Annotated in this window: 72 protein-coding genes, 1 pseudogene and 2 other annotated features (1 of these 75 only partly in view); of the genes and pseudogenes, 68 read left to right on the top strand and 5 right to left on the bottom strand. The window is 39.3% G+C overall.

Annotated features, from left to right (window positions below; all coding sequences use genetic code 11):
- Window positions 1-116 (top strand) — a binding site (T-box leader) (it extends 113 nt beyond the left edge of the window).
- 102 nt (window positions 117-218) lie between these two features.
- The 58 genes from cysE (at window position 219) to BALCAV_RS04720 (ending at window position 42704) form a co-directional block, all read left to right on the top strand.
- Window positions 219-872, top strand: a complete 654-nt coding sequence (gene cysE / locus BALCAV_RS05005; protein WP_003322586.1) for a serine O-acetyltransferase — start codon at window positions 219-221, stop codon at window positions 870-872.
- A gap of 120 nt (window positions 873-992) precedes the next feature.
- A complete protein-coding gene (gene cysS, locus BALCAV_RS05000; protein WP_003322587.1) occupies window positions 993-2390 on the top strand; it encodes a cysteine--tRNA ligase in 1398 nt (465 codons plus the stop codon).
- Between the two features lies 1 nt (window position 2391).
- Complete coding sequence (locus tag BALCAV_RS04995) at window positions 2392-2817, top strand: Mini-ribonuclease 3 (RefSeq protein ID WP_003322588.1); 426 nt, start codon at window positions 2392-2394, stop codon at window positions 2815-2817.
- The gene (gene rlmB, locus BALCAV_RS04990; protein WP_003322589.1) at window positions 2814-3560 is read left to right on the top strand and encodes a 23S rRNA (guanosine(2251)-2'-O)-methyltransferase RlmB; all 747 of its coding nucleotides are present in this window, start codon (window positions 2814-2816) and stop codon (window positions 3558-3560) included. Before BALCAV_RS04995 ends, rlmB begins: the two co-directional genes overlap by 4 nt.
- A 5-nt stretch (window positions 3561-3565) precedes the next feature.
- Entirely contained in the window at window positions 3566-4075 is a 510-nt protein-coding gene (locus BALCAV_RS04985) for an NYN domain-containing protein (RefSeq protein WP_003322590.1), read from the top strand.
- Between the two features lie 84 nt (window positions 4076-4159).
- Complete coding sequence (sigH, locus tag BALCAV_RS04980; protein ID WP_003322591.1) at window positions 4160-4807, top strand: RNA polymerase sporulation sigma factor SigH; 648 nt, start codon at window positions 4160-4162, stop codon at window positions 4805-4807.
- A gap of 283 nt (window positions 4808-5090) precedes the next feature.
- Window positions 5091-5240, top strand: a complete 150-nt coding sequence (gene rpmG / locus BALCAV_RS04975) for a 50S ribosomal protein L33 (RefSeq protein ID WP_003322592.1) — start codon at window positions 5091-5093, stop codon at window positions 5238-5240.
- Between the two features lie 224 nt (window positions 5241-5464).
- Window positions 5465-5656 (top strand): preprotein translocase subunit SecE, encoded by a 192-nt coding sequence (secE, locus tag BALCAV_RS22690; protein WP_003322593.1) that lies wholly within the window; start codon window positions 5465-5467, stop codon window positions 5654-5656.
- Between the two features lie 103 nt (window positions 5657-5759).
- The gene (gene nusG, locus BALCAV_RS04965) at window positions 5760-6293 is read left to right on the top strand and encodes a transcription termination/antitermination protein NusG (RefSeq protein ID WP_003322594.1); all 534 of its coding nucleotides are present in this window, start codon (window positions 5760-5762) and stop codon (window positions 6291-6293) included.
- Between the two features lie 157 nt (window positions 6294-6450).
- Entirely contained in the window at window positions 6451-6876 is a 426-nt protein-coding gene (rplK, locus tag BALCAV_RS04960) for a 50S ribosomal protein L11 (RefSeq protein ID WP_003322595.1), read from the top strand.
- Window positions 6877-6949: 73 nt separating this feature from the next.
- Window positions 6950-7690: a 50S ribosomal protein L1 gene (gene rplA / locus BALCAV_RS04955; RefSeq protein WP_326938290.1), complete on the top strand. Its 741-nt coding sequence runs from the start codon at window positions 6950-6952 to the stop codon at window positions 7688-7690.
- Between the two features lie 59 nt (window positions 7691-7749).
- Window positions 7750-7885 (top strand) — a sequence feature (ribosomal protein L10 leader region).
- A gap of 46 nt (window positions 7886-7931) precedes the next feature.
- Window positions 7932-8429 (top strand): 50S ribosomal protein L10, encoded by a 498-nt coding sequence (gene rplJ, locus BALCAV_RS04950; protein WP_003322598.1) that lies wholly within the window; start codon window positions 7932-7934, stop codon window positions 8427-8429.
- A 62-nt stretch (window positions 8430-8491) separates the two neighbouring features.
- Window positions 8492-8854: a 50S ribosomal protein L7/L12 gene (gene rplL, locus BALCAV_RS04945; protein ID WP_003322599.1), complete on the top strand. Its 363-nt coding sequence runs from the start codon at window positions 8492-8494 to the stop codon at window positions 8852-8854.
- 101 nt (window positions 8855-8955) lie between these two features.
- A complete protein-coding gene (locus tag BALCAV_RS04940) occupies window positions 8956-9561 on the top strand; it encodes a class I SAM-dependent methyltransferase (protein WP_003322600.1) in 606 nt (201 codons plus the stop codon).
- A gap of 362 nt (window positions 9562-9923) precedes the next feature.
- A complete protein-coding gene (gene rpoB, locus BALCAV_RS04935) occupies window positions 9924-13466 on the top strand; it encodes a DNA-directed RNA polymerase subunit beta (RefSeq protein WP_003322601.1) in 3543 nt (1180 codons plus the stop codon).
- Window positions 13467-13734: 268 nt separating this feature from the next.
- The gene (gene rpoC / locus BALCAV_RS04930; RefSeq protein ID WP_003322602.1) at window positions 13735-17358 is read left to right on the top strand and encodes a DNA-directed RNA polymerase subunit beta'; all 3624 of its coding nucleotides are present in this window, start codon (window positions 13735-13737) and stop codon (window positions 17356-17358) included.
- Between the two features lie 180 nt (window positions 17359-17538).
- The gene (locus BALCAV_RS04925) at window positions 17539-17787 is read left to right on the top strand and encodes a 50S ribosomal protein L7ae-like protein (protein WP_003322603.1); all 249 of its coding nucleotides are present in this window, start codon (window positions 17539-17541) and stop codon (window positions 17785-17787) included.
- A gap of 112 nt (window positions 17788-17899) precedes the next feature.
- Window positions 17900-18319 carry a 30S ribosomal protein S12 gene (gene rpsL / locus BALCAV_RS04920; RefSeq protein WP_003322604.1) on the top strand — a complete coding sequence of 140 codons (420 nt, stop codon included), beginning with the start codon at window positions 17900-17902 and terminating at the stop codon, window positions 18317-18319.
- A gap of 41 nt (window positions 18320-18360) precedes the next feature.
- Window positions 18361-18831 carry a 30S ribosomal protein S7 gene (gene rpsG / locus BALCAV_RS04915; RefSeq protein ID WP_003322605.1) on the top strand — a complete coding sequence of 157 codons (471 nt, stop codon included), beginning with the start codon at window positions 18361-18363 and terminating at the stop codon, window positions 18829-18831.
- Window positions 18832-18879: 48 nt separating this feature from the next.
- Window positions 18880-20958 (top strand): elongation factor G, encoded by a 2079-nt coding sequence (gene fusA / locus BALCAV_RS04910; protein ID WP_003322606.1) that lies wholly within the window; start codon window positions 18880-18882, stop codon window positions 20956-20958.
- Window positions 20959-21089: 131 nt separating this feature from the next.
- Entirely contained in the window at window positions 21090-22280 is a 1191-nt protein-coding gene (gene tuf, locus BALCAV_RS04905) for an elongation factor Tu (protein ID WP_003322607.1), read from the top strand.
- Between the two features lie 316 nt (window positions 22281-22596).
- A complete protein-coding gene (gene rpsJ, locus BALCAV_RS04900) occupies window positions 22597-22905 on the top strand; it encodes a 30S ribosomal protein S10 (RefSeq protein WP_003322608.1) in 309 nt (102 codons plus the stop codon).
- Window positions 22906-22982: 77 nt separating this feature from the next.
- Window positions 22983-23612 (top strand): 50S ribosomal protein L3, encoded by a 630-nt coding sequence (gene rplC / locus BALCAV_RS04895; protein ID WP_003322609.1) that lies wholly within the window; start codon window positions 22983-22985, stop codon window positions 23610-23612.
- A gap of 28 nt (window positions 23613-23640) precedes the next feature.
- On the top strand, window positions 23641-24264 hold the full coding sequence (rplD, locus tag BALCAV_RS04890; RefSeq protein WP_003322610.1) for a 50S ribosomal protein L4: 624 nt from the start codon (window positions 23641-23643) through the stop codon (window positions 24262-24264).
- Window positions 24264-24554 (top strand): 50S ribosomal protein L23, encoded by a 291-nt coding sequence (rplW, locus tag BALCAV_RS04885; protein WP_003322612.1) that lies wholly within the window; start codon window positions 24264-24266, stop codon window positions 24552-24554. Before rplD ends, rplW begins: the two co-directional genes overlap by 1 nt.
- 26 nt (window positions 24555-24580) lie before the next feature.
- Entirely contained in the window at window positions 24581-25411 is an 831-nt protein-coding gene (gene rplB, locus BALCAV_RS04880) for a 50S ribosomal protein L2 (RefSeq protein ID WP_003322613.1), read from the top strand.
- Window positions 25412-25472: 61 nt separating this feature from the next.
- Window positions 25473-25751, top strand: coding sequence for a 30S ribosomal protein S19 (rpsS, locus tag BALCAV_RS04875; protein WP_003322614.1), 279 nt, complete (start codon window positions 25473-25475; stop codon window positions 25749-25751).
- A gap of 28 nt (window positions 25752-25779) precedes the next feature.
- The gene (gene rplV / locus BALCAV_RS04870; RefSeq protein ID WP_003322615.1) at window positions 25780-26121 is read left to right on the top strand and encodes a 50S ribosomal protein L22; all 342 of its coding nucleotides are present in this window, start codon (window positions 25780-25782) and stop codon (window positions 26119-26121) included.
- Between the two features lie 3 nt (window positions 26122-26124).
- Window positions 26125-26784 carry a 30S ribosomal protein S3 gene (rpsC, locus tag BALCAV_RS04865; RefSeq protein WP_003322616.1) on the top strand — a complete coding sequence of 220 codons (660 nt, stop codon included), beginning with the start codon at window positions 26125-26127 and terminating at the stop codon, window positions 26782-26784.
- A 2-nt stretch (window positions 26785-26786) separates the two neighbouring features.
- Window positions 26787-27221, top strand: a complete 435-nt coding sequence (rplP, locus tag BALCAV_RS04860) for a 50S ribosomal protein L16 (RefSeq protein WP_003322617.1) — start codon at window positions 26787-26789, stop codon at window positions 27219-27221.
- Window positions 27211-27414 carry a 50S ribosomal protein L29 gene (rpmC, locus tag BALCAV_RS04855; RefSeq protein ID WP_003322618.1) on the top strand — a complete coding sequence of 68 codons (204 nt, stop codon included), beginning with the start codon at window positions 27211-27213 and terminating at the stop codon, window positions 27412-27414. Before rplP ends, rpmC begins: the two co-directional genes overlap by 11 nt.
- Window positions 27415-27432: 18 nt before the next feature.
- Window positions 27433-27693 carry a 30S ribosomal protein S17 gene (gene rpsQ, locus BALCAV_RS04850; protein ID WP_003322619.1) on the top strand — a complete coding sequence of 87 codons (261 nt, stop codon included), beginning with the start codon at window positions 27433-27435 and terminating at the stop codon, window positions 27691-27693.
- 34 nt (window positions 27694-27727) lie between these two features.
- On the top strand, window positions 27728-28096 hold the full coding sequence (gene rplN / locus BALCAV_RS04845; RefSeq protein WP_003322621.1) for a 50S ribosomal protein L14: 369 nt from the start codon (window positions 27728-27730) through the stop codon (window positions 28094-28096).
- Window positions 28097-28144: 48 nt separating this feature from the next.
- Window positions 28145-28456, top strand: a complete 312-nt coding sequence (gene rplX / locus BALCAV_RS04840) for a 50S ribosomal protein L24 (protein WP_003322622.1) — start codon at window positions 28145-28147, stop codon at window positions 28454-28456.
- A gap of 24 nt (window positions 28457-28480) precedes the next feature.
- Window positions 28481-29020: a 50S ribosomal protein L5 gene (rplE, locus tag BALCAV_RS04835; protein WP_003322623.1), complete on the top strand. Its 540-nt coding sequence runs from the start codon at window positions 28481-28483 to the stop codon at window positions 29018-29020.
- Window positions 29021-29050: 30 nt separating this feature from the next.
- The gene (locus BALCAV_RS04830) at window positions 29051-29236 is read left to right on the top strand and encodes a type Z 30S ribosomal protein S14 (protein WP_003322624.1); all 186 of its coding nucleotides are present in this window, start codon (window positions 29051-29053) and stop codon (window positions 29234-29236) included.
- Between the two features lie 29 nt (window positions 29237-29265).
- The gene (rpsH, locus tag BALCAV_RS04825; protein WP_003322625.1) at window positions 29266-29664 is read left to right on the top strand and encodes a 30S ribosomal protein S8; all 399 of its coding nucleotides are present in this window, start codon (window positions 29266-29268) and stop codon (window positions 29662-29664) included.
- Window positions 29665-29696: 32 nt separating this feature from the next.
- Window positions 29697-30233 carry a 50S ribosomal protein L6 gene (gene rplF / locus BALCAV_RS04820; RefSeq protein WP_003322626.1) on the top strand — a complete coding sequence of 179 codons (537 nt, stop codon included), beginning with the start codon at window positions 29697-29699 and terminating at the stop codon, window positions 30231-30233.
- A gap of 30 nt (window positions 30234-30263) precedes the next feature.
- Window positions 30264-30626, top strand: coding sequence for a 50S ribosomal protein L18 (gene rplR / locus BALCAV_RS04815; RefSeq protein ID WP_003322627.1), 363 nt, complete (start codon window positions 30264-30266; stop codon window positions 30624-30626).
- 21 nt (window positions 30627-30647) lie between these two features.
- Window positions 30648-31148, top strand: a complete 501-nt coding sequence (gene rpsE / locus BALCAV_RS04810) for a 30S ribosomal protein S5 (RefSeq protein WP_003322628.1) — start codon at window positions 30648-30650, stop codon at window positions 31146-31148.
- 13 nt (window positions 31149-31161) lie between these two features.
- Window positions 31162-31350 carry a 50S ribosomal protein L30 gene (gene rpmD / locus BALCAV_RS04805; protein WP_003322629.1) on the top strand — a complete coding sequence of 63 codons (189 nt, stop codon included), beginning with the start codon at window positions 31162-31164 and terminating at the stop codon, window positions 31348-31350.
- Window positions 31351-31383: 33 nt separating this feature from the next.
- Entirely contained in the window at window positions 31384-31824 is a 441-nt protein-coding gene (rplO, locus tag BALCAV_RS04800; protein WP_003322630.1) for a 50S ribosomal protein L15, read from the top strand.
- Window positions 31824-33116, top strand: coding sequence for a preprotein translocase subunit SecY (gene secY, locus BALCAV_RS04795; RefSeq protein WP_003322631.1), 1293 nt, complete (start codon window positions 31824-31826; stop codon window positions 33114-33116). Before rplO ends, secY begins: the two co-directional genes overlap by 1 nt.
- A 74-nt stretch (window positions 33117-33190) precedes the next feature.
- Complete coding sequence (locus tag BALCAV_RS04790) at window positions 33191-33844, top strand: adenylate kinase (RefSeq protein ID WP_003322633.1); 654 nt, start codon at window positions 33191-33193, stop codon at window positions 33842-33844.
- Window positions 33841-34590 carry a type I methionyl aminopeptidase gene (gene map, locus BALCAV_RS04785; RefSeq protein WP_003322634.1) on the top strand — a complete coding sequence of 250 codons (750 nt, stop codon included), beginning with the start codon at window positions 33841-33843 and terminating at the stop codon, window positions 34588-34590. Before BALCAV_RS04790 ends, map begins: the two co-directional genes overlap by 4 nt.
- Window positions 34591-34699: 109 nt before the next feature.
- Complete coding sequence (infA, locus tag BALCAV_RS04780) at window positions 34700-34918, top strand: translation initiation factor IF-1 (RefSeq protein ID WP_003322635.1); 219 nt, start codon at window positions 34700-34702, stop codon at window positions 34916-34918.
- Window positions 34919-35019: 101 nt separating this feature from the next.
- Window positions 35020-35133, top strand: coding sequence for a 50S ribosomal protein L36 (gene rpmJ / locus BALCAV_RS04775; RefSeq protein WP_003322638.1), 114 nt, complete (start codon window positions 35020-35022; stop codon window positions 35131-35133).
- A gap of 19 nt (window positions 35134-35152) precedes the next feature.
- Window positions 35153-35518: a 30S ribosomal protein S13 gene (gene rpsM, locus BALCAV_RS04770; protein ID WP_003322639.1), complete on the top strand. Its 366-nt coding sequence runs from the start codon at window positions 35153-35155 to the stop codon at window positions 35516-35518.
- A 21-nt stretch (window positions 35519-35539) separates the two neighbouring features.
- On the top strand, window positions 35540-35932 hold the full coding sequence (gene rpsK, locus BALCAV_RS04765; RefSeq protein WP_003322640.1) for a 30S ribosomal protein S11: 393 nt from the start codon (window positions 35540-35542) through the stop codon (window positions 35930-35932).
- 168 nt (window positions 35933-36100) lie between these two features.
- Window positions 36101-37045 carry a DNA-directed RNA polymerase subunit alpha gene (locus BALCAV_RS04760; RefSeq protein ID WP_003322641.1) on the top strand — a complete coding sequence of 315 codons (945 nt, stop codon included), beginning with the start codon at window positions 36101-36103 and terminating at the stop codon, window positions 37043-37045.
- An 89-nt stretch (window positions 37046-37134) separates the two neighbouring features.
- Window positions 37135-37497 (top strand): 50S ribosomal protein L17, encoded by a 363-nt coding sequence (gene rplQ / locus BALCAV_RS04755; RefSeq protein WP_003322642.1) that lies wholly within the window; start codon window positions 37135-37137, stop codon window positions 37495-37497.
- Window positions 37498-37638: 141 nt separating this feature from the next.
- The gene (locus BALCAV_RS04750; protein WP_003322643.1) at window positions 37639-38475 is read left to right on the top strand and encodes an energy-coupling factor transporter ATPase; all 837 of its coding nucleotides are present in this window, start codon (window positions 37639-37641) and stop codon (window positions 38473-38475) included.
- Window positions 38451-39320, top strand: coding sequence for an energy-coupling factor ABC transporter ATP-binding protein (locus BALCAV_RS04745; protein WP_003322644.1), 870 nt, complete (start codon window positions 38451-38453; stop codon window positions 39318-39320). Before BALCAV_RS04750 ends, BALCAV_RS04745 begins: the two co-directional genes overlap by 25 nt.
- Window positions 39320-40120, top strand: coding sequence for an energy-coupling factor transporter transmembrane component T family protein (locus BALCAV_RS04740; protein WP_003322645.1), 801 nt, complete (start codon window positions 39320-39322; stop codon window positions 40118-40120). Before BALCAV_RS04745 ends, BALCAV_RS04740 begins: the two co-directional genes overlap by 1 nt.
- Before the next feature lie 13 nt (window positions 40121-40133).
- A complete protein-coding gene (gene truA / locus BALCAV_RS04735) occupies window positions 40134-40889 on the top strand; it encodes a tRNA pseudouridine(38-40) synthase TruA (RefSeq protein WP_003322646.1) in 756 nt (251 codons plus the stop codon).
- Window positions 40890-41082: 193 nt separating this feature from the next.
- The gene (gene rplM, locus BALCAV_RS04730) at window positions 41083-41520 is read left to right on the top strand and encodes a 50S ribosomal protein L13 (protein WP_003322647.1); all 438 of its coding nucleotides are present in this window, start codon (window positions 41083-41085) and stop codon (window positions 41518-41520) included.
- 20 nt (window positions 41521-41540) lie between these two features.
- Window positions 41541-41933: a 30S ribosomal protein S9 gene (rpsI, locus tag BALCAV_RS04725; RefSeq protein ID WP_003322648.1), complete on the top strand. Its 393-nt coding sequence runs from the start codon at window positions 41541-41543 to the stop codon at window positions 41931-41933.
- 411 nt (window positions 41934-42344) lie between these two features.
- Complete coding sequence (locus BALCAV_RS04720; protein ID WP_040323627.1) at window positions 42345-42704, top strand: hypothetical protein; 360 nt, start codon at window positions 42345-42347, stop codon at window positions 42702-42704.
- A 61-nt stretch (window positions 42705-42765) separates the two neighbouring features.
- Here BALCAV_RS04720 and BALCAV_RS04715 read toward each other — a convergent pair whose 3' ends face one another.
- Window positions 42766-43284, bottom strand: a complete 519-nt coding sequence (locus BALCAV_RS04715) for a hypothetical protein (protein ID WP_003324872.1) — start codon at window positions 43282-43284, stop codon at window positions 42766-42768.
- 187 nt (window positions 43285-43471) lie between these two features.
- On the opposite strand from BALCAV_RS04715, the gene BALCAV_RS04710 reads away from it, so the two are divergent.
- Entirely contained in the window at window positions 43472-43813 is a 342-nt protein-coding gene (locus BALCAV_RS04710) for a hypothetical protein (RefSeq protein WP_040323625.1), read from the top strand.
- Window positions 43814-43871: 58 nt separating this feature from the next.
- Here BALCAV_RS04710 and BALCAV_RS04705 read toward each other — a convergent pair whose 3' ends face one another.
- Together BALCAV_RS04705 and BALCAV_RS23035 are read right to left on the bottom strand one after the other, a co-directional pair.
- Window positions 43872-44369: a DUF4279 domain-containing protein gene (locus tag BALCAV_RS04705; RefSeq protein ID WP_268746792.1), complete on the bottom strand. Its 498-nt coding sequence runs from the start codon at window positions 44367-44369 to the stop codon at window positions 43872-43874.
- Between the two features lie 16 nt (window positions 44370-44385).
- Entirely contained in the window at window positions 44386-44514 is a 129-nt protein-coding gene (locus BALCAV_RS23035) for a hypothetical protein (RefSeq protein ID WP_268746791.1), read from the bottom strand.
- Window positions 44515-45349: 835 nt separating this feature from the next.
- Between BALCAV_RS23035 and BALCAV_RS04695 the strand changes: the two genes are divergently transcribed.
- The 7 genes from BALCAV_RS04695 to BALCAV_RS04665 all read left to right on the top strand — a co-directional run bounded on the left by BALCAV_RS04695 (window position 45350) and on the right by BALCAV_RS04665 (window position 52617).
- Complete coding sequence (locus BALCAV_RS04695) at window positions 45350-45670, top strand: hypothetical protein (RefSeq protein ID WP_407920847.1); 321 nt, start codon at window positions 45350-45352, stop codon at window positions 45668-45670.
- Window positions 45671-45949: 279 nt separating this feature from the next.
- A complete protein-coding gene (locus BALCAV_RS04690; RefSeq protein WP_003324788.1) occupies window positions 45950-46960 on the top strand; it encodes an ABC transporter substrate-binding protein in 1011 nt (336 codons plus the stop codon).
- A gap of 38 nt (window positions 46961-46998) precedes the next feature.
- Window positions 46999-48126 carry an ABC transporter ATP-binding protein gene (locus BALCAV_RS04685; RefSeq protein WP_040323621.1) on the top strand — a complete coding sequence of 376 codons (1128 nt, stop codon included), beginning with the start codon at window positions 46999-47001 and terminating at the stop codon, window positions 48124-48126.
- Window positions 48123-49850: an ABC transporter permease gene (locus tag BALCAV_RS04680; protein WP_003320451.1), complete on the top strand. Its 1728-nt coding sequence runs from the start codon at window positions 48123-48125 to the stop codon at window positions 49848-49850. The genes BALCAV_RS04685 and BALCAV_RS04680 overlap by 4 nt, the downstream gene beginning before the upstream one ends.
- Before the next feature lie 175 nt (window positions 49851-50025).
- On the top strand, window positions 50026-50469 hold the full coding sequence (locus BALCAV_RS04675) for a DUF2521 family protein (protein ID WP_003320450.1): 444 nt from the start codon (window positions 50026-50028) through the stop codon (window positions 50467-50469).
- Window positions 50470-50543: 74 nt separating this feature from the next.
- Complete coding sequence (gene cwlD, locus BALCAV_RS04670; RefSeq protein WP_003320449.1) at window positions 50544-51272, top strand: N-acetylmuramoyl-L-alanine amidase CwlD; 729 nt, start codon at window positions 50544-50546, stop codon at window positions 51270-51272.
- Between the two features lie 289 nt (window positions 51273-51561).
- Window positions 51562-52617, top strand: coding sequence for an Mrp/NBP35 family ATP-binding protein (locus tag BALCAV_RS04665; protein WP_003320448.1), 1056 nt, complete (start codon window positions 51562-51564; stop codon window positions 52615-52617).
- Between the two features lie 126 nt (window positions 52618-52743).
- Here the strand turns inward: BALCAV_RS04665 and gerD are convergent, their stop codons facing one another.
- On the bottom strand, window positions 52744-53355 hold the full coding sequence (gerD, locus tag BALCAV_RS04660; RefSeq protein ID WP_003320447.1) for a spore germination lipoprotein GerD: 612 nt from the start codon (window positions 53353-53355) through the stop codon (window positions 52744-52746).
- Window positions 53356-53501: 146 nt separating this feature from the next.
- On the opposite strand from gerD, the pseudogene BALCAV_RS04655 reads away from it, so the two are divergent.
- Window positions 53502-54082 (top strand): annotated as a pseudogene (locus tag BALCAV_RS04655) (KinB-signaling pathway activation protein); the annotation flags it as partial.
- 131 nt (window positions 54083-54213) lie between these two features.
- Here BALCAV_RS04655 and pdaB read toward each other — a convergent pair.
- A complete protein-coding gene (gene pdaB / locus BALCAV_RS04650; protein WP_003320444.1) occupies window positions 54214-54975 on the bottom strand; it encodes a polysaccharide deacetylase family sporulation protein PdaB in 762 nt (253 codons plus the stop codon).
- A 159-nt stretch (window positions 54976-55134) separates the two neighbouring features.
- On the opposite strand from pdaB, the gene BALCAV_RS04645 reads away from it, so the two are divergent.
- Window positions 55135-55362, top strand: coding sequence for a hypothetical protein (locus BALCAV_RS04645; protein WP_040323619.1), 228 nt, complete (start codon window positions 55135-55137; stop codon window positions 55360-55362).
- Window positions 55363-55668 lie beyond the last annotated feature (306 nt).

Here is a 55668-nt window from a genome sequence, read left to right as displayed (position 1 = left end):
CTTGAAATGAAGTAGGGAAAAGCGTGTTGCGACGTTATACGCAAAGTTGAGAAAAATAGTGCCGGAGCTTGTGGCATTATTGAAACAGAGTGGGACCGCGCGTTAGCGCCTCTGTGCACAATAATAGTGCATAGAGGTGCTTTTTGACTTTTAGAGGAGATAAGCGTCACCAAATAAATTAAACTAAACGCTTTGCTTATAATGGGGGATGAGTGGAGATGAAAAAAAAGTTTCAAACTCTATTAAATGATATAGATGTTGTTTTTGACCAAGATCCTGCCGCACGTAGTCGGTTTGAAGTGGTTTTCACCTATTCAGGAGTCCATGCAATTTGGATGCATCGTTTCGCTCACTGGCTATGGAAGAAAAAGTTTTATTTCATTGGTCGTTTGTTATCACAATTGAATCGTTTTATTACAGGGGTTGAAATTCATCCAGGTGCAGTCATTGGGCAACGAGTGTTTATTGATCACGGTATGGGAGTTGTGATTGGTGAAACGTGTGAAATTGGAAATAATGTAACCATCTATCAAGGGGTGACTTTAGGTGGTACAGGGAAAGAAAAAGGCAAGCGTCATCCAACTGTAGAGGATGGAGTGCTCATTGCCTCTGGCGCTAAAGTTCTTGGATCTTTTACAATCGGAGAGAATGCACGAATTGGAGCTGGCTCAGTTGTGCTTAATGAAGTACCGGCGAATTCAACGGTTGTCGGGATCCCTGGTAAGATTGTTGTTCAAGATGGAATCAAGGTCGTGAAAAGCTTAAATCATCATATGCTACCAGACCCAGTCGCAGATAAATTGAAAGAGTTAGAAGACGAAATCTCGAAATTAAAAAAAGAGTTAGGGCAAGAAAGAAAAAATAATTCTTAATGAGAACATAATAGGTAAGAAAGAATATATTATAGGCAAATGTCGAGGATGTAAATAGAAGTGGAACACTTTGAGGCATTGATAAAGAGACAGGTATTTTAATTAAAAGGAGAAGGTCGTATGTCGATCAAACTTTATAATAGTTTAACAAAAAAGAAAGAAACATTTGTACCGATGGAAGAGGGCAAGGTAAAAATGTATGTTTGTGGACCCACTGTCTACAATTATATTCATATCGGGAATGCAAGACCACCGATCGTTTATGATGTCGTACGAAATTATTTGAAATATCGCGGCTATGACGTGCATTTTGTTTCAAATTTTACTGATGTGGATGATAAAATCATTCGAGCTGCCCATGAATTAGGTGAGGATGTATTTGAAGTAGCAAATCGTTTTATCCAGGCTTACCATGAAGATACATGTGCTTTAGGGGTAAAGGAAGCGGACCATCACCCGAGAGTAACGGAAACGATTCCTGAAATTATTGACTTTATTAAGCAATTAGTTGATAAAGGGTACGCTTATGAGGCAGATGGGGATGTTTATTTTAGAACGAGAAAATTTAAAGGTTACGGAAAACTTTCTTCCCAGTCGATTGACGATTTACGATCAGGTTCGAGAGTAGAAGTCGACGCGAGAAAAGAAGATCCACTTGATTTTGCTTTATGGAAAGATGCAAAGGCAGGAGAAATCTCATGGAAGAGTCCGTGGGGGGACGGAAGACCAGGCTGGCATATTGAATGCTCAGCGATGGTCAAAAAATATTTAGGGGATACGATCGACATTCATGCTGGCGGCCAGGATTTAACGTTCCCGCATCACGAAAATGAAATTGCTCAGTCAGAAGCTTTAACAGGAAAAACGATGGCCAATTATTGGTTACACAATGGATTTATTAATATTGATAATGAAAAAATGTCGAAATCACTAGGAAATTTTGTTTTGGCTCATGACATGATTCAACAGCATTCACCAGAAGTCATCCGATTTTTTATGCTAACGGCTCATTATCGTAGTCCAATTAATTTCAGTGACGAGCTTTTAGAGGGAGCAAAAAGAGGTTTAGAACGTTTAAAAGGTGCAAGGGAAAGTTTGGAGCATCGTTTTAAACAATCCGCTGACTTTGGTGAAGTAGGGGATTGGCTCGAAAAGATAGAAAAAGCAAAAGGTCGTTTTATTGAAGAAATGGATGACGACTTTAACTCGGCTAATGGAATTTCTGTGTTATTTGATTTGGCAAAAGAAGCCAATCGTTATTTACGAGAAGAGCAAACATCTAAAAAAATCTTGCAAGCCTTTATAGAAATGCTTGATGAATTATCAGCTGTGTTAGGGATTAGTTTAGCAGAAGAGGCAGAAATGCTTGATGCTGAGATTGATGACTTAATTGAAGAGAGAAATGAGGCTCGTATCGCACGAAACTTTGCTCGAGCAGATGAAATTCGTGATTTCTTAAAAGAAAAAGGGATTATTTTAGAAGATACGGCTCAAGGTGTACGGTGGAAACGAGGATAATATGAAGTTAATTGAACCAAATATTGATTTAAAACAATTAAACCCGCTCGCCCTTGCTTATATGGGCGATGCGGTCTTAGAAATGTATATTCGCTACCACTTGATTGCTCAAGGGAAAGTACGCCCCCATCAGCTGCATAAGGAAGCGACGAGTTTTGTATCAGCAAAAGCACAGGCGGCCGTTGTTCATCAAATGATCGATGATAACTTTTTTTCAGAAGCTGAGCTTGCAGTTGTGCGACGTGGTCGTAATGCAAGGTCGGGGTCGGTGCCAAAGAATACGGACGTACAAACGTATCGTTATGCAACGGCTTTTGAAGCGATTCTTGGCTATTTATATTTACAAGAGGAGACAAGCCGTTTAGATGAGGTTGTGGCAAAGATGCTTGAGCTACTGCAAGAAAAAGAAGGAGGTGCAGCCAAGTGAGTGAAGAATTTATTGTTGGGAAAAATCCCGTTATAGAAGCATTACGTTCAGGTCATACAATTAATAAAATTTGGATTGCAGAAGGTTCTCAAAAAGGACAAATGACTAAAGTGATGGAGCTTGCGAAACAGAATGGAATACTTGTGCAGCAGGCACCTAAAAAAAAGTTAGAGCAGCTTGTGAGCACAACGAATCATCAAGGGGTTGTCGCGTCGATTGCAGCTTATGAATATAAGGAGCTCGATGATTTATTTGCTTTGGCACAATCTCGTAATGAAGAACCTTTTTTCTTATTACTAGATGAATTAGAGGATCCTCATAACTTAGGTTCGATTTTAAGGACCGCCGATGCTGTTGGTGCTCATGGTGTGATTATTCCGAAACGGCGTGCTGTTGGTTTAACCCAAACGGTTGCGAAAGCGTCGACTGGAGCGATTGAGTATATCCCAGTTGTTCGGGTGACGAATATGGCGAGAACGATGGAAGACTTAAAGAAGCGTGGTTTATGGTTTGTCGGTACAGATGCAAAAGGCAGCGAAGATTATAGACAAGCTTCCTATGATATGCCTGTTGGCCTTGTTATAGGGAGTGAAGGCAAAGGAATCAGTCGGTTGATTAAAGAGAAGTGCGACTTCTTGATTCAAATTCCGATGGTTGGACAAGTCACATCATTGAATGCTTCTGTAGCGGCGAGCTTATTAATGTATGAAGTATACAGAAAAAGAAACCCGCTAGGTCATTGAAGGCAATGAAAGATATTCTGTTAGTTGATGGTTATAATATGATAGGTGCGTGGCCGAAGCTGCGCACTTTAAAAGATAAAGACTTAGAACTTGCAAGGGATCAGTTGATCGAGATAATGGCTGAATACCAAGCTTATACAGGTTATGAAGTGAAAGTGATCTTTGATGCTCATATGGTTGAAGGCGTTGGAAAAAAGTATAAAAATTACAGAGTTGATGTGATTTATACAGGCAAAAACGAAACGGCTGATGAACGGATCGAGAAGCTTGTTTCCGAATTAAATCGCCTTGACCGGACGATTCATGTCGCTACTTCGGATTTTACAGAGCAGTCGATCACATTTGGAAAAGGGGCTTTGCGGAAGTCGGCACGAGAGCTTTTAACGGAAACAGAAATTATGCAAAAAGGGATTCATCATGCTGTCGAAAAAACGAAGAAAAGCCAAGAATCAACAAATCTCACGCTTACATCAGAGATAGCAGAAATTTTTGAAAAATGGCGTCGAGGGCTATAAAGAGGAGTTGACCTTCTGGAAAAGTGTGCTATATAATGTTTCTATAATTTAACAAGCACCTAGGTCGGGGGGATTGTTTTGAACATGGACCTTCAAGAAACTGCAGTAAAGCCGAATTTAGATCAGTTTGATGATGACCAATTAGTAGGACAAGCACGTTTAGGTAATGGAGCGGCACTTGAGTATTTAATCAACAAGTACAAAAATTTTGTCAGAGCTAAAGCACGTTCTTATTTTCTGATTGGTGCTGATCACGAAGACATTGTGCAAGAAGGAATGATCGGTCTCTACAAAGCGATTCGCGATTTTAATGGCGAGAAATTATCATCGTTTAAAGCTTTTGCAGAATTATGTGTAACAAGGCAAATTATTACGGCGATTAAAACGGCGACAAGACAAAAGCATATCCCGTTAAATTCGTATGTATCATTGGACAAGCCCCTTTATGACGAAGAATCCGACCGTACACTACTCGACGTAATTTGTGGAACACGTGTAACGAATCCTGAAGAGTTACTTATTAATCAAGAAGAATTTGCTGATATTGAATTAAAAATGGGTGAGATCTTAAGTGATTTGGAACAACAGGTTTTGATGCTCTATTTAGACGGAAGAACCTATCAAGAAATTTCAGAAGATTTAAACCGGCATGTCAAATCCATTGATAATGCCTTGCAAAGAGTAAAGAGGAAACTAGAGCGATATGTTGAATTAAAAGGTGTTACTTTATAAGAATTAAGACCGGTACCTGTTAGTTGAGCAGGTACCGTTTTTGTTAAAAGCGTTAAGGACAGTGAGGCTCCCGACTCACCCACGGAACGCGAAGGGTATGCAGCTAACTATGTAACCCTATTTTAACACTCAGAGTTTTTCGAAGTTTTTTTTCCTCTCTACTTACCGGCTCTTAATTTAATAAAGTAAATCTCTATTAATTTGGAGATTGAATTGACACTCAATTTTAGCTGTGCTAGAGTGAAAATGTGTGTATGTACGATCTATTAGGAGGTGGCAGACGATGACGACTAAAGTGGCACTTGCCTGCAGTATCTGTCAATCTCGTAATTATTCAACAAACAAAAATAAACAAACTCATATGAATCGAATTGAGATGAAGAAGTTTTGTAAAGTTTGTAATGAACATACACTTCATCGCGAAACGAAGTAAGAGACATTTCTTTTTAGAAAGATTCTTCTTTATCTTGAAGGTTTTGTATGAGCCAGATATAGACTTATTTCTTTTTGAGGAGCAACTTAGCCCTTTGAAGGTGGAGAGAAATAAGTCTCTTTTATACTAAAAATGCAAGAAACTATCACAATAAAAATATGCGTAAATCGGAATAGATGAGCTTTCTTTTGTCTATATTGATTGGTGTGCTGGAGGTGTCTCGTTTGGCAAGTGAGAAAAGTAGTGGCAATTTTTTTGGTGGTGTAGTTCGTGAAATGAAAAGAGTTTCTTGGCCAACAAGGAAGGAACTCACCCGTTATACAATTGTTGTTGTTACAACTGTATTGATTATGTCTATATTCTTTTGGCTTGTAGATTTAGGTATTTCAGCTATTGTGGAACAATTGGTTCGCTAATAAGGTGGTTTAAGAGTGATTGGACTCATTTGAGCTTTAATGTTGATGAGCCAGTCTCTTTTAAACTTTATGAGGAGGGAAGGACACTACCGTCCTAAAAAGCATGGAAAAAAACTGGTATGTTGTTCATACGTACTCGGGGTATGAAAATAAAGTAAAAGCGAATTTAGAGAAGCGTCTTGAATCAATGGAGATGACTGACAAGATCTTTCGCGTTTTAGTTCCTGTTGAAGAAGAAACTGAAGTGAAGAACGGGAAAACTAAAACGGTTTCTCGTAAAGTATTCCCAGGATATGTCCTTGTTGAAATGGCAATGACTGATGACTCTTGGTATGTTGTGCGAAATACACCTGGTGTAACAGGGTTTGTTGGTTCGGCGGGAGCTGGTTCAAAACCGACGGCGCTTATGCCGGATGAAGTGGATCGTATCTTACGCCAAATGGGTGTCGATGAACCAAAAGCTGAAATTGACTTTGAGTTAAAAGAGTCGGTTAAGGTGAAGGAAGGTCCATTCGCGAATTTTGTTGGTTCTATTGAAGAAATTCTAGCGGACAAACAAAAACTGAAAGTTCATGTGAATATGTTCGGTCGTGAAACACCGGTTGAACTTGAATTTAGTCAAGTGGAAAAGATTTAATTTGAAAAAAACTTGAAATTAATCGATGAAGGTGATAAAATCTTCATGGTTGATAGTGGTTTATTTACATGAGCCAATCGGGTGCTTGAATGCATCCGTTTTTTGAGTGGGAGGGTGAAACCCGGATACCACATCACGGACTAAGGAGGTGTGTCACGTGGCGAAAAAGGTAATTAAAATGGTTAAGTTGCAAATTCCTGCTGGAAAAGCAAATCCAGCACCACCAGTTGGTCCTGCATTAGGTCAAGCAGGTGTTAATATCATGGGATTCTGTAAAGAGTTTAACGCTCGTACTTCAGATCAAGCTGGTCTAATTATTCCGGTTGAAATTACGGTATTTGAAGACCGTTCGTTTACATTTATTACGAAAACTCCACCGGCTGCAGTTCTACTTAAGAAAGCGGCAGGTATTGAGTCTGGTTCTGGTGAGCCAAACCGTAATAAGGTTGCAACAGTCAAGCGTGATAAGGTACGCGAGATTGCTGAAACAAAAATGCCTGATTTAAATGCAGCTGATGTTGAAGCAGCAATGCGCATGGTAGAAGGTACTGCGCGTAGCATGGGTATTGTGATTGAAGATTAATTGGTAAGACTCGTGAGGTTGCGATTGAGGGTCACCCTCATATCCTAATTTATTAGGTTCGCAACCTTTCATAGTGGGAGGTCCTACCGCTAAAACCACATTCGAGGAGGAAATTAGCATGGCTAAAAAAAGTAAAAAATATCAAGATGCTTTAAAACTAGTTGATCGCGACGTATCTTACTTAGTTGAAGAAGCAGTTGAATTAGTTAAAAAAACAGCAACAGCTAAATTTGACGAGACTGTTGAAGTAGCTGTACGCCTTGGAGTAGATCCTAAAAAAGCGGATCAACAAATCCGTGGTGCTGTTGTACTTCCAAACGGAACAGGTAAAACTCAATCTGTATTAGTTTTCGCTAAAGGTGAAAAAGCTAAAGAAGCTGAAGCAGCTGGCGCGGATTATGTTGGAGACGAAGATTACATTAACAAGATCAACCAAGGTTGGTTTGAGTTTGACGTAATCGTTGCAACTCCTGACATGATGGCTCAAGTTGGTAAGCTTGGTCGTGTTCTTGGACCAAAAGGCTTAATGCCAAACCCTAAAACGGGAACAGTTACATTTGATGTGACGAAAGCGATTAACGAAATCAAAGCAGGTAAAGTTGAATACCGTGTTGATAAAGCTGGTAACATTCACGTACCAATTGGTAAAGTGTCGTTCGAAACAGGAAAATTAGTAGAGAACTTCAAAACAATCATTGATACTTTAATGAAAGCTAAACCAGCGGCAGCAAAAGGTACTTACGTGAAAAACGTAACCGTTGCTTCAACAATGGGTCCTGGAGTTCGTGTTAATGCAACTGCGTTAACAAAATAATTGTTGACATTTTATTTGAGTCCACGTATACTCTTAGGAGTGTGCTAAGGCATAATAAATAAATTTAAACATTCATACCGTAGACAGTAGGGGCGTTCACGCTTAATCATCCTACCGAGGTAAGCGATATAGATTCTTAATAAAAGAGTCCATAATGCCCTCATGTCTATACATGGGGGCTTTTTATAGCTTAAACGTAAAACGTCCGGGTATGGAATTACAAACTCTAGGAGGTGTAACAATGAGCGTACTAGAACAAAAACAACAAGTTGTAGCAGTTATTGCAGAGAAATTACGTGATAGCAAATCAACCGTTGTTGTTGACTATCGTGGATTAAACGTAGCGGAAGTAACTGAATTACGTAAGCAACTTCGTGAAGCGGGTATCGAGTTCAAAGTATACAAAAATACATTAACTCGTCGTGCGACTGAAGCAACTGAACTTACGGAATTAGACCAACATTTAGTAGGACCGACAGCGATTGCTTTTGGTGCCGAGGATGTTATTGCTCCTGCGAAAATTATCAATGACTTCGCGAAAAAACACGAAGCTCTTGAAATTAAAGCCGGTGTTATTGAAGGTCAAGTTGCATCTGCGGAAGAAATCAAAGCGCTTGCGGAACTACCGTCACGCGATGGACTTCTTTCTATGCTTCTCAGCGTACTTCAAGCACCAATGCGCAACATGGCGCTTGCTACAAAAGCAGTTGCCGATCAAAAAGAAGAGCAAGGAGCTTAATATTAGCTTCAGCTTAACTTAGAAACAAAACATTCAAAAACAATCTATAGGAGGACTATAAAATGAGCAAAGAGCAAATTATTGAAGCGATTAAAGAAATGACAGTTTTAGAGCTTAACGATCTTGTTAAAGCAATTGAAGAAGAATTTGGTGTTACTGCTGCTGCACCTGTAGCAGTAGCTGGTGGAGCTGCTGACGGTGGCGCTGCTGAGCAAACTGAATTTGATGTAATTCTTACATCTGCTGGTTCTTCTAAAATCGGCGTAATTAAAGTGGTTCGTGAAATCACTGGTCTTGGTCTTAAAGAAGCGAAAGCCGTTGTTGACGGTGCTCCAGCTCCTGTTAAAGAAGGCGCAAGCAAAGACGAAGCTGAAGAAATCAAAGCTAAACTTGAAGAAGCTGGTGCTTCTGTAGAAGTTAAGTAATTTGATAAAGTGAAAAAGACTCGCGTCAAAGCGGGTCTTTTTTTCTCTCTATACCTTACTCAAACTATACTATTTGGGGGAAGATGAAAGGAACGTTAATCATGTCAGAACATTATTATTCCAATAAACCAACTACAGAAAGTGATGAGAAAAAGTGGAGTACGACATTATGTGGTTTTCCTTTTTCTTTCACGACTGATCGAGGGGTATTTTCAAAAGGTGAGGTTGATTTTGGTAGTCGATTTCTACTAGAAGAATTAACAACACCGATAATAGAAGGAGATATTCTGGATGTTGGGTGTGGTTATGGACCGATTGGGTTGACGATTGCCAAAAAACATCCTACTCGAACTGTATGTATGGTCGATGTAAACGAGCGGGCTTTGGAGCTTGCTAGGCGTAACGCTTTAAATAATCATGTTGAGAATGTCTCCATTTTTGTAAGTGATTCTTTAGCGGCGGTTGAACCGACTGATTTTGCAATGATTGTGACAAACCCTCCGATACGAGCAGGGAAAAAAGTTGTTCATGATATTTTAGCAAGAGCGTATGAGCATTTGGCGACAAATGGAGAGCTTTGGGTTGTTATCCAAAAGAAGCAAGGAGCTCCTTCAGCTGTTGAGAAATTAGAGCGTGTATTTGGCAATTGCTCTATTGTTAAAAAGAAAAAAGGTTACTATTTGTTAGTTGCAAAAAAAATTGACTGAGACTTTATTTTGTGGTATTGTTATTTAATGCGTATAACTACCTATTTTTTGTTGAACAAAAAAATAAATTGTCAAGGTTTATTTTGATTAAAGCAGGAATTTTTTGGTTATACTAGAATAATCAAATGTGAGAATGTCATTATGGTTTTATTTTCAAAGCCATATTTCTTTATGTAATCTTGTTATATGACGTAACAAGGTCTTTACTTGCCTTCTTTTAAATTTGAAAGAAGATAAGATGTAAATTCTTTTAAAATTTTTCTCTTTATTTGATAACTTCAATGATTGCTAAGCAGGAGAAGTAGGCAATTTAGAGAAGTCAATTTTAGATACTATAACGCTAGATTTGAGGGGTGAATCAGTTGACAGGTCAACTAGTTCAGTATGGACGCCACCGCCAACGAAGAAGCTATGCAAGAATTAATGAAGTTTTGGAGTTGCCGAACTTAATCGAGATTCAAACAGCTTCTTATCAATGGTTTCTTGATGAGGGACTTCGTGAAATGTTCCAAGACATTTCCCCGATTCAAGACTTCACAGGGAATTTGGTTTTAGAATTTATTGACTATAGCTTAGGTGAGCCTAAGTATCCAGTCGATGAGTCTAAAGAACGTGATGTTACATTTGCTGCACCTTTACGTGTAAAAGTCCGTCTTATTAATAAAGAGACTGGAGAAGTAAAGGAGCAAGAAGTATTTATGGGTGACTTCCCGCTTATGACAGAAACAGGTACGTTTGTCATAAATGGGGCAGAACGTGTTATCGTCTCCCAGTTAGTCCGTTCGCCAAGTGTCTACTTTAGTGAAAAAACAGATAAGAACGGGAAGAAGGGCTTTACCGCAACTGTTATTCCAAACCGTGGAGCTTGGTTAGAGCTCGAAACAGATGCGAAGGATATTGTTTATGTACGTATCGATCGTACAAGAAAAATACCCGTAACGGTTCTTTTACGTGCATTAGGGTTTGGTTCTGATCAAGAGATCATTGATTTATTAGGGGAAGATGAGTATTTACGTAATTCCCTTGAAAAGGACAATACGGATAGCTCAGATAAAGCCTTATTAGAAATTTATGAGCGCTTACGTCCGGGAGAACCACCAACAGTTGAAAACGCCAAAAGTTTGTTAGATTCACGTTTCTTTGATCCGAAGAGATATGACCTAGCTAATGTTGGTCGTTACAAAATCAACAAAAAGCTTCATATTAAAAACCGCTTATTTAATCAACGTTTAGCGGAGACACTTATCGATCCTGAAACAGGAGAAGTGCTTGCTGAGAAAGGGACAATGCTTGATCGTCGTACTTTAGATCGGATTATTCCTTACTTGGAAAATAACGTTGGTTTTAGAAAAGCCCGCACAACTGGTGGGGTAGTAGGCGATGAGGATATTGATCTTCAATCGATTCTTATTTATGCACCAGATGATGTCGATGGTGAAATGCCAATTCGTGTAATGGGTAACGGTATGATTGATCGTGATACGAAGCATATTACACCAGCTGACATTATTGCTTCAATCAACTATTTCTTTAACTTATTACATGGAGTAGGGGACACAGATGATATCGATCATTTAGGAAACCGTCGCTTACGTTCTGTTGGTGAGTTATTACAAAATCAATTTAGAATTGGTTTATCTCGTATGGAGCGTGTTGTTCGTGAACGTATGTCTATTCAAGACCCGAACATGATTACACCACAAGCTCTGATTAACATTCGTCCTGTTATTGCGTCGATTAAAGAGTTCTTTGGTTCTTCTCAGTTATCGCAATTTATGGATCAGACGAATCCTTTAGCGGAATTAACACATAAGCGTCGTTTATCAGCGTTAGGACCTGGTGGTTTAACACGTGAGCGTGCTGGATTTGAAGTACGTGACGTTCACTGGTCTCACTATGGCCGTATGTGTCCGATTGAAACACCAGAGGGTCCAAACATTGGGTTAATTAACTCTTTATCTTCATATGCAAAAGTGAATGAGTTTGGCTTTATGGAAACTCCTTATCGTCGTGTTGATTCTGAAACAGGTAAAGTAACTGCACGAATTGATTACTTAACTGCAGATGAAGAGGATAATTATGTAGTCGCTCAGGCGAATGCTCGTTTAAATGATGATGGTTCTTTTATTGATGATAATATTATTTCCCGCTTCCGTGGTGAGAATATTGTTGTTTCAAAAGACCGTATTGATTATATGGACGTTTCTCCAAAACAAGTTGTTTCTGCAGCAACATCGTGTATTCCGTTCTTAGAGAACGATGACTCCAACCGTGCCTTAATGGGAGCGAACATGCAACGTCAAGCTGTACCATTACTTGTACCAGAAGCACCAATTGTCGGTACAGGAATGGAGCATGTTTCTGCTAAGGATTCTGGAGCGGCGATTGTCTCAAAACACCCTGGTGTTGTAGAACGCGTAACAGCGAGAGAAATTTGGGTACGCCGATTAGAAGAAATGGACGGCAAACAAGTCAAAGGTGATTTAGACAAATATCGTCTACAAAAGTTTGTGCGATCTAACCAAGGAACAAGTTATAATCAGCGACCGATCGTACGTGAAGGTGACGTTATTGAAAAACGTGAAATCTTAGCAGATGGTCCTTCGATGGAACAAGGTGAGATGGCCTTAGGTCGTAACGTAATGGTTGGGTTTATGACTTGGGAAGGTTATAACTATGAGGATGCGATCATTTTAAGTGAGCGTCTTGTAAAAGATGATGTATATACGTCTGTTCATATTGAAGAGTATGAGTCAGAATCTCGTGATACGAAGCTTGGACCTGAAGAAATTACACGTGATATTCCGAACGTTGGGGAAGACGCACTTAAAAACCTTGACGACCGTGGAATTATTCGTGTTGGAGCAGAAGTAAAAGACGGGGACATCCTAGTTGGTAAAGTCACTCCAAAAGGGGTAACAGAATTGACAGCGGAAGAACGTCTATTACATGCTATTTTTGGTGAAAAAGCTCGAGAAGTTCGTGATACTTCATTACGTGCTCCTCACGGTGGCGATGGAATCGTGCTTGATGTGAAAATCTTTAACCGTGAAGATGGCGATGAATTACCTCCAGGTGTAAACCAATTGGTTCGTGTATACATCGTTCAGAAGCGTAAAATTAATGAAGGCGATAAAATGGCTGGTCGTCACGGTAATAAAGGGGTTATCTCACGGATTTTACCGGAAGAGGATATGCCTTACTTACCAGACGGTACACCAATCGATATTATGTTAAACCCACTTGGGGTACCTTCACGAATGAATATCGGACAAGTGCTTGAGCTCCACTTAGGTATGGCAGCTCGTAAGCTAGGCATTCATGTTGCTTCACCAGTATTTGATGGAGCCAATGAAGAGGATGTTTGGGGAACACTTGAAGAAGCAGGTATGGCTCGTGATGGTAAAACGTTATTATACGATGGACGTACTGGTGAACCTTTTGATAACCGTGTATCTGTTGGTATCATGTACATGATCAAACTAGCACACATGGTTGATGATAAGTTACACGCACGTTCAACAGGACCTTACTCATTAGTAACGCAACAACCATTGGGTGGTAAAGCTCAGTTTGGTGGACAGCGTTTTGGTGAGATGGAGGTTTGGGCACTTGAAGCTTATGGTGCAGCTTACACATTACAAGAAATTCTTACGGTTAAATCAGATGACGTTGTTGGTCGTGTGAAAACGTATGAAGCAATTGTAAAAGGTGAAAATGTTCCAGAACCAGGTGTACCAGAGTCGTTTAAAGTATTAATTAAAGAGTTGCAGTCACTCGGTATGGATGTGAAAATGCTCTCTAGTAACGAAGAAGAAATTGAGTTAATGGAACTTGATGATGAAGATGATCAAACAAGTGAGAAGTTAAACCTTAATTTCGAAACGAATGAATCAAAAGCTTAAGTAAGAAAAGCGAAAAATGGCATTTAGGAATGAGGAGTAAATACTCTACTCTATAGGTGGGTGATATTACTCGAGTTCCTGCCATTTGCAGCTAGACCATAAGTACGCAGGGAGTGAGTGTCTCACATCCTGTGGGCAAGGGACTAGTATCACTAGATCCCTTTTCCCTTCTTCTCATCGGTAGTTGGGGCTGAGAAGTTGTGGTATAAAATGTTCGTCAATTCCGTGTTTTGCACAAGACTTGGAAACTAAAAGGGAGGTTGGCCCCTTGTTAGATGTAAATAACTTCGAATATATGAAAATTGGTCTTGCTTCTCCAAACAAGATTCGTTCTTGGTCAAGAGGAGAAGTGAAAAAGCCAGAAACGATTAACTATCGTACATTAAAGCCTGAAAAAGATGGCCTTTTCTGTGAGCGTATTTTTGGACCGCAAAAAGACTGGGAATGTCATTGTGGAAAATACAAACGCGTTCGTTATAAAGGTGTAGTTTGTGACCGTTGTGGCGTAGAAGTTACACGATCAAAAGTACGCCGTGAGCGCATGGGACATATTGAACTTGCTGCACCTGTTTCGCATATTTGGTATTTCAAAGGAATTCCAAGTCGTATGGGTCTTGTTTTAGATATGTCACCACGTTCTTTAGAAGAGGTTATTTACTTTGCTTCTTACGTTGTGACAGATAATGGTGATACACCATTAGAAAAGAAACAACTTCTATCCGAAAAAGAATATCGTGCTTACTACGATAAATATGGTCGTTCTTTTACTGCTCAAATGGGAGCCGAAGCGATTCGTAAGCTTTTAGCGGACATTGATTTAGAAAAAGAAGTCGATTCATTAAAAGAAGAGCTTCTTACAGCTCAGGGACAACGTCGTACTCGTGCGATTAAACGTCTTGAAGTATTAGAAGCATTCCGTAATTCAGGAAACGAACCATCTTGGATGATCTTAGATGTACTTCCTGTTATTCCACCTGAATTACGTCCAATGGTTCAGCTAGACGGTGGTCGATTTGCAACTTCAGATTTAAATGACCTTTACCGCCGAGTGATTAACCGTAATAACCGATTAAAGCGTTTATTAGACTTAGGAGCACCAAACATCATTGTTCAAAATGAAAAACGGATGCTTCAAGAAGCGGTTGATGCTTTAATTGATAATGGTCGTCGTGGTCGTCCAGTTACTGGACCAGGTAACCGTCCATTAAAATCCCTTTCACATATGTTAAAAGGGAAACAAGGACGTTTCCGTCAAAACTTACTAGGTAAACGTGTTGACTACTCTGGACGTTCGGTTATCGTTGTAGGACCTAACTTAAAGATGTACCAATGTGGTTTACCGAAAGAAATGGCACTTGAGTTGTTCAAACCTTTTGTTATGAAAGAGCTTGTTAGCAAAGGATTGGCACATAATATTAAGAGTGCAAAACGTAAAGTTGAACGGATCCAACCTGAAGTTTGGGATGTCTTAGAAGAAGTTATTCGTGAACACCCAGTTTTGCTTAACCGTGCACCAACACTTCACCGTTTAGGAATTCAAGCGTTCGAGCCAATCCTTGTTGAAGGTCGTGCTATTCGTCTACATCCATTAGTATGTACAGCGTATAATGCCGACTTTGACGGAGACCAAATGGCCGTTCACGTTCCTTTATCGGCAGAAGCTCAAGCAGAAGCTCGTATTTTAATGCTTGCGGCACAAAACATCCTAAACCCTAAAGATGGTAAACCAGTTGTTACACCGTCCCAGGATATGGTTTTAGGTAACTATTATTTAACAATGGAACGCGATGATGCAAAAGGTGAAGGAGCAACATTCAAAGATACAAACGAAGCGTTGTTAGCTTATCAAAATGGATATGTACACTTACATTCCCGTATTGCGGTTCCCGTTTCTTCTTTAAATAAACCAACATTTACAGAAGAGCAAAACAACTTGTTGTTATTAACAACAGTTGGTAAATTGATTTTTAATGAAATTTTGCCTGAAACATTCCCGTACATTAACGAGCCTTCTGATACGAATCTTGAAGTAGAGACTCCGAGTAAGTATTTAGTGCCAAGTACGACTGATGTTAGGACAGAATTCTTAAATAGAGACGTTGTATCTCCATTTAAAAAAGGTTTCTTAGGTAATGTTATTGCCGAGGTATTTAAGAAGTTTAAGATTACAGAAACTTCTAAGATGCTTGACCGTATGAAGGATTTAGGATTCAAATACTCAACGAAAGCTGGTATTACGGTAGGGGTTGCCGATATCGTTGTTCTTGCTGAGAAGAAGGAAATTTTAGCAGAAGCAGAAATAAAGGTAGACCGTATTACAAAGCAATTCCGTCGTGGTTTAATTACGGAAGAAGAAAGATATGACCGAGTTATTTCTGTATGGAGTAAGGCCAAGGATGTTATTCAAGATAAGTTAATGCTTACACTTGATAAGCGTAACCCAATCTTTATGATGAGTGACTCTGGTGCCCGTGGTAACGCCTCTAACTTTACACAGTTAGCTGGTATGCGTGGATTAATGGCCAATCCATCTGGACGTATCATTGAACTTCCAATCCGTTCAAGTTTCCGTGAGGGTCTGACGGTATTAGAATACTTCATCTCAACCCACGGTGCTCGTAAAGGTCTTGCTGATACTGCCCTTAAAACGGCCGATTCAGGTTACTTAACTCGTCGTCTTGTTGATGTTGCTCAAGATGTTATCGTGCGTGAGACAGATTGTGGTACAGACCGTGGTCTAGAGGTAGCAGCGATTAAGGAAGGAAACGAAGTCATTGAAGATTTATACGATCGTTTAGTTGGTCGTGTTGCATTCAAGACAGTTCGCCATCCTGAAAGCTCTGAAGTTATTGTGAAGAAAAATGATTTAATTGATGAAGATGTTGCAAAAGCAATTCTTGATGCTGATATTGAGAAGCTTCATATCCGTTCTGTATTTACTTGTGATACAAGACATGGTGTATGTAAGAAATGTTACGGTCGTAACTTAGCAACTGGTAGCGATGTTGAGGTTGGAGAAGCGGTTGGAATTATCGCAGCTCAATCTATCGGTGAGCCAGGAACCCAGTTAACGATGCGTACTTTCCATACAGGTGGGGTAGCCGGAGATGATATTACACAAGGTCTTCCACGTATTCAAGAGCTATTCGAAGCTCGTAATCCGAAAGGGCAAGCGGTTATTTCTGAATTCGAAGGAGAAGTTGTTGATATTAAGGAAGGCGACAAACGCGAAGTTACTTTAAAAGGTCCTATGGAATCAAAAGCATATGCTATTCCTTATGGTTCTCGTATCAAAGTATCCGTTGGTGATGTTATCGAACCAGGTGGAACACTAACTGAAGGTTCGATCGATCCGAAAGAGTTATTAAAAGTAAAAGGTGTTAATGGCGTACAAGAGTACCTATTACGTGAAGTACAAAAAGTATACCGTATGCAAGGGGTAGAAATTGGTGACAAGCACGTTGAGGTAATGGTTCGTCAAATGTTACGTAAAATCCGTGTTGTCGATGCTGGGGAAACGAAAGTATTGCCAGGATCACTTATTGAGATTCAACATTTCAATGACGAAAACCGAGATGTATTAATTGGTGGAAAACGTCCAGCAACAGGTCGTCCTGTCTTACTTGGTATTACGAAAGCCTCTCTTGAAACAGATTCATTCTTATCAGCGGCTTCGTTCCAAGAAACGACTCGTGTCTTAACGGATGCAGCGATTAAAGGAAAACGTGATGAGCTCCTTGGTCTTAAAGAAAATGTTATCATCGGTAAGCTTGTACCAGCTGGAACAGGTATGAATCGTTACCGTAATTTAAATATCCTTTCTAAATATGAGGAAATGGATGCCGTTAAAGAAGAAAATCTAGATTTAGAAGAACTAATTACAAACGAATAAGGTTATTGTGACCAGTTGGATTCTAATGAAGAATCCACGGTCACTTCCTTATCTGATTTGAAAGTAAGCTTCTTATGCTAGATATAGCAAATTTATTACAATAATAGGTTGACATGAAGATATCGTCGGTGATAAGATATCAAAGTGTGCCAAAGAACGTATTGCTTTGGAGGATTATACATGTCTTATGAAAAAGTAATGCAGGCTAATCAACTAGTCATAGGTACGAAACAAACGTTAAGATCTTTAGACAATGAAGAAGTATCAGAAGTGTATATTGCCAAAGATGCTGAGTACCGAATTATTCATAAGGTAGAAGCGTTGGCGAAAGCAAAAGAGATACCAATCATATATGTCGACTCAATGGAAATGCTTGGCAAAGCATGTAAAATTGAGGTAGGAGCAGCTGCGGTTGCGATAAAGATATAATAATGTTTTTGCCAATCGGGGTCTACCGTTTGGCAAGAACTTTACTTTTGCCAAAATATGAACCACCAGGAACTGTGGTCTTATTTTATGAAAGGAAAGGAGGAACAAAAACATGCCTACAATTAACCAGTTAATTCGTAAAGGTCGCGTAGATAAAGTGAAGAAATCAGATTCACCTGCACTTAATAAAGGCTACAACAGCTTTAAAAAGTCTCAAACAAATCTATCTTCACCACAAAAGCGCGGAGTTTGTACTCGTGTTGGTACAATGACACCAAAGAAACCAAACTCAGCACTTCGTAAATATGCTCGTGTTCGCTTAACGAACCAAATCGAGGTTACTGCTTACATCCCGGGTATTGGACATAACTTACAAGAGCACAGTGTCGTGCTAATTCGTGGTGGTCGTGTAAAAGACTTACCAGGGGTACGTTATCACATTGTTCGTGGAGCATTGGATACAGCCGGTGTTCAAAATCGTATGCAAGGACGTTCGAAGTATGGTACAAAGCGTCCAAAAGAGAAAAAGTAATCATTTGATAATAAGTATTTTGTTGAAAGGAGGGGAATGATATGCCTCGTAAAGGACCCGTAGCTCGTCGTGATGTGTTACCTGATCCAATTTATAATTCAAAGCTAGTTACTCGTTTAATCAATCGCCTAATGGTAGATGGTAAGCGTGGTGTAGCTCAAACGATTTTATATAACGCGTTTGAACTAGTGAAAGAACGCAGTGGCAAAGAACCTATGGAAGTATTTGACCAAGCGTTAAAGAACATTATGCCTGTACTTGAGGTTAAAGCTCGTCGTGTTGGTGGTGCAAACTATCAAGTGCCGATCGAAGTTAAACCTGAGCGTCGTACAACTTTAGGTCTTCGTTGGTTAGTAAACTACTCTCGTCTTCGTGGAGAAAAAACGATGGAAGAGCGTTTAGCTAACGAAATTCTTGATGCTGCTAATAACAGTGGAGCATCAGTGAAGAAGCGTGAAGATACGCATAAGATGGCTGAAGCGAACAAAGCGTTTGCTCACTATCGTTGGTAAGATTGGTTTTATTATAACTAATTCAATTGCAGGAAGGAGAAATACAATATGGCTAGAGAATTCTCCTTAAAAGATACGCGTAATATTGGCATCATGGCTCACATCGATGCCGGTAAAACGACGGCAACTGAGCGTATTTTATACTACACAGGTCGTGTGCACAAAATTGGTGAAACACACGAAGGTGCTTCTCAAATGGACTGGATGGAGCAAGAGCAAGAGCGTGGTATTACTATCACATCTGCTGCGACAACAGCACAATGGAAAGATCACCGTATCAATATCATTGATACACCTGGACACGTAGACTTTACGGTTGAGGTTGAACGTTCTTTACGTGTACTAGATGGAGCTGTAGCGGTACTTGATGCACAGTCTGGTGTTGAACCGCAAACAGAAACGGTATGGCGTCAAGCAACTACTTATGGTGTTCCACGTATTGTTTTCATTAACAAAATGGACAAAACAGGTGCAGACTTTATGTACTCTGTTGGAACATTACGCGATCGTCTACAAGCGAACGCACATCCAATTCAATTACCAATTGGAGCTGAAGATGAATTCACAGGCTACATTGACTTAATTGAAATGGTTGCTCATATTTCTAAAGATGACTTAGGCCAAGATTGGGAAATCACTGAAATTCCTGCTGATCTAAAAGATCAAGCAACTGAATTACGTGAGTCTTTAATCGAAGCAGTAGCTGAGTTAGATGAAGAACTTATGATGAAATATCTTGAAGGTGAAGAGTTAACAAATGAAGAGCTTATGGCTGCAATCCGTAAAGGAACATGTAACGTTGAGTTCTATCCAGTCATTTGTGGTTCTGCTTTCAAAAACAAAGGTGTTCAAGCACTTCTTGATGCAGTTCTTGCTTATCTACCATCACCGCTAGATGTAGCGGCGATTCGTGGACATGTGCCAGATACTGAAGAAGAAGTAACTCGCGAACCTGGTGATGATCAACCATTCGCAGCACTTGCTTTTAAAGTAATGACAGATCCTTTTGTAGGTAAACTAACATTCTTCCGAGTTTACTCTGGAACGCTTAACTCTGGTTCTTATGTGCGTAATGCAACTAAAGACAAGCGTGAGCGTGTTGGTCGTATCCTTCAAATGCATGCGAATTCTCGTGAGGAAATCTCTACGGTTTACTCAGGTGATATTGCAGCGGCAGTTGGATTAAAAGATACAACAACTGGTGATACTCTTTGTGATGAGAAAAACCTTGTTATTTTAGAGTCAATGCAGTTCCCAGAGCCTGTTATTCACTTATCTGTTGAGCCTAAGTCAAAAGCAGACCAAGATAAAATGGGTATCGCTCTTGCTAAGCTTGCAGAAGAAGATCCAACATTTAAAACACATACTGATGAAGAAACTGGTCAAACAATCATCGGTGGTATGGGTGAACTTCACCTTGATATCATTGTTGATCGTATGAGACGTGAATTCAAAGTAGAAGCAAATGTTGGTGCTCCACAAGTATCTTATCGTGAGACAATTCGTCAAACAGCACAAGTTGAAGGTAAGTTTGTTCGTCAGTCTGGTGGACGCGGTCAATTTGGTCACGTTTGGATTGAATTCTCACCTAACGAAGAGGGAGCAGGTTTTGAATTTGAAAATGCGATTGTCGGTGGAGTAGTTCCACGTGAATACATCGGTTCAGTTGAAGCGGGTATTTCAGAAGCTCTAGACAATGGTATGATCGCTGGTTTCCCAATCATCGATATCAAAGCAAAACTTTTTGACGGTTCTTATCATGATGTCGATTCATCTGAGATGGCGTTTAAGATTGCCGCTTCTATGGCACTTAAGAATGCTAAATCAAAATGTAGCCCAGTATTACTAGAGCCACTTATGAAAGTGGAAATCGTAATTCCTGAGGAGTACATGGGTGATATCATGGGTGATGTTACAGCTCGTCGTGGACGTGTTGAAGGTATGGAAGCTCGTGGTAATGCACAAACTGTTAAAGCGTTTGTTCCATTAGCGGAAATGTTCGGATATGCTACTTCACTTCGCTCTCGTACACAAGGCCGTGGTACTTACTCAATGTTCTTTGATCATTATGAAGAAGTACCTAAGAGCATCGCTGAAGAAATCATTAAGAAACAAACAGGTCAATAATGACCTTTAAGATTTGTTTCTCGTTTCATTTTATTGTATTCTAAGAAAGGTGTTATTCAATAATAAATGGGTAATTCACCTTTCTTATCCATAAAAAATTAAAATACTTATATTAAGGGAGGAATTGAATCATGGGTAAAGAAAAATTCGATCGTTCCAAAACACATGCCAATATTGGTACAATTGGACACGTTGACCATGGTAAAACAACACTAACTGCAGCAATCACTACTGTACTTGCTAAAAAGTCTGGTAAAGGAACTGCAATGGCATATGACGCAATCGACGGAGCTCCAGAAGAGCGTGAGCGTGGTATCACAATCTCAACTGCACACGTTGAGTACGAAACTGACTCACGTCACTATGCACACGTTGACTGCCCAGGACACGCTGACTATGTTAAAAACATGATCACTGGTGCTGCACAAATGGACGGAGGAATCTTAGTAGTATCTGCTGCTGACGGTCCAATGCCACAAACTCGTGAGCACATCTTACTTTCTCGTCAAGTAGGTGTACCTTACCTTGTTGTATTCTTAAACAAATGTGACATGGTTGATGACGAAGAGTTATTAGAATTAGTAGAAATGGAAGTACGTGACCTTCTTTCTGAGTACGATTTCCCTGGTGATGACATTCCTGTTATCCAAGGTTCTGCTCTTAAAGCATTAGAAGGCGACGCTGAGTGGGAAGCGAAAATCATCGAACTAATGAACGCAGTTGATGAGTATATCCCAACTCCTCCACGTGACACTGAAAAGCCATTCATGATGCCAGTTGAGGATGTATTCTCAATCACTGGTCGTGGTACGGTTGCTACAGGTCGTGTAGAGCGTGGACAACTTAATGTTGGTGACGTTATCGACATCATTGGTCTTGCTGAGGAAAAATCTTCTACAACTGTAACAGGAGTAGAAATGTTCCGTAAGCTTCTTGACTATGCTGAAGCTGGTGACAACATTGGTGCATTACTACGTGGTGTATCTCGTGATGACATCCAACGTGGTCAAGTTCTTGCTAAGCCAGGAACAATTACACCACACACAAACTTCCAAGCTGAAGTTTATGTTCTTTCAAAAGAAGAAGGTGGACGTCACACTCCATTCTTCTCTAACTACCGTCCTCAGTTCTACTTCCGTACAACTGACGTAACTGGAATCGTACATCTTCCAGAAGGCGTTGAGATGGTAATGCCTGGTGATAACATCGAAATGACTGTAGAATTAATTTCTCCAATCGCGATTGAAGAAGGTACTAAGTTCTCAATCCGTGAAGGTGGACGTACAGTTGGTGCCGGCGTTGTTGCTACAATCACTAAATAATTAACGGGTTACCGTTAAAAAAAGGAGTACTCTTTTGAGAGTACTCCTTTTATATTGAAGTAGGATATAAAAGGAAAAAGTATTTTTAAAATAGCCTTGCAAATATACGTATGTATCTATATAATAGTAGAAGTGTGATTAACGAGATAAATGCTTGATTTATGCACTTAATTCAAGTATAATGTTGAATGTTGGTCATTGACAGCGATGATGCGGAAGGTTGCTGACACACCAGGCTCCTTTGCCATGGCACGGTGTAGGAAATTTTCGCGGAGTATGTCTGTTTATAAAAATGGACGAAAAAGGAGGGGCTATTATGGCAAAGCAAAAGATTCGTATTCGTTTAAAAGCGTATGATCACCGTGTACTCGATCAATCAGCAGAAAAAATTGTAGAAACGGCAAAACGTTCAGGTGCGCAAGTATCTGGTCCGATTCCACTTCCAACTGAGAAATCAGTTTATACAATTTTACGTGCGGTTCATAAGTACAAAGATTCTCGTGAACAATTCGAAATGCGTACTCATAAACGCCTAATTGATATCGTAAATCCAACACCACAAACTGTGGATGCGCTAATGCGTTTGGACTTACCATCTGGCGTCGATATCGAAATTAAATTGTAATTTTATAGACTGTTTAAAGTCTTATATGAATAGAGAAAATGGCAAAATACATTATATTTTTATAGGAGGTGTTTCGGATGTCCAAAGGAATCTTAGGAAGAAAAATCGGTATGACTCAAGTTTTTGCTGAAAATGGTGAAGTTATTCCAGTTACAGTAATTGAGGCTGAACCTAATGTTGTTCTTCAAGTAAAGACAGTTGAATCAGATGGTTATGAAGCGATTCAATTAGGATTTGCTGACCAGAAGAAATCTAACATTAACAAGCCAGCTGAAGGTCATGCTGCAAAAGCAAGCACTACACCTAAGCGCTTCATTAAGGAAATCCGTAACGTAAGTCTTGCTGAGTATGAAGTAGGGCAAGAAGTTAAGGTAGATACATTTGCAGTTGGTGAATCAATCGACGTAACAGGTATTTCTAAAGGGAAAGGTTTCCAAGGTGCAATTAAGCGCCATAACCAATCTCGCGGACCAATGTCACATGGTTCAAGATATCACCGTCGCCCTGGTTCAATGGGTCCTGTTGCTCCAAACCGTGTATTCAAAGGTAAATTATTACCAGGACGTATGGGCGGAGAACAAATTACAATCCAAAACTTAGAAATCGTTAAAGTTGATACAGAACGTAATCTTCTATTAGTAAAAGGAAATGTTCCTGGAGCTAAAAAGAGCTATGTAACTGTTCAAACTGCGGTTAAAGGAAACTAATTAACACTGTAAGAAAGGAGGCCACATCATGCCGAAAGTAGCATTATTTAATCAATCAGGTTCACAAGTTGGAGACATCGAGTTAGTTGAATCAATTTTTGGTTTAGAACCAAATAAAGCTGTTTTACACGACGCTATCGTGATGCAACAAGCATCTTTACGTCAAGGAACTCATAAGACAAAAGGACGTTCTGAAGTACGCGGTGGAGGTCGTAAACCATGGCGTCAAAAAGGAACTGGTCGTGCTCGTCAAGGTACTATCCGTGCACCACAATGGGTTGGTGGGGGCGTAGTATTCGGACCAACTCCACGTAGCTATAGCTACAAATTGCCGAAAAAAGTTCGTCGTTTAGCTATCAAATCTGCACTTTCAAGCAAAGTGAAAGCAGCAGAAATCGTTGTTTTAGAGGATCTAAAGTTCGATTCTATTAAAACAAAAGATATGGTTAATGTTTTAGCTGCATTATCTGTAGATTCAAAAGCATTAGTTGTTACAGCTAACTATGATGAAAAAGTTGCATTATCTGCGCGTAATATTCCTGGAGTAACATTCGTTACTGCGGAAGGTGTTAATGTATTAGATGTCATCAAGCATGATAAGCTAATCATCACCAAAGAAGCCGTTGAAAAGGTAGAGGAGGTGCTTGCGTAATGTCAAACGCTCGTGATATCATTAAGCGCCCAGTTATTACAGAACGTTCAGCTGATTTAATGAGTGGAAAAGTTTACACATTTGAAGTGGATGTTCGTGCGAATAAAACACAAATCAAAGATGCGATTGAAGAAATCTTTGAAGTTAAAGTTTCTAAAGTGAACACGATGAATTACAAAGGTAAATCTAAGCGTTTTGGTCGTTACACTGGCTTTACAGCTCGTCGTAAAAAAGCTGTTGTCACTCTAACACCAGATAGCAAAGAACTTGAATTCTTCGAGGGAGTTTAATTTTTTAAAGAAGGAGGTAACTGAACATGGCTATTAAAAAGTACAAACCGACCAGTGCCGGTCGTCGTGGTATGTCTGTTCTAGATTTTAAAGAAATCACAACAGACAAACCAGAAAAATCATTGCTTGCACCGCTTCATAAAAAAGGCGGACGTAACAATCAAGGTAAATTAACTGTACGTCATCAAGGTGGCGGACATAAGCGTCAATACCGTGTTATTGACTTCAAACGTAATAAAGATGGAATTCCAGGACGCGTTGCTACGATCGAATACGATCCAAACCGTTCGGCTAACATCGCTTTAATCAACTATGTAGATGGTGAAAAGCGTTATATTTTAGCGCCTAAAGGTCTTAAAGTTGATATGATGATTGAGTCAGGCCCTAACTCTGATATTAAAGTTGGTAATGCACTACCACTTATCAATATCCCTGTTGGTACTGTTATTCATAACATCGAATTAAAACCAGGTAAAGGCGGACAATTAGTTCGTTCTGCTGGAACAGAAGCGCAAGTTCTTGGTAAAGAAGAAGACTATGTTCTAGTACGTTTAAACTCTGGTGAAACTCGTTACATCTTATCTACTTGCCGTGCGACAATCGGTCAAGTTGGTAATCTTGAGCACGAGCTTGTGAACATCGGTAAAGCCGGTCGTTCTCGTTGGTTAGGTAAACGTCCAACTGTTCGTGGTTCTGTAATGAACCCTAACGATCACCCACACGGTGGTGGTGAAGGTAAATCACCTATCGGACGTAAATCTCCAATGTCACCATGGGGTAAACCAACTCTTGGTTACAAAACACGCAAGAAAAACAAAGCGTCTGATAAGTATATTGTACGTCGTCGTAAAAAATAACGGGATTAGTGCTGCGGTTCTAAGGTAGAACCGTGCGCCGATCACGAAGGGAGGATATCTCATGGGTCGTAGTTTAAAAAAGGGACCTTTTGTCGATGATCATTTAATGAAAAAAGTTGAAACGATGAACGAAGGAAATGACAAGCGCGTAATTAAAACTTGGTCACGTCGCTCAACAATTTTCCCTGACTTTATTGGTCACACGATTGCCGTTTATGATGGTCGTAAGCATGTTCCTGTATACATTTCTGAAGACATGGTAGGACACAAACTTGGAGAGTTTGCACCTACTCGTACGTATAAAGGTCACGCTGCTGATGATAAGAAAACAAGACGTTAAGGTGAGTTAGAGAGGAGGTCTTTAGTCTATGCAAGCTAAAGCTGTAGCCAAACAAGTCCGTATTGCTCCTCGTAAAGTTCGTTTAGTTGTTGATCTTATTCGTGGCAAGCAAGTAGGTGAGGCGATTGCAATTCTTCGTCACACACCAAAAGCTGCTTCGCCAGTAGTTGAGAAACTTCTTAACTCTGCGATTGCGAATGCTGAGCACAACTATGAAATGGAGCCAAATAATCTTGTAATTAGTGAAGTGTTTGTCGATGAGGGAGTAACGTTAAAACGTTTCCGTCCGCGTGCACAAGGTCGTGCTAGTCGTATTAACAAGCGCACAAGCCACATCACACTAGTTGTAACAGAAAAGAAGGAGGGATAAAGCGTGGGTCAAAAGGTCAATCCTGTTGGACTTCGAGTAGGCGTTATTCGTGACTGGGAGTCAAAATGGTACGCTGATAAAGATTATGCTGATTTACTACACGAAGACATTAAAATTCGTGAGTACATTGAAAACCGTTTGAAAGATGCTTCAGTTTCTAAAGTTGAAATTGAGCGTGCTGCAAACCGCGTAAATGTAACTGTATCTACTGCTAAACCAGGAATGGTTATTGGTAAAGGTGGATCAGAAGTAGAAGCTTTACGTAAAGCTTTAAATGAACTAACTGGTAAAAGAGTTCATATTAACATTTTTGAAATTAAACATGCTGATTTAGATGCTAAATTAGTAGCTGAAAACATTGCTCGTCAATTAGAGAACCGTATTTCTTTCCGTCGTGCAATGAAACAAGCGATTCAACGCACAATGCGTTCAGGTGCAAAGGGTATTAAAACTCAAGTATCTGGTCGTTTAGGTGGTGCTGATATCGCTCGTGCTGAACATTATAGTGAAGGAACTGTTCCGCTTCACACTCTTCGTGCTGATATTGATTACGGTACAGCAGAAGCAGATACAACATACGGTAAACTAGGTGTGAAAATCTGGATCTATCGTGGTGAAGTTCTTCCAACGAAAGGGACGAACCAAAAGGAAGGAGGCAACTAATCATGTTAATGCCAAAACGTGTGAAATATCGTCGTGAACATCGTGGAAAAATGCGTGGTCGTGCTAAAGGCGGTACAGAAGTACATTTCGGTGAGTACGGTTTACAAGCTCAAGATGCTTCTTGGATTACAAACCGTCAAATCGAAGCGGCTCGTATTGCGATGACTCGTTATATGAAACGTGGTGGTAAAGTTTGGATTAAGATTTTCCCATCTAAACCTTACACTGCAAAGCCTCTAGAAGTTCGAATGGGTTCAGGTAAAGGGGCTCCTGAAGGTTGGGTTGCTGTCGTAAAACCTGGAAAAGTTATGTTTGAAATTTCTGGAGTATCAGAAGAGGTAGCTCGTGAAGCGTTACGTTTAGCTTCTCATAAATTACCTGTTAAATGTAAATTTGTAAAACGTGAAGAAGTGGGTGGTGACGCAAATGAAAGCTAATGATATTCGTAACTTAACCACTGCTGAAATTGAGCAAAAAACGAAATCACTTAAAGAAGAACTATTCAACCTTCGCTTTCAACTAGCGACTGGTCAATTAGATAATCCAGCCCGCATTCGTGAAGTTCGTAAAGCAATTGCTCGTGCAAAAACAGTTTTGCGTGAACGTGAGCTTGGAATTAACAACGGCTAAAAGGAGGTTTGCTAAAATATGGAACGCAACCAACGCAAAGTATATAACGGGCGCGTTGTTTCTGACAAAATGGATAAAACCATTACTGTTCTTGTCGAAACATACAAGAAAGACCGCCTTTACGGTAAGCGTGTAAAATATTCTAAGAAATTCAAAGCACATGATGAAGATAACAAAGCTAAAATTGGCGATATCGTTAAAATCATGGAAACTCGTCCATTGTCAAAAGATAAACGTTTCCGTTTAATTGAAATCGTTGAAGAAGCGGTTATCATTTAATAGATGTTCTTTAGTTGAAGGGAGGTAAGATCGCATGATTCAACAAGAATCTCGTTTAAAAGTTGCTGATAACTCTGGTGCTCGTGAAGTGCTAGCTATCAAAGTTTTAGGTGGTTCTGGTCGCAAAACAGCTAACATTGGTGATGTTATCGTTTGTTCGGTGAAACAAGCAACACCAGGTGGCGTTGTCAAGAAAGGTGACGTTGTAAAAGCTGTTATTGTTCGTTCAAAAAGTGGTGCTCGTCGTAACGACGGTTCATATATCAAGTTTGATGAGAACGCAGTTGTAATTATTCGTGATGATAAGAGCCCTCGTGGAACTCGTATTTTTGGACCTGTAGCACGCGAACTTCGTGAAAATCAATTCATGAAGATTGTGTCTCTTGCTCCGGAAGTTCTTTAATCACTCATTAATGAGAAGGCCTGTCAAGGAGGTGCGAACATGGCAAATATGCATGTCAAAAAAGGTGACACTGTAAAAGTGATCTCTGGTAAAGACAAAGGTAAGCAGGGTGTTATTTTAGAAGCATTTCCGAAAAAGAATCGTGTCCTTGTTGAAGGCGTGAATTTCGTGAAAAAACACGCGAAACCGTCTCAAGATAATCCACAAGGTGGTATCTTAACGCAAGAAGCTCCGATTCATGCTTCAAATGTAATGCCAGTTGATCCTAAGTCTGGTGAACCTACTCGTGTAGGATATAAAGTAGTAGATGATAAAAAAGTACGTATTGCTAAAAAGTCTGGCGAAGTTCTAGATAAGTAGTCAGGTTGAAAGGAGGTTAATCCTGTGAATCGTTTAAAAGAAAAGTATACAAATGAGATCGTCCCTTCTCTAGTAGAGAAGTTCAACTATACTTCAGTAATGGCTGTACCTAAACTTGATAAGATTGTTGTCAACATGGGTATTGGTGATGCTGTTTCTAATGCAAAAGCTTTAGATAAAGCTGTTGAAGAGTTAGGACAAATCACTGGTCAAAAACCACTTGTAACAAAAGCGAAGAAATCAATCGCTGGTTTCAAACTTCGTGAAGGAATGCCTATCGGTGCGAAGGTTACTCTTCGTGGTGAGCGTATGTATGCATTCTTAGATAAATTAGTTACTGTTTCTTTACCACGTGTACGTGACTTCCGTGGTATCTCTAATAAAGCTTTTGATGGTCGTGGGAACTATACTCTTGGAGTAAAAGAGCAATTAATTTTCCCTGAAATCGATTATGATAAAGTCGATAAAGTACGTGGAATGGATGTTGTTATCGTAACAACAGCTAACACTGATGAAGAAGCTCGTGAATTATTAACACATATGGGAATGCCGTTCAAAAAATAATACGGTCACCTAATAAGAGGAGGGAAAACATTGGCAAAGAAATCAATGATTGCAAAGCAAAAACGTACACAAAAGTATAAAGTACAAGAATATACACGTTGTGAACGTTGCGGTCGTCCTCATTCAGTTATTCGTAAGTTTAAACTTTGCCGGATTTGCTTCAGAGAACTTGCGCATAAAGGGCAAATTCCTGGTGTGAAGAAAGCTAGCTGGTAAGCTCAAGAACGGGAAGGAGGTAAAAACAAATGGTCATGACAGATCCTATTGCAGATATGCTGACTCGTATTCGTAATGCGAACACAGTTCGTCACGAGAAGCTAGAATTGCCTGCTTCAAAGGTGAAGAAGGAAATTGCTGAAATCTTAAAACGTGAAGGTTTCATTCGTGATTACGAATATGTTGAAGATAATAAACAAGGGGTTATCCGTATCTTCTTAAAATACGGCCCAACAAACGAACGTGTAATTACTGGTTTAAAACGTATCAGTAAGCCTGGTCTTCGTGTATACGCAAAAGCTGGTGAGCTTCCTCGTGTACTTGGTGGACTTGGTATTGCTATCGTTTCTACTTCTAACGGAGTGTTAACTGATAAAGAAGCACGCAGCCAACAAATCGGCGGAGAAGTTTTAGCATACGTTTGGTAAGAAGATTCTTTAATTGAACGGAGGTGTATTGTATGTCTCGTATTGGTAATAAACCAGTTGAAGTTCCAAGTGGTGTTACAGTTACTCTTGATGGTACAACTTTTACAGTTAAAGGACCTAAAGGTGAATTAACACGTGAACTTCATTCAGACATGAAAGTAAACGTTGAAGAAAGCCAAATTACAGTTGAAAGACCATCTGATAAAAAGGAGCATAAAGCTCTTCATGGTACAACTGCTAGTTTGATTAGCAATATGGTAGAAGGAGTAACAAAAGGTTATGAGCGTGGTTTAGAATTAGTCGGTGTCGGTTACCGTGCTACTAAATCTGGCCAAAAGCTTGTACTTAACGTTGGTTACTCACACCCAGTTGAAATCGTTCCTGAAGCAGGAATCGAAATCGAAGTTCCTTCAAATACGAAAGTAATCGTAAAAGGTATTGATAAAGAACGTGTAGGTGCTGTTGCTTCTAACATCCGTTCTGTACGTCTACCTGAACCTTACAAAGGAAAAGGAATTCGCTACGAAGGTGAATACATCCGTCGTAAAGAAGGAAAAACTGGTAAATAATCATTAAATTACGGAAAGGACTGACGTTCAATGATTACGAAGCCTAATAAAAATACGGCACGTAAGAAAAGACACGCTCACGTTCGTCGCGCAATTACAGGAACTCCTGAACGTCCGCGCTTAAATGTATTCCGTTCATCTAAACACATCTATGCTCAACTAATTGACGATGTAAATGGTGTTACTTTAGCATCTGCTTCATCTTTAGATAAAGAGTTAGGTTTAGAAAACGGTAGTAATACAGAAGCTGCTAAACAAGTAGGAGCACTTGTAGCAAAACGTGCAGTTGAGAATGGACATAAAGTCATTGTCTTTGATCGTGGTGGTTATGTATACCACGGACGTGTAGCAACTTTAGCAGACGCAGCTCGTGAAGCTGGTCTACAATTTTAAACAAAAAAGGAGGGAAAACGAATGCGTCGTATTGACCCTAATACGTTGGAACTTGAAGAAAAAGTAGTAGCTGTCAATCGTGTAGCAAAGGTTGTTAAAGGTGGACGTCGTTTCCGCTTTGCTGCATTGGTAGTAGTTGGCGATAAAAACGGTCATGTCGGTTTCGGTATGGGTAAAGCTCAGGAAGTTCCTGAAGCTATCCGTAAAGCGGTAGAAGATGCGAAGAAAAACCTCATTGAAGTACCAGTTGTTGGTACAACAATTCCACATTTAGTAACAGGACATTTTGGAGCAGGTCGTGTATTATTAAAACCAGCTTCAGAGGGTACTGGAGTTATTGCGGGTGGACCTGTACGTGCGGTTCTTGACCTTGCAGGTGTAGGTGACATTCTTTCTAAATCACTTGGTTCAAATAATCCTATTAACATGGTACGTGCTACTATGCAAGGATTATCAAGCCTTAAGCGTGCTGAAGAAGTTGCAAAACTTCGCGGTAAATCAGTAGAAGAACTGTTAGGATAAGGAGGGACAATAAATGGCTAAGAAATTAGAAATTACCCTCACTCGTAGTCTTATCGGTCGTCCGAAAGACCAACGCGTTACAGTTAACACACTTGGGTTACGTAAAATGCATCAAACAGTAGTTCAAGAAGATAACGCAGCGATTCGCGGTATGGTAAATAAGGTTTCACACCTTTTAACAGTAACAGAGATCGAAGCATAATATCATTATTCTTATTAATGAGGAGGTGTCGACATGAAACTTCATGAGTTAAAACCTGCAGAAGGATCACGTAAAGTCCGTAACCGCGTTGGTCGTGGTATCGGTTCTGGAAACGGAAAAACATCAGGTAGAGGACACAAAGGTCAAAATTCACGCTCTGGTGGCGGTGTACGTCCAGGTTTTGAAGGTGGTCAAAATCCTCTATACCGTCGTTTACCAAAACGTGGTTTTACTAATCCAACTCGTAAGGAATTTACGGTTGTTAATTTAGATACTCTTAATCGTTTTGAGGAAGGTACTGAAGTAACACCTGAATTACTAATTGAGTCTGGTACTGTGAAAAACGTTAAATACGGTATTAAGATTTTGGGTAACGGTAAAATTGAAAAGAACTTAACGGTTAAAGCCAACAAGTTCTCGGCCTCAGCTGTAGCAGCAATCGAAGCTGCTGGCGGAAAAACAGAGGTGATTTAATGTTCCAAACGATCTCCAACATCATTAGGGTGGGTGATATCCGTCGTAAGGTCGTATTCACCCTTCTTATGCTCATTGTATTTAGGATTGGGAGTTTTATTCCTATACCAGGATCTAATAGTGATGTACTAAACTTTGTAGACCAAGCTAATGCTTTTGGTTTTCTCAACACGTTTGGCGGTGGAGCATTAGGGAACTTTTCAATTTTTGCAATGGGAATTATGCCTTATATCACTGCTTCAATCGTTGTGCAGTTGTTACAAATGGATGTAGTTCCTAAATTTGCAGAGTGGGCAAAACAAGGAGAAGCTGGACGACGTAAGTTAACTCAGTTTACTCGATATGGAACGATCGTTTTAGGATTCATTCAAGCGTTAGGAATGTCGGTTGGGTTTAATGCTATGTTTCCAGGATTAATTCCTAATCCTTCAATTCCAATGTATATATTTATAGCTCTCGTTTTAACTGCTGGTACGGCATTCCTTATGTGGTTAGGTGAACAAATTACTGCGTATGGTGTCGGAAATGGTATTTCTATCTTAATTTTTGCTGGTATTGCTGCTGGGATTCCTAATGCGGTTAACCAGATTTACGCACTTCAAATTGAAAATGCAGGTGACCAATTATTCCTAAGCATTGTAACTGTTTTGTTATTATTGCTTGCGATTTTAGCAATTACAGTTGGGGTAATATTTATACAGCAAGCATTAAGAAAAATTCCAGTTCAGTATGCAAAGCGTCTAGCTGGTCGTAGCCCGGTTGGAGGACAATCAACACATTTACCGATTAAAGTAAATGCTGCAGGGGTAATTCCGGTTATCTTTGCTTTATCGTTGTTTATGTTCCCACCAGTCGTTGCAGGATTTTTCGGTAGAGATAATGCTGTTTCAAACTGGATTATTACGTATTTCGATTATACTAACCCTGTTGGGATGATTGTTTATGCGGCATTAATAATTGGGTTTACGTATTTCTATACATTTGTTCAAGTTAATCCTGAGCAGATGGCTGAAAACCTTAAAAAACAAGGTGGCTATATCCCAGGCATTCGTCCAGGAAAATCAACACAAACTTACTTAACGCGCATTTTATATCGTTTAACGTTTGTTGGCGCAATCTTCTTAGCGGTTGTAGCAATTCTTCCGGTCTTTTTCACAAAGTTACTCGGATTGCCACAAGCAATTCAAATTGGTGGAACTGGATTATTAATCGTAGTTGGTGTAGCATTAGATACGATGAAACGTATTGAAAGTCAATTAATTAAACGTTCATATAAAGGGTTTATTAAGTAAAAAGGGGAGCAGGGTAAGAAAGCTTTCTCGTCCTGTTTCTCTTAGTTGTTATAATGGATATTGGAGGGATATTAGTGAATCTTATTTTAATGGGTTTACCAGGCGCTGGTAAGGGAACTCAAGCTGAGAGAATTGTAGAAAAATATCAAATTCCTCACATTTCAACTGGTGATATGTTTCGTGCGGCCATTAAAGGACAAACAGAATTAGGCATTAAAGCAAAATCTTTTATCGATGCGGGTGAGTTAGTTCCTGATGAAGTAACTATCGGTATTGTACGCGAACGTCTTAATGAAGACGATTGTAAAGATGGCTTCTTACTTGATGGTTTTCCTCGTACTGTTGCACAAGCAGAAGCACTAGAAGATATTCTGTCATCAATGGGACGTAAGATTGATTATGTTTTAAATGTTGATGTACCGGAGCAGCTGTTGATGGATCGATTAACAGGTCGACGGGTATCACCTACATCTGGAAAAACGTATCACGTGATTTTCAATCCACCTAAAGTGGAAGGTGTATGTGACCTAGATGGTAGTGAATTAATTCAACGTGACGATGACAAACCAGAAACGGTTAAGAAACGTCTTGAAGTGAATCAGCAACAAGCACAACCTCTTATCGATTTTTATTCGGCGAAAGGTTATCTTGAAAGTATTAAAGGTGACCAAGACATTAATGTTGTTTTTAATGATATTGATCAATTATTAAGAGGGATTCATGCATGATCATTTGTAAAACCGAGCGAGAGCTTGAGATAATGCGTGAAGCCGGTTCGATTGTTGCTCTTACACATCAAGCGTTACAAGAATATATCAAGCCTGGTGTAACAACAATTAAACTAGACAAAATAGCTGAAGAGTTTATTCGTTCCCACGGTGCAACACCTTCTTTCAAAGGCTATAATGGATTCAAAGGTAGTATCTGTGCTTCAGTAAATGAAGAGTTAGTACATGGTATTCCAGGGAATCGCGTGCTGAAGGATGGCGACATCATCAGTATTGACATCGGGGCATATTTCAACGGATATCATGGTGATTCTGCTTGGACATATGCAGTAGGGGATATTAGTGAGGACGACAAGAAATTGCTTGAAGTCACGGAAGCTTCCCTTTTCAAAGGTCTAGAACAGGCACAGCCTGGTGGTCGGCTATCAGATATATCTCATGCGATTCAGTCATATGTAGAGCCTTTTGGTTTTTCGATTGTGCGTGAGTATGTTGGACATGGCGTTGGGCAAGACTTACATGAGGATCCACAGATCCCTCATTACGGTCCGCCTGGTAAAGGGCCACGTTTAAAACCAGGAATGGTTTTAGCGATTGAACCGATGGTGAATGCTGGTTCGCGTTATGTGCGGACTCTTGCAGACAACTGGACGGTTGAGACAGTTGACAAAAAGAATTGTGCCCACTTTGAGCACACTATTGCGATTACTGATTCAGGCTTTGAGATTTTAACAAAAGCTGATTAAAGGTTTCGATAGCTTTGAAGTGATGAACATGTGACTAATTAAAAGGTGCATATAGGTGAGCAACTTTTTGTATAGACAAGATTTACTGAAGGAAGGAGCGTGAATACCTATGGCGAAAGAAGATGTAATTGAAGTTGAAGGTACAGTAATTGAACCACTTCCTAATGCAATGTTTCGTGTAGAGTTAGAAAATGGACATAAAGTTTTAGCACACGTATCGGGAAAAATTAGAATGCACTTTATTCGAATTTTACCTGGAGATAAAGTGACTGTTGAACTTTCACCTTATGATTTAACTCGTGGACGAATTACTTATCGTTATAAATAAATAGCGTTCATCGTTAACAAAAAACGTTGTTCGTTTTTGAATTCGATCTGTTTAAGTCAATTTAAATCTCATGCACTCCGTACCATAAGGAGGTAACAAAAATGAAGGTTAGACCATCTGTCAAGCCGATTTGTGAAAAGTGCAAAGTCATCCGTCGTAAAGGGACGGTTATGGTTATTTGTGAAAACCCGAAACATAAACAAAAGCAAGGTTAATATAAGGAGGTGCTAATTAATGGCACGTATTGCTGGTGTTGATATTCCTCGTGACAAACGTGTAGTCATTGCACTAACGTATGTCTTCGGAATTGGAAAAGCTAAATCAACAGAAATTCTTGCACAAGCTGGTGTATCAGAAAATACACGCGTTCGTGATTTAACAGAAGAAGAGTTAGGTCGCATTCGTGAAGCTGTGGAAGCACACACAGTAGAAGGAGACCTTCGTCGTGAAGTTTCTCTTAACATTAAACGTCTAATTGAAATTGGTTCGTATCGTGGTATCCGCCACCGTCGTAGTTTACCAGTTCGTGGTCAAAATTCTAAAAACAATGCACGTACGCGTAAAGGTCCTCGTCGTACTGTAGCGAATAAGAAGAAATAAGTAAGGGAGGTCGTATAAGCAATGGCTAAGAAAACGAATACTCGTCCAAAGCGTCGTCAACGTAAAAATGTTGAATCGGGTGTTGCACATATTCGTTCAACATTCAACAACACTATCGTGACGATTACTGATATGCACGGTAATGCAATTTCATGGGCAAGTGCTGGAGCATTAGGCTTCAAAGGTTCTCGTAAGTCAACTCCATTTGCTGCTCAAATGGCAGCAGAAGCTGCGGCAAAAACAGCAATGGAAAACGGCATGAAAACAATCGAAGTATCTGTAAAAGGTCCTGGCGCGGGTCGTGAAGCTGCAATTCGTTCATTACAAGCTGTCGGACTAGAAGTCAACATGATCAAAGATGTGACTCCAGTTCCACATAACGGCTGCCGTCCGCCAAAACGTCGTAGAGTGTAACGGAATCAATCATTGTATAGATTTCCTGAATGTGTCAATAATGGATAAGACGGAAAAAAATCCAGTTGGCAATTAAGGTGAAACGGTTGGGAACTGCCTAATGGGATGTCCGGTTAGGCTTTCCTAACAGTCTACCGGAGTTCGACGTTTTGAAGGAGGGTTTGTTTAATGATTGAAATCGAAAAGCCAATTATTGAAACGGTTGAAGTTAGTGAAGACGCAAAGTACGGAAAGTTTGTAGTAGAACCGCTAGAACGTGGGTATGGTACAACTCTAGGAAACTCCTTACGTCGTATTCTTCTATCATCACTACCAGGTGCGGCGATTACTTCAGTACAAATTGATGGGGTTTTACATGAGTTTTCTACAATCGAAGGGGTTGTAGAGGACGTAACAACAATCATCCTTAACCTGAAGAAGCTAGCACTGAAGATATATTCAGATGAAGAAAAGACTTTGGAGATTGATGTACAAGGTGAAGGCGAAGTAAGAGCAGGAGATTTAACACATGATAGTGATATCGAAGTGTTGAACCCTGACTTATATATTGCTACCTTAGCAAAAGGTGCAAACCTTCGCATGCGTTTAACAGCCAAACGTGGCCGTGGTTATGTCTTGGCTGTAGGAAATAAAAATGAAGATCAACCAATTGGTGTTCTTCCGATCGACTCGATTTACACACCAGTATCACGTGTAAATTACCAAGTAGAAAATACTCGTGTCGGTCAAGTGACGAATTATGACAAACTTACTCTTGATGTGTGGACTGATGGAAGTATTCGACCTGAAGAAGCAGTTTCTTTAGGTGCGAAAATTTTAACAGAACACCTTAACATCTTCGTCGGTTTAACGGATCAAGCACAAAATGCGGAAATCATGGTCGAAAAAGAAGAAGATCAGAAAGAAAAAGTTCTTGAAATGACAATTGAAGAGCTTGATTTATCTGTTCGTTCTTATAACTGTTTAAAACGTGCTGGTATTAACACAGTACAAGAGCTTACACAAAAAACAGAAGAAGACATGATGAAAGTACGTAATCTTGGACGTAAATCTTTAGAAGAAGTTCAAGAGAAGCTTGGTGAACTAGGTCTTGGTCTTCGTAAAGAAGATTAAGTTTAGGCAGCTATGATTTACATCATGAATTGATTTTTATACTTGTTCCCTTTTAGGGGAAAGTATTGATTAAGGGAGGGAAACGAACTATGGCATACGCAAAATTAGGCCGTGACAGTGCTGGACGTAAAGCACTTTTTCGCGACTTAGCTACTGACCTTATTATTAATGAGCGTATCGAAACGACTGAAGCGAAAGCAAAAGAGCTTCGTTCAATCGTTGAGAAAATGATCACTCTTGGAAAGCGTGGCGATTTACATGCTCGTCGTCAAGCGGCAGCATTTATTCGTCGTGAGGTTGCAGATGAAGAGTCTGGTCAAGATGCAATCCAAAAGCTTTTCTCTGATATCGCAACTCGTTATGAAGAGCGTCAAGGTGGATATACTCGTATTTTAAAACTTGGACCTCGTCGTGGAGACGGTGCTCCAATGGTAATTATTGAGCTTGTTTAACGTTTTTACGTTAGACGGCTCTCTATAAATGTTTACGATTAGGGCACGACAGAATGAGAGCAATTGCTGCTCTTACTGTGGAGCCCTTTTTTTGTTATACGAACATATTCTATTGCCTTAAGGCATGGGGGTGGACTTTAGATGAATCACCTCATCTTATTTGACAATGTTACGTATCAATATGATGGTAGCGAGGAAACCGCCATTAACGAATTGTCTTTATCAGTTGAAGCGAAAGAATGGGTAGCGATTGTTGGTCGGAATGGTTCGGGTAAATCGACGCTAGGTCGACTCATGAATGGACTGAACCAGCCAACAGAAGGGGCTATTTTGATTGATGGCTTACAAACAAGTAATTCTAATGATTTACGGGTGATCCGTCAAAAGGTCGGAATGATTTTCCAAAATCCTGAGCATCAATTTGTGGCGACAACGGTAAGAGATGATATAGCATTTGGGTTAGAAAACCAAGGATTGTCACGTGAAATCATGGTTAAGAGGATAGCTCATTATGCCAAGTTGATAGGTGTTCATGAACTAATGGATATGGAACCACATCGCCTTTCAGGTGGGCAAAAGCAACGTGTGGCGATATGCGGTGTATTAGCCTTAGAACCAGAGGTCCTTATTTTTGATGAGGCTACTTCTATGCTTGATCCGAATGGAAGAGAAGAAGTACTTGAAATTATGCGGATGTTAAACGAACAAGGTATCACGATTATTTCAATTACCCATGATATGAAAGAAGCAGCAGAAGCAGAGCGAATGATTGTGCTTGATAAAGGAAAGATTATTGCTGACAAAAGCCCTCTTGCTCTTTTTCAAGATAAGAATATTGTTCAAAAGGCAGGGTTACGAGTTCCCTTTATTGTCGCTCTTCAGGAAAAATTACAAAGCTATGACCGGAGCGTGAATCCACCTGTATTAACCGAAGAGGAGTTGATTGAGGCATTATGGACATTAAGCTTGAACAAGTAGAGCATCTCTATATGGCTGGTACTCCTTTTGAAAAAAAAGCATTAAAGGAGATTAATGTCGAAATTCCTTCTGGCTCTTTTACAGCGGTTATTGGCCATACAGGCTCAGGGAAATCGACCTTTATTCAGCATTTAAATGGATTGTTAAAACCAACTAAAGGCACGGTTCAGGTCGGATCATTTGTTATAAAAGCAGGTGAAAAGTTTACCGATTATAAGTCACTACGGCAAAAGGTCGGAATGGTTTTTCAATACCCTGAGCATCAGTTGTTTGAAGAGACGGTGAGAAAAGACATTTGTTTTGGACCGAGAAACTTTGGCATGAGTGAACAGTTGGCAGAGGAACGAATGATGGAGATTTTACCGAAAGTCGGTTTAGACGAGAGTTTGTTGGAGTCTTCTCCTTTTCAATTAAGTGGTGGACAGATGAGACGTGTTGCAATAGCGGGGGTCCTTGTTAGTTTGCCAGAGGTTTTGGTGTTAGATGAGCCAACCGCTGGACTGGATCCAGAAGGGCGCGAGACGATGCTTGATTTGTTCGCGCGTTATCATCAGGAACATGATACGACGACGATATTGATTACACATCAAATGGAAGACGCCGCCCGTTATGCCGACTATTTTATTGTGCTTGATCAAGGAAAAGTTGAAATGGTTGGTACTCGTGATGAAATCTTTCGACAAGTGGATAAGCTAAGAGGTTTCGGTTTGTCCTTGCCAGAGGAAGTCGAATTTTTATATGCTTTCAAAGAAAAATTTTCGCTCACAGACGATGAACTTTATTATGACCTCGATAATGTGGTCGCTTATATTGACCGGCACTTAAGTGAAAAGGAGTCACCCTAATGTTTAGTCATGTCATTATTGGTCAGTTTGTGCCGGTAGAGTCTTTTTTACATCGACTTGACCCGCGAACGAAAATTATTGCGGCCTTTTTGCTGATGTTGCTCGTTTTTTTGACGTCCAATTGGTATGGAATGCTTTTGTTTGTTGGTTTTGCTCTTTTTTTAATGTGGCTATCGCATATTCCGTTTTATTTTCTCTATCGAGGACTGAAACCCATTTTTATCCTCGTCGCTTTTACGTTTCTCCTCCATCTTTTTATGACAAAAGGTGGATCTGTATGGTTAGAGTTAGGAGCTTTATCGGTGCATGAAAATGGTTTTTACCAAGGAACCTTTATCGCGGTACGGCTTATCTCGATTGTGGCGATTACGTCTCTCGTGACGTTGACAACGAGTCCGATGCAACTAACAGATGGGTTAGAACAGCTTTTAACGCCGTTAAAGAAAGTTCGATTGCCTGCTCATGAGTTTGCTTTAATGATTTCGATCGCGCTTCGGTTTATTCCGACCTTTTTACAGGAAGCGGAGAAAATATTAAAGGCTCAAATGGCTCGTGGGGTTGATTTAACATCAGGGCCTTGGAAGGAACGAATTAAAGCATTAATCCCTTTATTAGTCCCATTATTTATGAGTGCTTTTAAGCGGGCAGAGGAACTTGCTTTGGCGATGGAGGCGAGAGGCTATCAGGGAGGCGAAGGTCGTACGAAATTAAGAGAGCTTGTTTGGAGCTGGCGGGACACGATTAGTCTGTTGAGCTGTATCGCTTTAGGAATAGTGATTATTTGGTTAAGAATGATGTAAGGAGATACTTCTAATGAGAAAAATGGCTTGTAAAGTTGCCTACGAAGGCACTTATTTTGCAGGGTATCAAGTCCAACCTGGAAAACGAACGATCCAAGGGGAAATCGAAGCTAGCTTGAAAAAGATTCATAAAGGCGAGGAGCTTCGTATTCATTCTTCGGGGCGAACCGATTCGCTGGTGCATGCAACGGGACAAGTGTTTCATTTTGAGACGAGTCTCGCGATCCCTGTCTCCCGTTGGGCAAAGGCACTTAATGCTTTATTACCTGCTGATATACGTATCATCGAGGCAGTAGAAGTCTCAAAAGATTTCCATGCTCGTTATTCCGCTATCTCCAAACAATATCGGTATCGGATACTTCTAACTAAGGAAGGCGATCTTTTTAGAAGAAATCACTGCTATCACTTTACAGAAATGTTAGACATCGAGGCGATAAAAGAAGCGGCACAACATATATTAGGCAAACATGACTTTAGTGCCTTCTGTGCGGCTAATACGAGCGTTATCGACAAAATAAGGACAGTGACAAGGCTTGAGCTTCAACATGTGGGTGATGAGCTATTATTTATCGTCGAGGGCGATGGATTCCTTTATAATATGGTTCGGATTATGGTCGGCACATTGCTTGAGGTGGGTACTGGAAAACGTGACCCACATGAGCTTCAGGCGATTATAGAAGGGTGCGATCGGACAAAAGCAGGCAAAACAGCCCCTGGTCATGGACTGTATCTTCATCAAGTAAATTACCCGGAACCAATATTTTCTTAAACAGGATAAAAAAATAAGAATAAAAGCAACGAAGCCGTGTGTAACGTGTTGACATTGGGTTTCAGATATTATATGATGTTAGATGGTAATTCTAAAAACCCACTAGCCCCGGGTTGCGGAATGTTACAAGAGACAATGGTTTTAAGTAAAATAAAAAAGAAATGAACGCGAGCGTTTTTAGGAGGTAAAATTCATGCGTACAACATATATGGCAAAGCCAAATGAAGTTGATCGTAAGTGGTATGTTGTTGATGCAGAAGGTCAAACACTTGGTCGTCTAGCTTCAGAGGTTGCTTCTATCCTACGTGGTAAGCACAAACCAACATTCACTCCACACGTTGATACTGGTGATCACGTTATCATCATCAATGCTGCAAAAATCGAATTAACAGGTAATAAATTAAAAGACAAAATTTACTACCGTCACACAAATCACCCAGGTGGTTTAAAACAAACAACAGCTGGCGACATGCGCGCAAACAAACCTGAGCGTATGCTTGAACTTGCAATCAAAGGGATGCTTCCAAAGAACACTCTTGGTCGTAAACAAGGCATGAAACTTCATGTATTTGCTGGTAGCGAACACAATCATCAAGCTCAAAAACCAGAAGCATACGAACTTCGTGGTTAATAGATAGGGAGGGTATTATCTTGGCACAAGTACAATATTACGGTACTGGTCGTCGTAAGCACTCGGTTGCTCGTGTACGTCTATTGCCTGGCGATGGTCGTGTAGTTATTAACGGCCGCGAAATGGATGAATATTTTAATCTTGAAACTTTAAAGCTTATCGTTAAGCAACCACTAGTTGAAACAGGCGTTGAAGGTCAATACGACATTCACGTTAACGTTAACGGTGGTGGTTACACTGGTCAAGCTGGTGCGATCCGTCACGGTATCGCGCGTGCTCTACTTACTGTAGACCCAGACAACCGTCCAGCATTAAAAACAGCTGGATTCTTAACTCGTGATGCACGTATGAAAGAGCGTAAAAAATACGGTCTTAAAGCAGCACGTCGTGCACCTCAGTTCTCGAAACGTTAATATTTGCAGTTTTACAAAAAAACCAACCGCTTATGGTTGGTTTTTTTTCATGTTCTCAGGTCTTTGAACAGCATCAGGATTTGCACACGCGTAAGTTAGAAATAAAAAGGCAACAGATGTGATATTTCCTATGTTTAGACTAAAAGATGAAATACATTAAATGAATGAAATTAAACAGTGAAGCAATCAAAAGGGAGTCACTTATTGATGATGTTAATGGCAATATTGTTTTTGACTGGATTCAAACAGCTTCGGTATGAGCAGAAAAAAAGCTTTAAATGATGAATTGGCAAGTGTAAACTTTAATCAAAACATTTGGTTTTCTAAAGATAGTATAGCAACACCAACTAAGATTAGGACTACCTACTCTTCAAATACTGGAGCATGTATTGTACCTAGGAGGCGAAACCAATGATTATTTACTTAAGTGAATTTGCAAAATTTTTTTCGTGGAATGAAAAGAATAGAAAATTGGAATTAATCCTTGAATGGAAAAATGGTAGGAAATTATTAGTTAAATATGATACAGAATATAATTCAGATAATGCGGATGGATTCCCTGATTCTGATGACCCAGAAAATGAAGAGGAGTATTATGAATTTCAAGCTATTGCTTTTTGGTGTATTTCAATAATAAATTTAATAGGAAGTGAAGACGAAAAATTTATGGAAGAAGGGGAACTATTCGAAATAACTCCCGACAATAGCCCTGATCTTATAAAAGATAAAAATGAAAATATACTATGGAAGAAAAATCAGTCCTTCTCTTAGCATATCGGTGGCCAAGAGTAGCAGTCAGATATCGCAAAGTCTATTTTCTTTTATGTTTGTTTTAGTTATTGTCAATAATGGACTCAAAAATTTTGAACATTTTTTCCTTTTCGATTGGTTCATTTGTTTTATTTGTTATAAACTGAATAAGAAACGCTTTATCGTTCAACTTAAAACTTAAATTGCTAATATTTGCTTCCTCGTTTTGAACAACATTATATTTCGTAAGTATTTTATTATTTATAATCTCTTCAGAGCCATCTTTTGTTGGAGCGAATTCTTGGGATGCATCTGAAACGAATATAGAAATAACATTATTAGAAGGCTGATCTATATATTCTAAGTGTAATTGGCCTTTATAAGTTCCTTTTTCAATATATCTCCCGAAAGAGTGAGATACTTTAAAAGGAATGTAATTAGGTGGAACTAAGCTAAGTTGCTTTTGTTGTTCAAAATCTTTTATAGCTTCTTCTATGGTTTTGAAATCTGTTTCTTTATAATAATCGATTAAATTATCAGCAGAATGATTAGAATTAATCGAAGTAAATAACAGGAAGCTCACAAGTAAAATACGTAACATGATCAGATCACACCTTAATCTTTGGTATATTGTATTATGAGTAAATAAATTGATTGTTATACAAAAAAGAGGGAGGCAATATAGCAACGTTTCTGCCACTGTTTGTTGCTGAAGCATCGTCACAATAGGTATATAAACGGTAAGGATCAGTTCTTGGAGCACATATTGTACCTGGGAGGCCTATCCAATGATATTAAGTGAATTCGTGAAATTCTTTGCACTCCATGAAAAGAATAGAAAATTGGAAGTAATACTTGAATGGGAAAATGGTAGGAAGTTATTTGTTAAATATGATACTGACTATAATTCAGATAATGCTGGTGATTTCCCTGACTCTGATGACCCAGAAAATGAAGAGGGGTACTATGAATATCAAGGTATTGCTTTCGAGTGTATTTCAATAATAAATTTAATAGGAAGTGAAGACGAAAAATTTATGGAAGAAGGGGAACTATTCGAAATAACTCCCGACAATAGCCCTGATTTTATAAAAGATAAAAATGAACATATTCTATGGAAGAATAAGTAATATAGATTTTGTGAGAGAAAGCTGATACTACCTGTGATAAGGTGAGTATCGGCTTTTTCTATATTTCAAAAAGCTTCTGGTACTTATACAGCTCTTTATAATAAGAGAGTGGTTTACTATGGGTATTAATTTCCAGTTTGGCATTAATGTCAACTAAGTTTTTTAATAAAGAGTGAGGAATGTCAAAAGACTCTTTAATAGTTTCTGAACCAAAGGTGAAAATAAGTAGGTCGCAATTCACTTCATAATTTTTTTGAAATTCTTTGATGAAGGATTTATTCTTATCTGTGAATAGTTTATTATCCAGTTTTTCTAAAAGCTGCTCTACTTTAGGTTGGCTATCATCGGCTAAGTCGACTTGAAAATTAATAGCTTCTTCTCGATAAATCCAAGAAGAACACCAAGGGTTTCCGGGGAATCTACTTCTATTCTCCAATCCACTAGATTCATCTTTATAAATTTGAGTATGAACAGGTCGAATGTTTAATCCTTTTGTTAAAATATCAGGGTTAAAATGACTAAAGGGGTTCTTGTTTAAATCGGTGTAAAAGCTAATCGCAATAATGATATCTTTATTCAGTTTTATCAGTCCTTTTTATAGTGTCATTTCTTGGGGTTTTATTTTTAACATACCAATCTTTAAACTGATGTGCAGTTGTTTCTAGTACGTTTACGAATTTATTTACCTGACGTGCTTTCATTATACTAATTCCTCCTATGCCTCCACCTCCACCATTGTTCCTATGTATCTACAAAAGTTATCTATTTTGCACAGTGAATGTACCTTCATAACCTTTTTTACCATATATTTGTATATTAGAGTTTGGTACAATTATATTTAACAAAAATAGGAAATGGGGCGGTTGTTATGGCTTTTTTGATATATCACCTTAAACTTTATGTACTTTCGTTGTTTGTAACTATTACGTTTAAGACTATTTTTGATTTTATAAGAGGCGATGAACTCTTTAATAGTCAAGCTTTGAGTTTTATTTTGTGGTTCCCGATATTATTTACTATTGGGTATACACTCTTTACCCCTAGAAGTAAAAAAACATATTAAAAAAACGACATGCTTAAAATGTGAGCATGTCGTTTTTAATATGTATTGTCTGATTAGTATAGTAGAGAGAATAATCAGACTGCGAATACTGAGCCTATCCCGCCAATTTTATTAATCCCCTAACAGTCATGCCTCTTCACCTTCTAAAAGTAAGTCAGCAAGGGCATCTAATTTTAACTAACCTTTTTATCTGTGGGTATAAGTAATATGTAAGAAAAGGTCGTTATTATCTTTGATAAGGTGAGTATCGGCTTTTCCTTATTCAATTAATTGGCTTGTACTTTCAATTTTCCTATTAAGAAAAAATGATGTCAGCTTTTCTTTTTCTTCAAAATTAGTTACCTGCCCAAAACAATTCTAGACGTATGCATATACTGTTACCATTAGTTCATCCAGCTGAGCCTGTTAGAAGCTCGAGAAAAATCGTTTCGTCTGAGCGAACTGGCTTCGCTTTATATTAAAGGAGGTAAATAATGATGAATAATCAATATGAGCATACATTTTATACGGGACAACAAATGCCTGTTACTCATTCAGTTGACCATTCAATGGTAAGAAGACCTTGGGGAGGACGTCCCGGTCGTCGTCCTGGCGGTTGGGGAGGCAGACCTAGACCAGGAGGTTGGGGAGGTCGTCCTGGCTGGGGAGGCGGACCTGGTTTCGGTTTTGGATTTGGAGGACCATTTGTTGGTGGTTTATTAGGCGGTTTAGCAGCTGGTACCTTGCTGAATCCGTATTATGGACCTGGACCTTTTTATTATCCACCTTATCCATATTACCCGGGTTTTTATTAAGCGACTTTTTAAAATTAGAAGCTCATAACATATTTGAGCGAATAAATAGGTAAATGCTTATCCGCTAGTAAGAGATAAAAAGGGCATATTACGAAAGCTCTATATTAGCGGCTTTTTAAAATAGCTAGAATAACTCTATTTCTATAAAACATATACATGGTAGAAAGCAGAAGAGAAATACCTCAACAAATTCGTTTATTTGTTGGTGGAAACATCTCTTCTCTTTTTTAGGGAAAAAAATGGACGAGAAGTGTTTTATTCATTTAGGGGGGATTTAAAGTGAGTCGTTTTCTTAGGGTAGCTATGTTATTAACGGTAGTATTCCTTTTAGTTGCTTGTGGTAACTCAGATGCTGAAGGTGGAGCGGTTTCGTTATATTCACCGGAAACACCAGATATGACACGTGAAATTGCTGAAGCATTTGAAGCAGAAACGGGAATACCGGTCAATGTTAACTATGCAGGGACAAATGTATTAGTAAATCAAATGATTGCTGAAATGGATAACCCGCAAGCGGACGTTTGGTATGGTGGGGGCGGCATTTTACCTTTTGAATCTGCGATTGAAAGGGGTTTCATCGGAGCTTATACACCTGAACTTGCCAAAGAGTGGGACGTTTATCAAGACGGAATTAAAATGAGACATGAAGATTATCGTTGGGTTGGACTTGAAGTATTTGTTCTCGGGTTAATTTATAATACCGATTTAGTTGATGAAGCCGAACTGCCACAAACATGGGATGAGTTACTAGATGAGAAGTGGGCAGGAGAAATTCAAATTCCAAATCCGGCCGCATCTGGTACAGCTACTTTGCTTGTCTTAAGTCAGTTAATGGACAAAGGCGAAGAGGCTGGTTGGGAGTACTTTGATGCATTAGTTGAGAATGTAAGTAGTTTCCCTGACTCTGGTGGTGCACCTGCCCAAGCCGCCTCGACGGGGGAAGCGTCTATCGGTGTCGGGTTTGATTTTATGGCGTATCAAATGAAGGATCGTGGCGAGTCGGTGGACTTCCATATTCCTGAAAACACACCCGTACTCGTGAACCCTGTCGCGATTATTGAAAATGGTCCAAATCCAGAAGGGGCACAGCAGTTTATCGATTTTATGCTGTCGACAGAAGGGCAACAAATTAAAGCTGATTGGTTTCATATTCCTATCGATCCAGAGGTTGAAGGGAAATCTCCGTTAACGCTGGAGAGTTTAAAAGATCATGCGATGGATTTAGATATTGACTGGGTTGTAGACAACTATGATCGCATTCGAAATGAATGGAGAGAACGATATCAATAAGTCGATTGGTTGGAAAGTGAATCTAGGAGGGCAATTTTATGAGTGGTGTAGTGGTAAACAATCTAATCAAAAAATATAACAACGATGTTACCGCGTTAAATCATGTAAACATTGACATTAAAGAAGGGGAATTTTTTGCCCTTCTTGGCCCTTCGGGGTGTGGAAAAACGACTACGATGCGTTGTATCGCTGGATTTGAAACACCAACATCTGGTGAGATTTTTATTAATGGACAAGTGGTCAATCATGTTCCTGCTAATAAACGAAATTGTGGAATGGTGTTCCAAAGTTATGCCTTATTTCCACATTATAATGTTTTTGAAAATGTGGCTTATGGGTTAACGATTCGCGACTTTTATCAAGGTGGATTTGGCACAAAAGTCAGTAGTTTTGCCCGCTTACTTAGTAGACGTTTAGCGAAACCACCGAAACATATAGTGAACAAAGTTTCGGAAGCACTTGATTATGTAGAGTTAGGTCATTTAGCCGAGCGGGGCACGAGTGAATTATCTGGTGGACAGCAGCAGCGTGTTGCTTTAGCTAGAGCGCTTGTGATGGAGCCATCTGTTTTATTAATGGATGAGCCGTTATCCAACTTAGATAAAAAGTTAAGAAATACGATGCGAACGACGATTAGAAGAATCCAACAAGATGTCGGGATTACGACGATTTTTGTGACCCATGATCAGGAAGAAGCAATGAGTATGGCCGACCGTGTCGCTGTTATGAAGGACGGTGAAATTATTCAAAATGCGACACCAACTGAACTATATAGTCATCCAGTGAATCCATTTGTTGCTGATTTTGTCGGTTCATCGAATCTATTCCAGGGAACGATTGTCGAAAGAACGACAACAGGAAGTGTCATTCAAATAGATGGATTTGTCTTGCGATCCGGCTTTTCTAAGGAAGCCAATGATATGAACGTATTAATTCGTCCAGAAGGTATGAATGTCTACCACAAAGATACTGAAATAAATCATGTAAATATTATAGAAGGTAAGGTGCTTATGCATACTTACTTAGGACCAAACATTCGTTATGATGTAAAAGTCGGTGCACACGAAGTAGGAATCGAGAAAATCTATGTTCCTGGAGAGCGTGTGCTAACGAATGGAGAGGATGTAAAAGTTACTGTTGATCCAGAGAGGGTGTTATTAATATGAGTAAAAAACGCCACTCTTCTAAAGGGTCGTTCTTCTCAAGATTTGATAGTTTATCCTTAATGAAATGGGTCGTCATTGCTTTTTTTGCTCTATTTCTCGTTTTGCCATTATTCTCCGTGTTCCTTGTTAGTTTTACCGGACAACCCGTTAATATTTTAGGCTCGCTTGTTAACCCAGAGATTTTCAAAATAAATCTCGAAAGACTGGCTGGTGCTTCCTTTGAACATTATGAGAAGTTACTGGCTGGAGGGACATACTCTAATGCCCTGTTGAACAGCTTGATGCTTTCGTTAGGTGTTTCTACTCTTGTGATTCTCATTTGTTTGCCGATAGCTTATGGTTTTGCTCGGACGACGATGCCGTTAAAGAAATTTTATGCGGCTTTATGTACATTACCAATCATCGTTCCAACATTCATTTCGGCTGCTGGTTTTATTATTATGTTCGGACGTACGGGTTGGGTAACGGCCTTATATCAATCATTAGGTGGGGATGGAAGTTTATTTAATGTTTACTCAATGATGGGAATCGTGCTCGTCCAAATCTTTTTTTTCTTCCCATTTGCTCTTTGGCCAATGGTTGCTGCTTTTAGATTGAGCGATGTTTCATTAGAAGAAGCTTCGCAAAATTTAGGAGCAAAAAATTGGATTACAATGGCCTTTGTTACATTTCCTTTGGCGATTCCAGGGATCATCTCGAGTGCTTTATTAATTTTTACAGTAAGTTTCTCGGACTTTGGAACGCCGATCATTTTAGCTCCTGACGGTTTAAACTTAATCGTTGTCGAGGCTTATCGTGAAATTTCTGGCTTTTTTAATTGGGCTGGTGCATCGATTTTAACGGTCGTCATGGTTATTGTAGCGGCTTTCTTCTTTTGGTTGCAGCGTCTTGTCACAAAAGGCAAGAATTATGGCACGTTATCGGGTAAGCCAAAACAAATGAAGTTAAATGATAACAAATGGGTGACAACTGGTTTAGCGATTTATACGGGTTTAGTAGTATTAATCCCTTTACTTGCTGTTTTATCGGTTGGATTACAATCCTTTGCAACAACCTGGGGAGCCGATTTATTACCGCGTGGTTATACATTGAATCATTATCAAACGATTTTTAGTCGTTCAACAAGTAACATTATGAATAGTATCGTTTTGGCCGTTGGGGCCTTAGTCGTCAGTGTCATTGTTTCGACACTCATCTCTTATTTTGTTGTTAGGCAAAACGCGGTGAAACTAGACTTCATTTCATCTATTCCATTAATCGTTCCAGGTATTGCCTTAGGTATTGCTTATATTCAAACGTTTAACACGGCTCCCTTACAATTAACAGGGACGGCGACTTTATTAATAATTGCTTATGCCATTAGGCGGATGCCTTATATGATTCGTTCGACGATGGGAACGATGATGTCGATTAAACCAGATATTGAAGAAGCATCGGTCAATCTTGGCGCTTCGAAGTTAATGGCGATAATGACGGTTGTTGGGCCCTTGATGTTACCAGGGATTGCAGCCGGTTCGATATTAGTGTTTGTGACGGTTATTAAGGAAACGAGTGTGACCATTTTGATGGCTCCATCTGATTGGGCTCCGATGAGTCTTGTCGTCTTCCAGAATTTATTACGTGGAGAGGTGTATACGGCTTCAGCTATGGCAATTTTAATTATTGTCATTGTGCTAATCTTACAGTTTATCGCCAATAAAATGACGAAAAATTCCTTGTATTAAGTAGGTGCTATGACAATGACCTGTTATTTGTTCTTAAGAAGGACGAATATCAGGTTTTTTTATCATTTCCCAATTATATGGAAATTATGTTGGTGATTATCGGAAAATAAACCATTGCATGAGTCAAATGTTTGCTCCTCATACTATAAAAAAAGCAGTGAGGGGAGTGGTGAGAGTGACTACTGTTATTACGAATTTGTCGGATAAAAGAAGGCAGAAGCAGTGGCGTTTTGAGCGGGGAATTTTGAGGCATTTATCGATTAAAGGGTTAAAAAAACATGTTGAGCAGCATTTTCGTCCGATTATGCCGTTTCAATTTTTAGTGAATCCATTTTTACTTGATCCGGTGATGGATTTAGGGATTGATGCGTATTTAATTGGGGCTGAATTTAGTCGAATTTGTTATTTAGGTGAAACAGATGAAGAGGTAAAAAGACGCTGTGAATTAGAGTTACAAGAGTTATCACACTCATTATTCCATATTTTGTATGGCTGGTTTGATACGAGTGGATATGCTCATGAAGAATCCTTATCGATTGCCTCGGATGCCTTTATTGATTACTGGTGGGATCGAGGCTTACAAGAGGGGAAAAAGAGGTATCGAATGAAATTGCACTAAAAGTTTAAAAAGGCTCTCATATTATTCGCCTTGTCCCAATATACATATAAGGAAAGGGACAGGAGGGAATTGTGTTGAAGGAGTCGGTGAAAAATTGGCTAAAAGGAGCCGCATTTGCGATCGGGATTGTCGCTCTCCTTTTTATTATTCAATTTCAATTTATAAGCAATGATTCATGGTCCACCTGGAATCTTCCATTATCAGGAAAAGTGATTATTGTCGACCCTGGACATGGGGGAATAGATGGAGGTGCTACTTCTAAAGATGGGGCACTTGAAAAAGATATTTCATTAGAGATTAGTTTATCCTTACGCGATTATTTACAAGAAGCTGGTGCTCTCGTGTTAATGACAAGAGAAGAAGATGTCGACCTAGCGAGTGAGGATACGACAAAAGTTAGAAAAAGGAAACAAGAGGATTTAAAACGAAGAGTAGACATTATTAATGAATCGGATGCTGATTTGTTTGTGAGTATTCATTTAAATGCGATCCCGTCACCAAAGTGGAGTGGTGCTCAAGTTTTTTATCAACGAGCGATTGCAGGAAATGAAGAGTTGGCCAAGTTTGTGCAAAATGAACTGACGAGGAATTTAGAGAATACGACAAGGGTCGCAAAACCAATTCATAATGTATATTTATTAAAGAACGCCGAAATACCTGGTGCTCTTGTGGAAGCTGGTTTCTTATCGAATGAGGAAGAAGCCCAATTGCTGACAAAGGAAAAATATCAGGAGAAAGTCGCGGCTTCGATTTATCAAGGAGTGCTTCGTTTTTATACAGATGAAAAAGTTCCTGAGCAGTAACGAAAACCTTGATGAGAAATTTGAATGATTTCTTTAGAATTGACTATTTGTTCTACGCTGTTAGCTGCATATCCGTAGGGGTCTCCGGACATTCCGTAGGCTTCTTTTTGTTTTTTTCTCTAACTTTGTTAATTTAGTCTCGCTGTATGAGAACGGTTGCTGTCTGAGAAGGGCGTTCAAGTTGGCCAAATTAATTGAACTTTTTAAAGTGCAAGCGTTTACGGACCAATCCTTCTGTATGCTATACTAGAAAGGTCGAATGAAGTATGGGAGAAGGATGGTGTTAGTTGTGTTGACAGAAGCAAAGGTAAGAGAAGCGTTAAGTCGAGTAAAGGATCGAGACTTAAATAAAAGCATTAGCGAAACAGGTGGAATTCGTGAAATTAAAATAAATGATGATAAAGTCAGGGTTAAAATCGCTTTATCTCGAATGGGTTCTGGTTCACAATTAGAGGTTCAACAAGAAGTTGTGAATGTCATCAAAGGTGAAGGAGCTTCTTCAGTCGGGCTTCGTTTTGACCAATTAACAGAAGAGGAAATCGAAGCGGCGGGTGGATTCCCGAAACCTAAGTTCGAAGGTCCGGCACTCCTTGACCCTGATAGCCCAACAACATTTATAGCCGTTACAAGTGGTAAAGGTGGAGTTGGAAAATCAACGGTATCCGTCAATTTAGCAACCTCGCTTGTTCGATTAGGCAAACGGGTTGGAATTATTGATGCTGATATTTATGGGTTTAGTGTTCCTGATATGATGGGAATTGAAGAACGTCCGCAAGTAAAGGCGGATCGTATTTATCCAGTCGAGCGTTTTGGAGTCAAAGTGATATCAATGGGCTTCTTTGTTGAAAATAACGCTCCTGTGATTTGGAGAGGTCCAATGCTGGGAAAGATGATTAATCAATTTTTCGCCGATGTTGAATGGGGAGAATTAGATTATTTAATTTTAGACTTGCCTCCTGGTACAGGTGATGTGGCGTTAGATATTCATACGATGTTGCCACATTCTAAGGAGATTTTAGTGAGTACACCACATGCTACAGCTGCTTTTGTTGCCGCTCGAGCAGGAGCTATGGCGATTAAGACCCACCATGAAATCATTGGTGTAGTCGAGAACATGTCTTATTATGAAAGTCAAAAAACAGGCGAGAAGGAATATGTATTTGGTCGTGGTGGTGGAGAACGACTAGCGGAAGAGTTGAAGTGCGATTTGCTTGGACAAATCCCACTCGGACAACCTGAGATTGATGAAAAAGACTTTGCGCCATCGATTTATGAGGAAGAGAGTCGTATTGGTTCAATCTATATGGAAATTGCGAAAAAGGTTATCGGTAAAACGGTTAAATAAAAGCTCAAAAACCATAGATGATAGCGTCTTGCTCTCTATGGTTTTTGTTATGCCTTTTTGTACGGGCGATATAAGTTGTTCGTTTGTTATGGAAGTGGTGGACTAATGGCTACTTTACTCTCCCCCTTATCCACCAGATTCTTCGCCGTTTTCTCCAGAGCCACTGTCACCACCAGATTCATCTTGTTTTTCTAATTGCTCTTCGGTCACTTTTGAGAGGATGTTGTTGACTTTTGCGATAAAATAAGGGCTCTCAAAGGCTTCTGCCATGACGGTCATCTGTTGCTCACGGTATTCTTTTGATTTTAAAAGTTCAAGAATCGAATCCTCTACTTCTTTATCAGTAAAAATGGCGATCATCATTGCTTGATACTCAGGATCCTTCATTAAACGTTTTAGGATTTTTTCATTTTCGGATTGCATCGTTTCTGCAAAAGTTTTCGCAAATTCGGGTTCTTGCATAAGTTCTTGCCAATATTTCTTTCCTTGCTCAGATGTTAATGTTTGTTGAACGGTTTGCTTGACAAAAAGGTTATCCATTACGAGATCATGTCGAACCTCTTCTTCTGTCATTATTTCGTGTATCGCTTGTTTCCCCTCATCGGTTTTAAGCATGTCGACCATCATTTTTTTCATGTTGTCATAGTCGGCATTACTGCCATTTTCTTGAGCGGCAGCACAAGCGGATAGGAGGGTAGCTAGTAAACAGAGAACAAGCAATTTTTGAAGGGCTTTCATACTTGTTGCTCCTTTCATTCATTTTGTCATTAATTTGAGACATTTTCTTGAATTTTATGCATGAGGAATAAGATAAAGTGGTAATTAGCTTTTATATTTTGTTACAATTAGTTTGTAGGTTTTTAGGAAAGATGGAGGAAAGCGTCGTGAATAGTAGAAAAGTTGTTTACTATTTTTTTCCACCTTATTGGTAGGTAGTATAAGTGGTACGCTCGTCGGAATTTATTTTGATTACGATGTTCTTTTTGGAGAGGGCTTCGCGAATTTCTTTTTCGGGATCCTTTGGATTATTGGAATAACCGCAGCATTTAGTTTAATTGCTCAAATGGGTTTTTTCGCATATTTAACGGTCCATCGATTTGGATTGGGGTTATTTAAAACAGCGAGGCTTTGGAACTGGATTCAAGTAGTTCTAATTGCTTTTGTCTTTTTTGATTTAATTTATTTTAGATATCTGGCTTTTGCTGAAGGTGGAGAAACAATTTTCCATTATATGATTATGCCGATTATCTTTTTACTTTTCAGTTTGTTAGTTGCTTATATTAAAGCAAAAGAAACGAATAAAGGGGCATTTATTCCGGCATTATTTTTCATTTTCGTCGTAACGACGATCGAATGGGTGCCAGCATTGACTAATAATGACCCTAAATGGCTTTGGATGTACTTTACGCCATTGATTGCCGCAAACACGTGGCAAATTTTAGTTTTGCACCGCCTGCAAAATAAAGATGATGGCAAAAGTAAATTAGGAAATCCTAATTCTGAACCTGTCGTAACGAATAAAACCAAAAATAAAAAAAGAAAAAAGGTCGAGCTAAATAGTAGCTTGACCTTTTTTCTTATACACCAAAAGTGTTCTTATTTAATTTCTTCACTAGATGTTTTGGCGTTCTCCATCATCTGGTCTACTGAAATAAATTGAAAACCTTTATCCTTTAGCTCTTTAATTACAATCGGTAAAGCTTCATGTGTTTGTTTAACAGAATCAGAAGCATGGAAGAGGAGAATATCTCCGGCCGTTGTTTCGTCTAAAACATTTGAAACAATCGTCTCAACTCCAGGGTTTGTATAATCCTTTGAATCGATGCTCCAATGAATGATGCTCAATCCTTGTTCGTCTGCTATATTAAGTATCCTTTTATCAAAATCTCCATTAGGTGGTCTTAATAAATGTGGTGATTTACCAGCTAAATCAGTTAAGACACGTTGACTTGTTTGGATATCCTTAGTGACCTTTTCGTCTTCCCAACTTGTATAATTTTTGTATTGATATCCATGGCTGCCAAGCATATGACCTTTTTCGATAATCTGTTTGACTAAGTCGGGGTAACGCTCAGCCCATGAAGCTGACACAAAGAAAGTCGCTTCCTTGACCCCTTCTTCCTCTAAGATTTCTAAAATAGGACTTACACGCTGCTCCCCCCAACTAATGTTGAAAGTTAAAGCGACTTCCTTCTGTTCAATTTCTGCTCGGTAAAAGGCTTGTGGACCCTCAGGTGTTGAAAAAACAGGTAATTGAGTGCGTTCAACATACAAAAAGACAGCCGCCATAAATGCAGTAAGAACAATGATTGATAAAGACTTTAATCGTTTAGCATGAAATACCCAAAAGAGATTCATTCTTACTCCCCCTCACTTTTTCCCTAAAATATCTTTATTCAAAAAGGGGACAAGATATGAATAAAAGTTCGTTAGAAAGAAAAGAATTGTAAGGATACCATTTTTTACTTAAAAAATGGGAGTTGTTCAGTTACTAAAAGTCGAGTTGAGGTGTCGGTTATGTTGGGTTTTCTACTTACGTCTAAAGAAGTACAAGAAGTTGAGTATTTATTAAAGCGTGAACTAGAAGAAATATTGTTAGATTTAACAGACCCACGGATTGATAATGTGGTCAAAGGAGCAATGGTCGAAAAATATGATATTGTTTACGGGATATATAAACGATTTGTCTCTCCCGCAGATAGAATAAAGTATGCTTTGCCTCGTGCGAAAAGAGAGTATCAATAATTAACTAATGAATGGTTAATCTGTTTATGGAGCGAATTAAAAAGGATGAAGTAATGAAGAAAACGTGGTGGTTAGACAAACTAAGTTTTCTTTTTTACTTTCTATATTAATTTTGTTAGAAGGGAGCTTAGGGGAGGTGGGTTAAAAATTAATTTAAGTTTTTTTGAAAAAAGTGTTGCAGTCACTCTCTGGGGATGGTATATTAATTCTTGTCCCAAAGAGGACGCGAAACAAATTAAAAAAGATGTTGACAAACAAATTGCTGTTTGTTAAGATTTAAAAGTCGCCAATCGGGCGAAACAAGTT

This window comes from Alkalihalobacillus alcalophilus ATCC 27647 = CGMCC 1.3604, assembly GCF_000292245.2.
GTDB classification, from domain to species: domain Bacteria; phylum Bacillota; class Bacilli; order Bacillales; family Bacillaceae_D; genus Alkalihalobacillus; species Alkalihalobacillus alcalophilus.
This window is presented reverse-complemented; position numbering and strand designations above follow the sequence as displayed.

What these genes read in the sequence shown, in the direction of transcription:
- cysE (WP_003322586.1), top strand. Translation starts at nt 219, where the DNA reads ATGAAAAAAAAGTTTCAAACTCTATTAAATGATATAGATGTTGTTTTT.
- cysS (WP_003322587.1), top strand. Translation starts at nt 993, where the DNA reads ATGTCGATCAAACTTTATAATAGTTTAACAAAAAAGAAAGAAACATTT.
- BALCAV_RS04995 (WP_003322588.1), top strand. Translation starts at nt 2,392, where the DNA reads ATGAAGTTAATTGAACCAAATATTGATTTAAAACAATTAAACCCGCTC.
- BALCAV_RS04985 (WP_003322590.1), top strand. Translation starts at nt 3,566, where the DNA reads ATGAAAGATATTCTGTTAGTTGATGGTTATAATATGATAGGTGCGTGG.
- sigH (WP_003322591.1), top strand. Translation starts at nt 4,160, where the DNA reads ATGGACCTTCAAGAAACTGCAGTAAAGCCGAATTTAGATCAGTTTGAT.
- rpmG (WP_003322592.1), top strand. Translation starts at nt 5,091, where the DNA reads ATGACGACTAAAGTGGCACTTGCCTGCAGTATCTGTCAATCTCGTAAT.
- nusG (WP_003322594.1), top strand. Translation starts at nt 5,760, where the DNA reads ATGGAAAAAAACTGGTATGTTGTTCATACGTACTCGGGGTATGAAAAT.
- rplJ (WP_003322598.1), top strand. Translation starts at nt 7,932, where the DNA reads ATGAGCGTACTAGAACAAAAACAACAAGTTGTAGCAGTTATTGCAGAG.
- rplL (WP_003322599.1), top strand. Translation starts at nt 8,492, where the DNA reads ATGAGCAAAGAGCAAATTATTGAAGCGATTAAAGAAATGACAGTTTTA.
- BALCAV_RS04940 (WP_003322600.1), top strand. Translation starts at nt 8,956, where the DNA reads ATGTCAGAACATTATTATTCCAATAAACCAACTACAGAAAGTGATGAG.
- BALCAV_RS04925 (WP_003322603.1), top strand. Translation starts at nt 17,539, where the DNA reads ATGTCTTATGAAAAAGTAATGCAGGCTAATCAACTAGTCATAGGTACG.
- rpsL (WP_003322604.1), top strand. Translation starts at nt 17,900, where the DNA reads ATGCCTACAATTAACCAGTTAATTCGTAAAGGTCGCGTAGATAAAGTG.
- rpsG (WP_003322605.1), top strand. Translation starts at nt 18,361, where the DNA reads ATGCCTCGTAAAGGACCCGTAGCTCGTCGTGATGTGTTACCTGATCCA.
- fusA (WP_003322606.1), top strand. Translation starts at nt 18,880, where the DNA reads ATGGCTAGAGAATTCTCCTTAAAAGATACGCGTAATATTGGCATCATG.
- tuf (WP_003322607.1), top strand. Translation starts at nt 21,090, where the DNA reads ATGGGTAAAGAAAAATTCGATCGTTCCAAAACACATGCCAATATTGGT.
- rpsJ (WP_003322608.1), top strand. Translation starts at nt 22,597, where the DNA reads ATGGCAAAGCAAAAGATTCGTATTCGTTTAAAAGCGTATGATCACCGT.
- rplC (WP_003322609.1), top strand. Translation starts at nt 22,983, where the DNA reads ATGTCCAAAGGAATCTTAGGAAGAAAAATCGGTATGACTCAAGTTTTT.
- rplD (WP_003322610.1), top strand. Translation starts at nt 23,641, where the DNA reads ATGCCGAAAGTAGCATTATTTAATCAATCAGGTTCACAAGTTGGAGAC.
- rplW (WP_003322612.1), top strand. Translation starts at nt 24,264, where the DNA reads ATGTCAAACGCTCGTGATATCATTAAGCGCCCAGTTATTACAGAACGT.
- rplB (WP_003322613.1), top strand. Translation starts at nt 24,581, where the DNA reads ATGGCTATTAAAAAGTACAAACCGACCAGTGCCGGTCGTCGTGGTATG.
- rpsS (WP_003322614.1), top strand. Translation starts at nt 25,473, where the DNA reads ATGGGTCGTAGTTTAAAAAAGGGACCTTTTGTCGATGATCATTTAATG.
- rplV (WP_003322615.1), top strand. Translation starts at nt 25,780, where the DNA reads ATGCAAGCTAAAGCTGTAGCCAAACAAGTCCGTATTGCTCCTCGTAAA.
- rplP (WP_003322617.1), top strand. Translation starts at nt 26,787, where the DNA reads ATGTTAATGCCAAAACGTGTGAAATATCGTCGTGAACATCGTGGAAAA.
- rpmC (WP_003322618.1), top strand. Translation starts at nt 27,211, where the DNA reads ATGAAAGCTAATGATATTCGTAACTTAACCACTGCTGAAATTGAGCAA.
- rpsQ (WP_003322619.1), top strand. Translation starts at nt 27,433, where the DNA reads ATGGAACGCAACCAACGCAAAGTATATAACGGGCGCGTTGTTTCTGAC.
- rplN (WP_003322621.1), top strand. Translation starts at nt 27,728, where the DNA reads ATGATTCAACAAGAATCTCGTTTAAAAGTTGCTGATAACTCTGGTGCT.
- rplX (WP_003322622.1), top strand. Translation starts at nt 28,145, where the DNA reads ATGCATGTCAAAAAAGGTGACACTGTAAAAGTGATCTCTGGTAAAGAC.
- rpsH (WP_003322625.1), top strand. Translation starts at nt 29,266, where the DNA reads ATGGTCATGACAGATCCTATTGCAGATATGCTGACTCGTATTCGTAAT.
- rplF (WP_003322626.1), top strand. Translation starts at nt 29,697, where the DNA reads ATGTCTCGTATTGGTAATAAACCAGTTGAAGTTCCAAGTGGTGTTACA.
- rplR (WP_003322627.1), top strand. Translation starts at nt 30,264, where the DNA reads ATGATTACGAAGCCTAATAAAAATACGGCACGTAAGAAAAGACACGCT.
- rpsE (WP_003322628.1), top strand. Translation starts at nt 30,648, where the DNA reads ATGCGTCGTATTGACCCTAATACGTTGGAACTTGAAGAAAAAGTAGTA.
- rpmD (WP_003322629.1), top strand. Translation starts at nt 31,162, where the DNA reads ATGGCTAAGAAATTAGAAATTACCCTCACTCGTAGTCTTATCGGTCGT.
- rplO (WP_003322630.1), top strand. Translation starts at nt 31,384, where the DNA reads ATGAAACTTCATGAGTTAAAACCTGCAGAAGGATCACGTAAAGTCCGT.
- secY (WP_003322631.1), top strand. Translation starts at nt 31,824, where the DNA reads ATGTTCCAAACGATCTCCAACATCATTAGGGTGGGTGATATCCGTCGT.
- map (WP_003322634.1), top strand. Translation starts at nt 33,841, where the DNA reads ATGATCATTTGTAAAACCGAGCGAGAGCTTGAGATAATGCGTGAAGCC.
- infA (WP_003322635.1), top strand. Translation starts at nt 34,700, where the DNA reads ATGGCGAAAGAAGATGTAATTGAAGTTGAAGGTACAGTAATTGAACCA.
- rpmJ (WP_003322638.1), top strand. Translation starts at nt 35,020, where the DNA reads ATGAAGGTTAGACCATCTGTCAAGCCGATTTGTGAAAAGTGCAAAGTC.
- rpsM (WP_003322639.1), top strand. Translation starts at nt 35,153, where the DNA reads ATGGCACGTATTGCTGGTGTTGATATTCCTCGTGACAAACGTGTAGTC.
- rpsK (WP_003322640.1), top strand. Translation starts at nt 35,540, where the DNA reads ATGGCTAAGAAAACGAATACTCGTCCAAAGCGTCGTCAACGTAAAAAT.
- BALCAV_RS04760 (WP_003322641.1), top strand. Translation starts at nt 36,101, where the DNA reads ATGATTGAAATCGAAAAGCCAATTATTGAAACGGTTGAAGTTAGTGAA.
- rplQ (WP_003322642.1), top strand. Translation starts at nt 37,135, where the DNA reads ATGGCATACGCAAAATTAGGCCGTGACAGTGCTGGACGTAAAGCACTT.
- BALCAV_RS04750 (WP_003322643.1), top strand. Translation starts at nt 37,639, where the DNA reads ATGAATCACCTCATCTTATTTGACAATGTTACGTATCAATATGATGGT.
- BALCAV_RS04745 (WP_003322644.1), top strand. Translation starts at nt 38,451, where the DNA reads ATGGACATTAAGCTTGAACAAGTAGAGCATCTCTATATGGCTGGTACT.
- BALCAV_RS04740 (WP_003322645.1), top strand. Translation starts at nt 39,320, where the DNA reads ATGTTTAGTCATGTCATTATTGGTCAGTTTGTGCCGGTAGAGTCTTTT.
- truA (WP_003322646.1), top strand. Translation starts at nt 40,134, where the DNA reads ATGAGAAAAATGGCTTGTAAAGTTGCCTACGAAGGCACTTATTTTGCA.
- rplM (WP_003322647.1), top strand. Translation starts at nt 41,083, where the DNA reads ATGCGTACAACATATATGGCAAAGCCAAATGAAGTTGATCGTAAGTGG.
- BALCAV_RS04720 (WP_040323627.1), top strand. Translation starts at nt 42,345, where the DNA reads ATGATTATTTACTTAAGTGAATTTGCAAAATTTTTTTCGTGGAATGAA.
- BALCAV_RS04715 (WP_003324872.1), bottom strand. Translation starts at nt 43,284, where the DNA reads ATGTTACGTATTTTACTTGTGAGCTTCCTGTTATTTACTTCGATTAAT.
- BALCAV_RS04710 (WP_040323625.1), top strand. Translation starts at nt 43,472, where the DNA reads ATGATATTAAGTGAATTCGTGAAATTCTTTGCACTCCATGAAAAGAAT.
- BALCAV_RS23035 (WP_268746791.1), bottom strand. Translation starts at nt 44,514, where the DNA reads ATGAAAGCACGTCAGGTAAATAAATTCGTAAACGTACTAGAAACAACT.
- BALCAV_RS04695 (WP_407920847.1), top strand. Translation starts at nt 45,350, where the DNA reads ATGATGAATAATCAATATGAGCATACATTTTATACGGGACAACAAATG.
- BALCAV_RS04685 (WP_040323621.1), top strand. Translation starts at nt 46,999, where the DNA reads ATGAGTGGTGTAGTGGTAAACAATCTAATCAAAAAATATAACAACGAT.
- BALCAV_RS04680 (WP_003320451.1), top strand. Translation starts at nt 48,123, where the DNA reads ATGAGTAAAAAACGCCACTCTTCTAAAGGGTCGTTCTTCTCAAGATTT.
- gerD (WP_003320447.1), bottom strand. Translation starts at nt 53,355, where the DNA reads ATGAAAGCCCTTCAAAAATTGCTTGTTCTCTGTTTACTAGCTACCCTC.
- pdaB (WP_003320444.1), bottom strand. Translation starts at nt 54,975, where the DNA reads ATGAATCTCTTTTGGGTATTTCATGCTAAACGATTAAAGTCTTTATCA.
- BALCAV_RS04645 (WP_040323619.1), top strand. Translation starts at nt 55,135, where the DNA reads ATGTTGGGTTTTCTACTTACGTCTAAAGAAGTACAAGAAGTTGAGTAT.